We start from the raw sequence: 56,965 nt of genomic DNA on the forward strand, positions 1-56,965 counted from the left end.
CAGGATCTTCAGCCACAGCTCCTCGAACTCCGGCTGCGGGTACGCCAGTCCGCGGGCCACCGAGAGCTCGACGATGTACGGGACCGGGTCGCCGGGGGCGAGCAGCGCCGCGTCACCGCACGCCGCCCTCGCCTCCTCCATGATGATCCGGAACTCGTCCGTGCCCCGCGTCGACGTCCGCCACGCCTGCTGGGCCAGGAACTCCGCATGCACCGCCGCGCCGCCCGCGTCCTTGGGCTGCTCGGCCCGCCACACCCGCAGCCACTGCCCGCCCGGCGTCTCGCTGACCCCGCCCGGCCGCTGCTGCAGCTCCAGCGAGGCGGCGCCCGCGAAGGCCTGCACCCGCTGCCAGCGCAGCTCGCCCTCCGCCTCCGTGCCCGCCAACAGCTGCGAGGCCGCGCGGTAGTCCTGCGTGCGCTGCACCAGGTCCAGGACGTCGAGGAGGTCCTGGTCGGGGCCGGGCATGCGGACGTCCAGCTCCTCCTCCCGCACGAATCCGTAGTTCGCGGGGTCGGCGGCGTCCGGGTGGCCGGCCGGGACCTGCTCGATCATGCCCCGCCTGCGCCGCATGACCGGGAGCAGCACGAAGCCCAGCATGACGATCGCGATCAGGACCCAGAGAAATTCCATGCCTCAAGCGTTCCAGACGCCTGTGACAATTGGCCAACCCGGTCTCCCGACCTGTGGAAGACTCCGGGGCCCATGCGCCGTGCACCTGCGTCGGAACCGAGGGAAAACCCGGCATTGCTGCCTTGAGCGCCTCGCCGTCCGGCGCGCGCCCCGCGAGCGCACTACCCTCGGTGCCCATGAGCGACAGGCACATCAGTCAGCACTTCGAGACCCTCGCGATCCACGCGGGCAACACCGCCGATCCCCTCACCGGCGCGGTCGTCCCGCCGATCTACCAGGTCTCGACCTACAAGCAGGACGGCGTCGGCGGTCTGCGCGGGGGCTACGAGTACAGCCGTAGCGCCAACCCCACCAGGACCGCCCTGGAAGAGAACCTCGCCGCCCTCGAGGGCGGCCGCCGCGGCCTTGCGTTCGCGTCCGGACTGGCGGCCGAGGACTGCCTGTTGCGTACGCTGCTCAGCCCCGGCGACCACGTGGTCATCCCCAACGACGCGTACGGCGGTACGTTCCGTCTGTTCGCGAAGGTCGTCTCCCGGTGGGGGGTGGAGTGGTCGGTCGCCGACACCAGCAATCCGTCCGCCGTACGGGCCGCCATCACCCCCAAGACCAAGGCCGTGTGGGTGGAGACCCCCTCCAACCCGCTGCTCGGCATCACCGACATCGCCGCGGTCGCCCAGATCGCCCGGGACGCGGGCGCGAAGCTCGTCGTGGACAACACCTTCGCCACGCCGTACCTGCAGCAGCCGCTGGCGCTCGGCGCGGACGTCGTCGTGCACTCCCTGACGAAGTACATGGGCGGCCACTCGGACGTCGTCGGCGGCGCGCTGGTGGTGAGCGACCGGGACCTGGGCGAGGAGCTGGCGTACCACCAGAACGCGATGGGTGCGGTCGCCGGGCCCTTCGACTCCTGGCTGGTGCTGCGCGGCACGAAGACGCTGTCGGTGCGCATGGACCGGCACAGCGAGAACGCCACCAAGGTCGCCGACATGCTCACCCGGCACGCACGCGTGACGCGCGTTCTGTACCCCGGTCTGCCCGAGCACCCCGGCCACGAGGTCGCCGCCAAGCAGATGAAGGCGTTCGGCGGCATGGTCTCGTTCCAGGTCGAGGGCGGCGAGGAGGCGGCCGTCGAGGTCTGCAACCGCGCCAAGGTGTTCACGCTCGGCGAGTCCCTGGGCGGCGTCGAGTCCCTGATCGAGCACCCCGGCCGCATGACGCATGCGTCCGCCGCGGGCTCGGCCCTGGAAGTGCCGGCCGACCTCGTGCGCCTCTCCGTGGGCATCGAGAACGTCGACGACCTCCTGGAGGACCTGCAGCAGGCGCTCGGCTAGTCGGCCGCGTGCTCACCAGCCCGTGTACGGGGGAGTCGTCTGCGAGGGCGGCTCCACCCAGGGGCGGGCCATCATGGCCCACACCAGGAACGCCACGGCCGCGGCGCACATCAGCAGCAGGAGCAGACGGCGGGCGAGCACCCTGCGGCGCAGCATGCGGGCGCCGCGGCGCATGACCTCCGCGTACAGCTCGGGCGGCACCGGCGGCGGCACCCGCTCCATGATCTGCCGCGCCGCGGCCTCCCGTTCGAGCCGGTTCATGTACGCCTCCCTCTGCTCTCACGGACGCGCCTCATGACGGCACCACCTTCGCCGGCGTCACCGCCGGTGCCGGGTTTCGCGGCGGATGCAGCAGCGTCGCCGTCGCCCGGTCGCAGATCGTGTGGACACGTTCCGTCGGCAGGCCGAGCAGCGCCGCGGTCTGCTCCTCGGCGACTCCCTCGTACAGCCTGAGGACCAGGATCAGGCGCTCCTGCGGTGACAGCCGGGCCAGTGGACTGCCGGGGTGGGGGCGACCCCGGCCGAAACCGCCGTACTGGTGCCAGGCCGCGCGGGCGAAGCGGGTGGCCAGGTACTGGCGGGTGCGGTCGTAGGGGTCCTCGCCACGCAGCCGGCCCCAGCACGCGTACGTGTGCGCGAGAGCGAGCGACAGCAGGCGACGCGCGCGCGGGTTGTCGTCCGGTGCCTCCGCGGTGAGCAGCGTGGCGGCATGCAGCAGCCGCCCTGCCGCGCCCGCGACGAACGCCTCGAACTCCCGGGCCCGGCGGGCGCCTTGTGACACCTGCCGCTGTCGCACCGCGCCTCCCGCCTGACGCGCCCTGAGGAACCGGGACCCCGGCCGCGTACGGAATTTGAACCGCGTACGACGAGGACCCGATCTCATATGAGGCCCGCGATGGCCCTTCGGTCAAGAGCCGGGCGGCACGCGCGCGCAAGATCCCGGCGAGCACGCACGCGTGCGTGTCTACGACGGGGACTGCACCTCCGGCCCAGGCATCCCCTGCGCCGCCATCCGGGAGGACAGCGCGGTGTTGAAGCGCGTGAGGAGCGTGCAGAACGCCTCGCGCTCCTCCGGCGCCCAGTCGTGCGTCAGCTCGGCCATCAACTGGCGCCTGGAGGAGCGCACTTCCTCCAGGCGGGACTGGCCGCGCGGCGACAGCTGGAGCACCACGGCACGCCCGTCCTCCGGGTGCGAGGTGCGCTTGACGAGCCCGGTGTCGACGAGCGGAGCCACCTGCCGGGTGACCGTCGACGAGTCGATGCCCATGCTGGCCGCGAGCGCCTTGACGCCCATCGGGCCTTCCTTGTCCAGGCGGTTGAGCAGCAGGTATGCGGCGCGGTCCATGGAGTTGCGCACCTGGCCGACCCCGCCGAGCCGGGTCTGTTCGGCACGGCGGGCGAAGACCGCCACCTCGTGCTGCAGCGTGTCGAGGAGACCGGTGTCACCGACGGTCGTCATGTCCATCGACATTTCAGGTGTTGTGGGCATGGCCGGAGGCTCACTTCATGAAGGGGGGCTGTCTGGAATGGGGGACAGAGTACGCGGCCGGGGGGCGGGCCGTACCGGCGCTGCGGAAACCAGTCTCGGACGTTGGTCACAGCGGCCGTGTGCGCCTGTGAACTGCGATGCTTGAGTCATGAGCTACAGCACGGCTGACTCCTTTCGGCCCGTGACCCTGGACGACGTCCGGGGCGCCCAGAAGATGCTCTCGGGCGTGGCACGGGTGACGGCGATGGAGGGCAGCAGGCACCTGACCCAGCTGGTGGGCGCGCCGGTCCACTTCAAGTGCGAGAACCTCCAGCGGACGGGTTCGTTCAAGCTGCGCGGCGCGTACGTCCGTATCGCCGGACTGCTGCCCGAGGAGCGGGCCGCCGGGGTCGTCGCCGCGAGCGCCGGCAACCACGCGCAGGGCGTCGCCCTCGCGTCGTCGCTGCTCGGCGTGCGGGCGACGGTGTTCATGCCGAAGGGCGCCCCGCTGCCGAAGATCAGCGCCACGCGCGAGTACGGCGCCGAGGTGCGTCTGCACGGGCAGGTGGTCGACGAGACGCTGGCCGCCGCGCAGGCGTACGCGGCCGAGAGCGGCGCGGTGTTCATCCACCCCTTCGACCACCCCGACATCATCGCGGGCCAGGGCACGGTCGGCCTGGAGATCCTGGAGCAGTGCCCGGAGGTGCGCACGATCGTCGTCGGCATCGGCGGCGGAGGTCTCGCGGCCGGCATCGCGGTCGCGGTCAAGGCGCTCAGGCCGGACGTGCGGATCGTGGGCGTACAGGCGGAGGGGGCGGCGGCGTATCCGCCCTCGCTCACGGCCGGGCGCCCGGTGTCGATCGAGAACCCGGCGACCATGGCCGACGGCATCAAGGTGGGGCGGCCCGGCGACGTGCCGTTCGGGATCATCGGCGAACTCGTGGACGAGGTGCGTACGGTCTCCGAGGACGAGCTGGCGACCGCGCTGCTGCTGTGTCTGGAGCGGGCCAAGCTGGTCGTCGAGCCGGCCGGCGCGAGCCCGGTGGCGGCACTGCTGAGCGATCCGGGAGCCTTCGACGGGCCGGTGGTGGCGGTGCTCTCCGGCGGGAACGTCGATCCGCTGCTGATGCAGCGCGTCCTGCGGCACGGCATGTCCGCGCAGGGCCGCTACCTGGCCGTACGGCTGCGGCTGACGGATCGGCCGGGCGCCCTCGCCACACTTCTCGGGGTGTTGTCAGTGGTGGACGCTAACGTCCTCGATGTGAGTCACGTACGGACCGATCCCCGGCTCGGGCTCACTGAGGCGGAGGTCGAGCTGCACCTGGAGACGAAGGGGCCGGAGCACTGCGCCGAGGTCGGCCGAGCCCTGCGCGAGGCGGGCTACACGGTCATCGACTGAGGCGCCGAGCGGTCCGATCGGGAAAATCCGTTGAGAGACGCGATACATCGCGTTATGGTCAGTCTCGCCGATCTGCCTGCCGCCACTTGTCAGGCGGCATGAAATGTACAAAATCTAGGCTTTCCGAAGAATCCCCGACGACGTGGAGACTCACATGCCAGGCGCCATCTATGCCGAAGGCCTGGTGAAAACCTTCGGTGACGTAAAGGCTCTGGACGGCGTCGACCTCGATGTCCCCGAGGGCACCGTGCTGGGCCTGCTGGGGCCGAACGGCGCGGGCAAGACGACCACAGTCCGCTGTCTGACGACCCTGCTGAAGCCCGACAGCGGCCGCGCGGAGGTCGCGGGCCTCGACGTGCTCAAGCAGCCCAACGAGGTGCGCCGCTCCATAGGCCTGTCCGGCCAGTTCGCCGCGGTCGACGAATACCTGACCGGCCGCGAGAACCTCCAGATGGTCGGCCAGCTCTACCAGATGAAGGCCAGGGCCGCGAAGGCCCGGGCCGAGGAGCTGCTGGCCCAGTTCGACCTCACGGACGCCGCCGACCGCCCCACCAAGACCTACTCCGGAGGCATGCGTCGCCGGCTCGACCTCGCGGCCGCACTGGTGGTCTCGCCGCCCGTGATGTTCATGGACGAGCCGACCACCGGCCTCGACCCGCGCAACCGCCAGCTGCTGTGGGAGGTCATCAAGCGACTCGTCTCCGGCGGTACGACCCTGCTGCTGACCACCCAGTACCTGGAAGAGGCCGACCACCTCGCGCACGACATAGCGGTCGTCGACCACGGCCGGGTCATCGCCCGCGGCACCTCCGACCAGCTCAAGGCCCGCACCGGCGGCGAGCGCGTCGAGGTCGTGGTGCACGAGCGCGAGCACATCCCGACCGCCCGTGAGGTCCTCGGCGGCTTCGGCAAGGGCGACGTCACCGTCGAGCAGCACACCCGCCAGCTCACCGTGCCCGTCACCGGCGGCGCGAAGCTGCTCGCCGAGGTCATCCGCGAACTGGACGTCCGCGGCATCGAGATAGACGACATCGGCCTGCGCCGCCCGACCCTCGACGACGTGTTCCTGTCCCTGACCGGACATGTGGCCGAGGTGAAGCCCGAGGAGAACGGCGAGAGCACGGACGCGGCCGCCAAGGACCGCCGGCAGAAGAAGGAGGCCGCCAAGTGAGCGCCGTCACCGACGCCGTACGCATCGCGCCGCCCGGCAACGCGATCAGCCAAGGGATCAGGGACTCCCTGGTCGTCGCGAAACGCAATCTGATCCGGATGTCCCGGATCCCCGAGATGGTCATCTTCGGCCTCATCCAGCCGATCATGTTCGTGGTGCTGTTCAGCTATGTGTTCGGCGGTTCCATGAACATCGGGGGCACCACGGACTCCTCGGTCTACCGGGAGTTCCTGATGGCCGGCATCTTCGCCCAGACCGTCACCTTCGCCACAGCGGGCGCCGGCGCCGGTATCGCCGACGACATGCACAAGGGGCTCATCGACCGCTTCCGCTCGCTGCCCATGGCGCGCGGTGCGGTGCTGACCGGGCGTACGCTCGCCGACCTGGTGCAGACGGCACTCACGCTGTTCGTGCTGGCCATGGTCGCCCTGCTGGTCGGTTGGCGCACCCACACCAGCATCGGCGAGGTGCTCGGTGCCTTCGGCCTGCTGCTTCTGACCGGGTACGCCTTCACCTGGATCGGAGCGGTGATCGGCCTGTCCGTGCGCACCCCCGAGGCAGCCACCTCGGGCGGGCTGATCTGGCTCTTCCCGGTCACGTTCATCTCGAACGCGTTCGTGGACTCCAGCCGCATGACCCCATGGCTTCGGCACATAGCCGAGTGGAATCCGTTCAGCGCGACCGTCCAGGCCTGCCGCAAGCTCTTCGGCAACCCCGGTGTCTCGCCCTCGGACGCCTGGCCGATGGCGCACCCGGTGTGGGCCTCGCTGATCTACTCGGTCCTGATCATCGTCATCTTCCGGACCCTGGCGGTACGGAAGTACCGCTCGGCAGCCGCATGACGAGGCCCCCGGCGTCTCGCGGACGCCGGGGGCTCGCCAAGGGCGTGCCGGCCGGGAGCGGCCGGCCGGCAGGGGTCAGCCGGTGTAGGGCTCGGCCTTGAGGATCTTCACGGAGGCCTTCTTGCCGTTCGGCAGCTCGTACTCCGCGTCCTCGCCGACCTTGTGGCCGATCACGCCGGAGCCGAGCGGCGACTGCGGCGAGTAGGTCTCGATGTCGGAGCTCGCGTACTCGCGCGAGGCGAGCAGGAAGGTCATCGTGTCGTCCTCGTCGCCGTCGAAGGCGATCGTCACGACCATGCCGGGCGCCACCGCGCCGTCCGCCGACACCGGCGCCTCGCCCACCTTGGCGTTCTCCAGGAGCTGGGTCAGCTGGCGCACACGGAGCTCCTGCTTGCCCTGCTCTTCCTTGGCCGCGTGGTACCCGCCGTTCTCACGCAGGTCGCCCTCCTCGCGCGCGGCCGCGATCTTGGCGGCGATCTCCGTGCGCGCAGGACCAGACAGGTACTCCAGCTCGGCCTTGAGCTGGTTGTACGCCTCCTGGGTCAGCCAGGTGACGTTCTCGCTGGTCTGGGTCACAGGTGCTCCTCGTAGGTACTGGGAATACAAAGCATCGCCCTACCCAGAAGAATGTTCCTTCACGGATGGGCGAAACCACGAGCCTAACAATTCAGCGGCTGAAGGGGGAGGACATAAGCCATCAGAATTGCGTCAACGCAGGTCAGGGCCTACGTATCCGGGGAAGGCTCTGTGTCAGTCGGCGTGACAGCCGAGCAGCTCGGCCGTGGTGCCCGGGGACGTCGTACGGAGCGTGACGACCTTGTCGATCCGCGTGGTGCTGCCGTCGAAGCGGAAGTCGGCCCGGCCCACCTCGGACCCGTCCTCCGCCTGGGACCGCACGGTGCAGTAGCCGGACGCGCCGGAGTCCTTGCGGACCTCCAGATGGACCGAGACCGAGTTCTTGTGCGGCTCGAACGTGATCACTTCACCGCTGATCTTGTTCTGGCCGACGTAGTGGTAGGCGAAGTAGCCGACCAGGGCGAGCAGTGCCGCCCCGAGGACCGCTCCGGCGATCTTGAGCTTGCGGTCGGCACGCTCGTCCGAGGAGCGGCCGTAGCGGCCCTCGGGCAGCCGCGTGCTCGCCGTACTCATGATCGTCCTCTCGGAAACCGGGGCCCGGAATTTTTCACCCTCCGATTCGGTCACTATAGAAGCGCCGATCGCGCCGGTTCACACCGGGCGCCGACTTACTGAGGATTGAGTCTTGACTGACCAGCTGCGACTGATGGCCGTGCACGCGCACCCCGACGACGAGTCGAGCAAGGGCGCGGCCACCATGGCGAAGTACGTGTCCGAGGGGGTGGACGTGCTGGTCGTGACCTGCACGGGCGGGGAGCGCGGCTCCATCCTCAATCCGAAGCTGCAGGGCGACAAGTACATCGAGGAGCACATCCACGAGGTACGCAAGAAGGAGATGGACGAGGCTCGCGAGATCCTCGGGGTCAAGCAGGAGTGGCTCGGCTTCGTCGACTCGGGCCTGCCCGAGGGCGACCCGCTGCCGCCGCTGCCCGAGGGCTGCTTCGCCCTGGAGGACGTCGACAAGGCGGCCGGCGAGCTGGTGAAGCAGATCCGCTCCTTCCGTCCCCAGGTGATCACCACCTACGACGAGAACGGCGGCTACCCGCACCCCGACCACATCATGACCCACAAGATCTCGATGGTGGCGTTCGAGGGCGCGGCGGACACCGAGAAGTACCCCGAGTCGGAGTTCGGCGCGGCGTACCAGCCGCTCAAGCTCTACTACAACCAGGGCTTCAACCGCCCGCGCACCGAGGCGCTGCACAACGCGCTGCTCGAGCGCGGCATGGAGTCCCCGTACGGGGACTGGCTCAAGCGCTGGAGCGAGTTCGAGCGCACGGAGCGCACGCTGACCACGCACATCCCCTGCGCCGAGTTCTTCGAGATCCGCGACAAGGCGCTGATCGCGCACGCCACGCAGATCGACCCCGACGGCGGCTGGTTCAAGGTCCCGATGGAGATCCAGAAGGAGGTCTGGCCGACGGAGGAGTACGAGCTCGCGAAGTCGCTCGTGGACACCTCCCTCCCCGAGGACGACCTCTTCGCGGGCATCCGCGACAATGCCTGACATGAGCGCAAGCGTGAGCCTGGCACTGACGAACCTCGTCCCCCTCGCCAAGGAGGTGGACGAGAACAAGGTCACCCCCGGCGTCCTCGGCTTCATCGTCTTCGCGGCGATGGCCCTGGCGGTGTGGGCACTGATGAAGTCCATGAACCGGCACATGAACCGGGTGGAGTTCAAGGAGCCGGCCGACCCGAAGGCCGAGGCCTCGGAGCCGACGACCGACTCCAAGGCCCAGCAGGGCTGACAGCGCGGGCAGAGGGGGGTGCGCGGCGGTCACTGCGTGGCCGGCACCGCCACCCCCATCACCTCCCGCGCGTGCCGGCTCGGCACCATGCCCAGGCGCCAGGCCTGCCAGCCCGCCTCGAGGCTCACGCCGCGTTCCAGCAGCAGCTGGTACGCCTCCACGTAGTCGTCCAGCTTCTCGTCCCGCAGGGGATGGCCCGTGCGGGACAGCTGGGCCAGGTCCTCCTGGGCCACCGCCGTGCCGACCTCGAAGCCGCCGGGCGCCGCGTACGGCAGAAGGGTGCAGCGCAGGAAGCGGGCCCAGTCCTCGCCGCGGCGGTCGCCGTACGACGTGAACAGGCCGACCGCCTCGTCGCACAGGGTCAGCGCCTGCTGGGTGCGAGCGTTGCCCGCGTCCACCACCGCCAGTTCCAGGCAGGTCCACGCCTCGCCGTGGGCGACGCCGATGCGCTGGAAGTCGGCCCGGGCGTCGACCAGTAGCTGGCGGGCGAAGCCGGAGTTGCGCAGCGAGCCCGTCTGGGCCGCGCGCTGGTCGCGGGTGACTCTGGCCGAGTGGTGGCGGGCGCAGGCCAGGCCATAGACGTCACGCATACGGGAGAACATCGTGCGGGAGCGCTCCAGCTCGCGGACCGCGTGGTCGAGGTTGCCCGTCTCCTCCAGGGCCTGGCCCAGGTAGTAGACAGTCCAGGCCTCGCCGCGCGCGTCCTCGTTCTCGCGGTGCCGGGACGCCGCCTGGCGCAGGCCGTCCACCGCCGGGGACGGGTCGCCGGCGACCAGGCGGGCGCGGGCCAGCTGGGTCAGCGCCCAGGCCTCGCCGCGGGCGTCGCGGGTGCGGCCGTAGCGGTCGAGGGCCGCGCGCAGCTCCGACTCCGCGCGCGGGACGTCGCCCATGCGCAGCGACAGCTGGCCGAGCTGGAAGTGGGCCCAGGCCTCGCCGTGCACGGACTCGCCCTCGCGGTGCAGCACCAGTGACTCGCTGAGCAGGCGCAGCGCCTCGGAGACATGGCCCTCGTCCCGCTCCACCGCGGCCAGGGCGTGCATCGTCCAGGCGCGGTCCGTCGCGAGTTCCGGGGGCGACTGGAGGTCAAGGGCCTCGCGGAGCTTGGCCGCCGCCTCCGTCAGGTTGCCCTGGTGGTGCAGGGTGATGCCGAGGGAGCACAGGGCGCGCGCCGCGCCCGCGTCGTGGTGGGCCTCCATGTACAGATCGACCACCGACGTCAGCGTCGTCCGCGCCTTGTCCAGCTCGCCCAGCTGCCGGGCCGCGATACCCGTGCGCCACTGCACCGAGCGGACCAGCAGGCCCTGGTCGACGGCCTGCGCCAGTTCGCTGATCTCGCCCAGGCGGTAGAGGTCGCCGCGCAGCAGGCAGTAGTCGCACAGCGCGCCCAGCAGGTTCAGTACCGCCGCCTGGTTCACACCCTCGGCGTGCCGCAGGGTCGAGGTGATGAAGCTCGACTCGTCGTCCAGCCAGCGCAGCGCCTCGTCGAGGGACGTGAAGCCGTGCGGGCTGAAGCGGTCCGAACGGGTCGACATGTTGCCGTCGACCAGGCGCAGCACCGAGTCCGCGAGGTCGGCGTAGTTCACGATCAGGCGCTCCTGCGCGGCCGAGCGCTCGGCCGCCTCCTCCTCGTCCAGGAGGCGGGCCTGGGCGAAGGCCCGCACCAGGTCGTGCAGGCGGTAGCGGTTGCCGCGCACATGGTCGATCAGGCCGGCCCGGGAGAGCGCGACCAGATGGCGGGTCGCCTCCGCCTCGTCCGTCGCCAGGAGGGAGGCGGCCGCGGCGCCGCCCAGGGAGGCCCGGCCGGCCAGGGCCAGCCGGCGCAGCAGTCTGCGGGCCGTCTCCGACTGGTCCGTGTAGCGCAGCCACAGCACGCGCTCGATCGGCTCGACGGGGCCGTACGCCGCGAGATCCGTGGCCAGTTGACGCGGTGCACGCGGACCCAGCGACGAGCCCGCGATGCTCAGCGCCAGCGGCAGCCCGCCGCACAACTCCCTTATCCGGTCGGCTGAATCGGCATCGTATGGACCGGAGCTGTCCTGTGCCGCAGCGTCCAGCAGTTCCTCCGCGCCCGCCGAGTCCAGGGCCTCGACCGGCAGTTCGTGCACATGGGCCTGGAGGTCGGAGGGCAGCTCGAGGGGCTCACGTGCGGTGACCAGGACCAGGCTGTCGGAGCGCTCGGGGACGAGCGTGCGGATCTGGTCGGCGTCCGAGGCGTCGTCCAGCACGATCGTGACCGGAAGGCCCGTCAGATGCTGGTGGTACAGCTCGCTCAGCCGCTTGACCTGCTGGTCGGGGGAGGAGCGCTCACGGAACAGCAGCTGCTCGCGCGGTGCGCCCAGCCGGTTCAGCAGGTGCAGCAGGGCGTCGCGGGTGGACAGCGGCTGCTCCTCCGGGCTGCCGCCGCGCAGGTCGACGACGCAGGCGCCTCGGAAGTAGTCCTTCAGGTCGTGCGTGGCGCGTACGGCGAGTGTCGTACGGCCGCTGCCGGGCGTGCCGTGCAGCACCACGACCGTCGGTCGGGTCTCCGTGCTCGCGCGGGCCGCCTGCACCCACTGCCGGATCCGCGCCATCTCCTGCCGCCGGCCCGCGAACACGCCTGCCGGTTCGGGGAGTTGACCGAACGACTGCGCCAGTACGTTCCGTCCGCGGGCCGCCGCACTCTTGTCCGTGCCGCGCAGTTTCGGTCCCGTCTTCTTCGGGCCGGTGGAGGCGGCGAGCACGCGCTGCTGGTCGAGGAACGGGCGGATGCCGCGCACCTCGAGCGCCGTCAGCCACTGCAGCCGCAGCTGCTCCGGGCCGCCCGGCTGGCTCACGGCGCCGGCCTTGTGGTGGGCCGCGGGCAGATGGGAGCCGGCGACCTTGACCACGGTCGCGGCGGCGCCGACGACACCGACGGTCACGCCCACGCCGACGGCCGTGCCCGTGTCGGTGCCGAGGACCAGGTCGGCCACGGCGGCCGCGACCGCGCCAACGGCCGCCACCAGCAGGGGAGTTCCCGAACCCTCCTTCGCGTAGCGCTGTGCGAAGGTGAGCCGGCCGGCCTCCGCCTCGTCCAGTGCGCGTGTGTAGGCCTCGTACTCCTCGGCGGCCGTCTGCGCCATCACGTCCAGCGCGCCGCGCGCCCGCGAAAGCAGCACAGTCCCGTCGGTGCGCCCGCCGGAGCGCCGCACCTCCTCCTCCACGGCCCGGGCCAACAGCCGTTCGGCATCCGCCCGATGGCTGTCCCGCATGTCACGTCCCCCTCCGGCGGCAACTCCTTTGCCTACGAGTGTCCTTCGGGTCGGGCGTGAGCGCGAGGGTGCGGCGATCATTCTGCGCGGGAACGGTGCCCACCCACCGCCAGAAACACACACGCCACCGCCAGCGCCCCCTCCGCCACCCCGCAGGCCAACGCCTGCAGCAGGGCCGAGCCCGACGTGGCCGTGGTTATGTCGAACCAGGCGTCCAGGACCGCGACGGCGGCCGTTGCGGAAGCCGTCAGGCGGGCTCGGGGGTCACCGCGCAGGCCCAGCAGGGCCGTTGTCGCGCAGCCCGCTGCCATCAGTACGTCCAGGCCGATCCAGGCCAGCGACCAGTTCCGCACCTCCGTGCTGCCCGGCGGCGTCAGGCCGAGCACCACCATCCACGGCACCAGCAGCACGGCCGCCGCGCCCAGGAGGACCAGCGTCCACCTCTTCAGCAGCAAGGCCGCCACGCCCAGCAGGAGCAGCGTCCACCCCAGCAGCAGCTTCTTGTACGGCTGCCTCTTCATCGGCGTCGTCGGACTCGTCGGCCTCATGGATTGCTCCCTCCCGTTTCCCACGCCTCCAACGCTAGACCGCAGAGAAAATTCTGCAAAGAAAATTCGGCAGACATCAGGGACGACTCAGGGTTCTCAGGGTTACCGTGGCCGCATGACCGACGGCCCGCCCGAGACGACCAGCGCCGAGCGCCCCGAGATGACCGGTCTCGAGCGCACCGCCCTCTACAAGTCCCTCGGCAACCCCCTGCGCCGCCGGATCCTCGAGTACCTCGGTCGGCATGGCGAGGCGAACTCCACCGTGCTCGCGAAGGAGCTCGGCGAGAGCTCCGGCACCACCAGCTACCACCTGCGCAAACTCGCCGAGCAGCGGCTCATCGAGGAGATCCCGGAGAAGTCCGGCGGCCGGGAGAGGTGGTGGCGTTCGCTGCCGTTCAGCCACACCACGCCCGACCCGGCCACGATGACCGCCGAGGAGTACGCGGCCGCCGAGCACCTCGCCCTGCTGAAGATCGACGTCGACACCGAGCTGTTCCGCCGCGCCCACCAGGAGTACCGGGGGCCGGACGGCTGGGCGCAGGTCCAGCGGCACGGCGCCTGGATGACCAAGGACGAACTCCTCGCCTTCATGCGCGAGTACCACGCCCTCCTCGACCGCCACGGCCACTCCCGCGACACCGCCCCCGAGGGGGCGCGCCCGGTCAGCATGCGTTTCTACGCGGTGCCCGAGCCCGTGGGAGAGTGGAACAGTGAACCGACTGGCCCATGAGACGTCCCCGTACCTCCTTCAGCACGCCGACAACCCCGTCGACTGGTGGCCCTGGTCGACGGAGGCCTTCGACGAGGCCCGGAAGACGAACAGACCCGTTCTGCTGAGCGTCGGGTACAGCAGCTGTCACTGGTGCCACGTCATGGCGCACGAGTCCTTCGAGGACCGGGCCACCGCCGACTTCCTCAACGAACACTTCGTCAGCGTCAAGGTCGACCGCGAGGAGCGCCCGGACGTCGACGCCGTCTACATGGAAGCCGTGCAGGCCGCCACCGGTCAGGGCGGCTGGCCCATGACCGTCTTCCTCACACCCGACGCCGAACCCTTCTACTTCGGCACCTACTTCCCGCCCGCCCCCCGCTCCGGCATGCCCTCCTTCCGCCAGGTCCTGGAGGGCGTCCGCTCCGCCTGGACCGACCGGCGCGACGAGGTCGCCGAGGTCGCCGGAAAGATCGTGCGGGACCTCGCCGGCCGGGAGATCTCCTACGGCGACACGCAGACCCCCGGCGAGGAGGAGCTCGCCCGGGCCCTGCTCGGCCTCACCCGCGAATACGACCCGCAGCGCGGCGGATTCGGCGGCGCCCCCAAGTTCCCGCCGTCCATGGTCGTCGAGTTCCTGCTGCGCCACCACGCCCGCACCGGCGCCGAGGGTGCACTGCAGATGGCCCACGACACCTGCGAACGCATGGCCCGCGGCGGCATCTACGACCAGCTCGGCGGCGGCTTCGCCCGCTACTCCGTCGACCGCGAGTGGGTCGTACCGCACTTCGAGAAGATGCTGTACGACAACGCCCTGCTGTGCCGCGTCTACGCCCACCTCTGGCGCAGCACCGGCTCCGAGCTCGCCCGTCGTGTCGCGCTCGAGACCGCCGACTTCATGGTCCGTGAACTCCGCACGGACGAGGGCGGGTTCGCCTCCGCCCTCGACGCCGACAGCGACGACGGGAGCGGGAAGCATGTCGAGGGCGCGTACTACGTGTGGACCCCTCAGCAGCTGACGGAGGTCCTCGGCAGCGAAGACGCCGAGCTCGCCGCCCAGTACTTCGGCGTCACCGAAGAGGGCACCTTCGAACACGGTCAGTCCGTCCTCCAACTTCCGCAGCAGGAGGGCGTGTTCGACGCCGTGAAGGTCGAGTCCGTCAAGGGACGTCTCCTCGAGGCCCGCTCCGGCCGCCCCGCCCCCGGCCGTGACGACAAGGTCGTCGCCGCCTGGAACGGGCTCGCGATCGCCGCGCTCGCCGAGACCGGCGCCTACTTCGACCGCCCCGACCTCGTCGAGGCGGCCGTAACGGCGGCCGATCTCCTCGTACGGCTGCATCTGGACGAGCAGGTCCGTCTCGCCCGTACCAGCAAGGACGGCCAAGTCGGCGCCAACGCGGGAGTGTTGGAGGACTACGCGGACGTCGCCGAGGGCTTCCTCGCGCTCGCGTCCGTCACCGGTGAGGGCGTCTGGCTGGAGTTCGCCGGGTTCCTGCTCGACCACGTACTCGCCCGCTTCGTCGACCCGGAGACCGGCACGCTCTACGACACCGCCGCCGACGCCGAGCAGCTGATCCGCCGGCCGCAGGACCCGACCGACAACGCGACACCCTCCGGGTGGACGGCCGCCGCGGGTGCGCTGCTGAGTTACGCCGCCCAGACCGGCGCCGAGCCCCATCGCACCGCCGCCGAAAGGGCGTTGGGGGTCGTGAAGGCGCTCGGTCCGCGGGTGCCCCGGTTCATCGGCTGGGGGCTCGCCGTCGCCGAGGCGCAGCTCGACGGGCCGCGGGAGGTGGCGATCGTCGGCCCCGCACTGGACGACGAGGGCACAAAGGCCTTGCACCGTACGGCACTTCTGGCCACCGCGCCCGGCACCGTCGTAGCCGTGGGAACTGCGGAGAGTGACGAGTTCCCGTTGCTCGCCGATCGGCCCCTCGTGGGCGGTGAACCAACCGCGTACGTCTGCCGTAACTTCACCTGTGACGCCCCGACCACCGACCGGGAGCGGCTGCGCACGGCATTGAGCGGCTGAAACGGAACGGGACGGGGCGATTCCGCATGCCCGGATAGGGCAGCTCTTCGGGTAAGTCCCGCTAGTCGCCCCACCGTTCCGAAACACGCTATTTATCGGAACAGCTCCCCCGCTTCACAGTTCCCCCCTAATCTCTGCACAGTGACGCGACGGATGTGACTCACTGTCGCGACAGGGGGCATTGGGATCTGGGGGGATCTGTTGTTGACGTCTGTCTTCATTGCTGCTGTCTCGCTGGCCTTGTTCTGGATGGCGGCCTTCACCTTGTGGTGGCAGATGCACGCGTGGCGTACGCCCGAAGTGCTCGCCTCCACCCGATTCAGCAGACCGGACGGGGACGAGCATGTCTCGTTCTCGCTGCTGCTGCCGGCGCGGCACGAACAGGCCGTGCTGGACCACACCATCCAGCGGCTGCTGGAGTCCACACACACCGACTTCGAGATCATCGTGATCGTGGGGCACGACGATCCCGAGACCACGGCGGTGGCCGAGACGGCCGCCGAACGCGACCCGCGCGTCCGTGTCGTCGTCGACACCCATGAGAAGAAGAACAAGCCGAAGGCCATGAACACGGCGCTGCCGCACTGCCGCGGCGACGTCGTCGGGGTCTTCGACGCCGAGGACCAGGTCCATCCCGAGCTCCTCGCGCACGTCGACCACGCCTTCCGGACGACCCGTGCGGACGTCGTGCAGGGCGGGGTCCAGCTCATCAACTTCCACTCCAGCTGGTACTCCCTGCGCAACTGCCTGGAGTACTTCTTCTGGTTCCGCTCCCGACTGCATCTGCACGCGCAGAAGGGGTTCATCCCGCTCGGCGGCAACACCGTCTTCGTACGGACGGACGTGCTCAGGGAAGCCGACGGGTGGGACCCCAACTGCCTTGCCGAGGACTGCGACCTGGGCGTGCGGCTGTCTTCCGTCGGCAAGAAGGTCGTCGTCGCCTACGACTCCGACATGGTGACCCGGGAGGAGACTCCTGGCTCGCTGATGTCGCTGCTCAAGCAGCGCACCCGCTGGAACCAGGGCTTCCTGCAGGTCTACCGGAAGAAGGACTGGAAGCAACTGCCGGGATTCGGGCAGCGGTTGCTCGCCCGGTACACCCTCATGACGCCGTTCCTGCAGGCCTTCTCCGGCGTGATCATCCCTCTCAACGCGGCGGTCGCGCTCTTCCTCGACGTGCCCGTCGGGATCGCCTTCCTCACCTTCCTGCCGCTGGTCACCGCCGCGGTCACCTTCGTCTTCGAGATCGTCGGACTGCACGACTTCGGCAAGCAGTACGGACTGCGCGTCCGCCTCGTCCACTACCTCAAGCTGATCGTGGGCGGCCCCTTCTACCAGGTCCTCCTCGCCGGGGCCGCGATCCGCGCCGTATGGCGTGAGCAACGCGGCCGCAACGACTGGGAGTTGACCAGCCATGTCGGGGCCCACCTCACCCGGACCGAAGTGACCCGAGACCTCCGAGAGGACGTCCCTGCGTGACCTCCACCCTTCCCGCGGTGACCACTCCGAAGGTCCCCGCGCAGCGGCAGCCTGCGCCTGAGGCCGGTTCGACCGGTCGAACGGCCCCGCCGAAACGCCTCCGCTCCTCCCGCCCCGACCTCCTCCTGTGCGGCGCGCTCCTCGTGGCGATCCTCGTCGTCCAGGGCTGGAACATCGCCGACTACCCGACCCTCAGCGACGACGAGGGCACCTACCTCGCCCAGGCCTGGGCGGTCCAGCAGGGCAAGGGCCTCGCCCACTACACGTACTGGTACGACCACCCGCCCCTCGGCTGGATCCAGCTGGCCCTGCTGACCTGGATACCGTCGTGGCTCAGCCCCGGCTCGATGACCGTCGGCAGCATGCGCGTCACGATGCTCGTGATCAGCGCCGTCAGCGCCGTCCTCGTCTACGTCCTCGCCCGCCGCCTGTCCCTGCCCCGCTGGGCCGCGGGCCTCGCGATGGCCCTGTTCGGCCTCTCGCCGCTCTCGGTCGTGCTGCAGCGCGAGATCTTTCTCGACAACCTCGCGGTGATGTGGACGCTCCTCGCCTTCACCCTCGCCGCCTCCCCGAGCCGCCACCTCTGGCACCACTTCGGGGCCGGCCTCGCGGCGGCCACGGCGGTGCTCACCAAGGAGACGATGCTCGTCGTCCTGCCGGCGCTGTTCGTCACCATGTGGCGGCACAGCCACCGCGACACCCGCAAGTTCGCGGTGACCGGCGCCGTCACCGCCTGCGCGCTGATCGGCTTCAGCTATCCCCTCTTCGCACTGCTGAAGGGCGAGTTGTTCCCGGGCGGTGGACACGTCTCGCTCTTCGAGGGCATCAAGTACCAGATGACCAGGCCCGGTTCGGGCTTCATCCTGGACCAGGGCTCCGGCTCCTACGGCGTCCTGCACTCGTGGCTCTACTACGACCGCGTCCTGCCGCTCGGCGGACTCGCCGGCGCGCTGCTGCTGGTGGCCACCTGGCGCTGGTCGGTCACCGCCCGCGCGCTCGCCGGACCGGCCCTCACGATCGCGATCCTCACCGGGCTGGCCATGCGGCCCAACGGCTACCTGCCCGCCATGTACGTCATCCAGGCGCTGCCCTTCCTCGCCCTGGTCCTCGCCGGAGGCACCGCCTCCGTCGCCCACGCCGTGCTGCGCAGGTGGCGGCGCCCCGAAGAGCAGCGCTGGACGACGGGCGGCCGGTACGCCCTCGCGGCCGTCCTCGCGATCGCCGCCGGCGCGTACGTCGTCCCGAAGTGGTACGACGGCGACCGCACCGCCGTCACCGCCGACGCCAACGCCCCCTACCGGGCCGCCTCCAAGTGGCTCACCACCGAGGTCGCCGACCCGAAGGACACCCGGGTGCTGGTCGACGACGCGCTCTGGCTGGACCTCGTGCACGACGGGTACCAGCCGGGGCTCGGCGTCATCTGGTTCTACAAGGCCGACCTCGACCCGGCCGTCACGAAGACGATGCCGCACGGCTGGAAGGACCTCGACTACGTGGTCGCCTCCCCGACGGTGCGGCGCGACGCGGTGGACCTGCCCAACGTCAAGGCCGCCATTGAGCATTCGACCCCGGTCGCCACGTTCGGTACCGGAGAGGACCGGATCGAGATCCGGCAGATCCAGACGGCCGGTACCGCTGATGGAGGCACCCGATGACCCACGAGTACACCGCTCCGGGGGAGCTCAACGATCCCGCCGTACGCGGCGCCGAAATCGCCGAGCCCGGTGCCGTCACCATCGTCGTACCGACGTTCAACGAGTCCGCGAACATCCGCGAACTCCTGCACCAGATCACCGAGTCGGTGCCCTCCCGGCTGCCCTGCGAGGTCGTCTTCGTCGACGACTCCATCGACGACACCCCCGAGGTCATCTACGAGGCCGCCAAGGACTGCCCGTTCCCGGTGACCGTCCTGCACCGGGAGGAGCCGGTCGGCGGGCTCGGCGGCGCGGTCGTCGAGGGCATGAAGGCGGCCGGGTCGGACTGGATTGTCGTCATGGACGGCGACTGCCAGCATCCGCCGTCCCTGGTACCGGAGTTGGTGGCCACCGGCGAGCGCGCGAACGCCGGACTCGTCGTCGCCTCCCGGTACATCAAGGGCGGCAGCCGGGCAGGGCTGGCCGGCAGCTACCGCGTGGCCGTCTCGCGCGGCGCGACCTGGCTGACCAAGTCCCTGTTCCCGCGCAAACTGCACGGCATCAGCGACCCGATGAGCGGCTTCTTCGCGATCCGCCGCAGTGACATCACCGCGGAGGCCCTCAAGCCCCTCGGCTACAAGATCCTCCTCGAACTTGCGGTCCGCAGTCGGCCCCGCCAGGTCACCGAGGTGCCGTTCGTCTTCCAGGACCGGTTCGCCGGGGAGTCCAAGTCGTCCGCGCAGGAAGGCTTCCGCTTCCTGCGCCACCTGGTCGGCCTGCGCACCGCCTCGCCGATCGCCCGCATGGTGGCCTTCGGTCTGATCGGCGCGACCGGCTTCTTCCCGAACCTGCTCGGGCTGTGGGCGCTGACCGCCGCCGGGATGCACTACGTCCCCGCCGAGATCCTCGCCAACCAGCTCGGCGTCGCCTGGAACTTCGTACTCATCGAGCATCTGCTGTTCCGCGACCGCCGTCGGCACCGCAACTGGTGGGACCGTGTGGGCCGGTTCGCGCTGCTCGCCAATGCCGACCTGGTGCTGCGCATCCCGCTGATCGCGCTGTTCGTGCACCGGTTCGGGATGGGGGCCCTGTCCGCCACCGCGCTCGCGCTGGTGACGACGTTCGTCCTGCGCTTCGTGGGGACTGAAGCGCTGGTCTATCTCCCGCGCAGGGGGCGTGGGGGGAGTACCGCACCAAGGAGAGCCGTGTGAACAGACGCATTTCGGCCAAGCACAGAAGACGGACCGCACTGGTCGGGGTGGGGGCCCTGACCGCCGGTCTGCTCCTCACCTCACCCCAGTCCGCCGAGGCCGCCAACCTCGTCAAGAACCCGGGCTTCGAGACGGCCGGCACCGACGGGATGCCGTACTGCTGGGAGAAGTCCGGCTGGGGCGACAACGACTTCACGTTCGAGACGACGAGTGACGCGCACAGCGGGTCCAAGGCGATGAAGGTGTCGCTGACCCGCCGCGTCAACGGCGACCGCAAGGCGCTGATCACCGAGTCGACAGGGTGCGCGCCGGTGGTGACGGCGGGCAAGCAGTACGACCTCGGACTCTGGTACAAGACGACGACGCCGGACGCGAACATCACGCTGTTCCGGCACGACACCACCGCCGGCTGGCAGTACTGGACCGACCTCAAGACCCTGGAGATGCAGGGGAGTTGGACCCAGGCCACGGTCCGCACACCCGAGGTCCCGGCCGGCACCGACCGCATCACCTGGGGTGTCTCGGTCTACGGCACCGGCTCGGCGACCACCGACGACTACACGATGGACCAGGTCCCGGACGTCACCCCGCCCGCCACCTGCACCGGCACGGCGGACGAGTGCGCCAACGGCCGCTGGGACGTGCTGCCCACGCAGAACCCGGTGCGCTCCATGCACTCCGTGGTCCTCAACAACGGCAAGGTGCTGCTGATCGCGGGCTCCGGCAACAGCGAGGAGAACTTCAACGCGGGCACCTTCACGTCCGCCGTCTACAACCCGGCCGACGGCTCCTACAAGGTCATCCCGACCCCGAAGGACATGTTCTGCTCGGGCCACATCCAGCTCCAGGACGGCCGGGTGCTGGTACTGAGCGGCAACAAGGCGTTCCCGGTCGCGGGCGGGCACGGCTACGAGGGCTACAAGGACTCGTACATCTTCGACCCGACGACCGAGACGTACAGCAAGACCAACGACCTCAACGACGGCCACTGGTACCCCTCGGCGACCGAGCTCGGCAACGGTGACGTCGTCTCCTTCGGCGGTCTGCGCGAGGACTCGACCGGCTCGGTGACCGCCGAGTACTGGTCGGACGCCCAGCAGAAGTGGCTGGCGCTGTGGCAGGTCAACCAGACCTGGTCGTACTGGGGTCTGTACCCGTCGATGATCCTGATGCAGGACGGCCGCCTCTTCTACTCGGGCAGCCACGTCTTCGGCAACAACATCCCGGGCACCGGATCGGCGATCTACGACTACAACGCCAACACCATCACGCAGATCCCGGGCCTGCAGAACAAGGACCAGCGCGACCAGTCCGCGAGCGTGCTGCTGCCTCCGGCGCAGGACCAGAAGGTCCTCACCATCGGCGGCGGCAACATCGACTCCAATCCGGAGGGCAACCGCCTGACGGACGTCATCGACCTCAAGCAGGCCAACCCGTCGTACGTCGCCGGGCCCCAGATCCCGCAGGGGACCGTGGACCTGGGCAACGGCAAGGTCCCCGAGACCGGCAACCAGGGCAAGATGTACGTCTCCGCGGTCCTGCTGCCCGACGGCAAGGTCCTGGAGACGGGCGGCGGTCTGCACAACCGGGCCAACCCGGTCTTCGAGGCCTCGATCTACGACCCGGACTCCAACACCTTCGACCCGGTGGCCGCCGACCCCGAGGCCCGCGGCTACCACTCGTCCGCGTTCCTGCTGCCGGACGGCCGGGTGATGGCCACCGGTGACAACCCGGGCAACGGCACCTGGAACCACAACGTGTCGATCTACACGCCGCCCTATCTCCTCAAGGGCACGCGTCCGACGATCACTTCGGTGATCGACACCGAGTGGAACTACGGCGACACCCAGCGGATCACGGTCGACCGGCCCATCGCCAAGGCCGAGTTGATCCGACCGGCCGCGGTCACGCACTCCTCGGACCCGAACCAGCGGTTCGTGGACCTGCCGCTTTCGGTGGACGGCAACAACGTCGACCTGAACGTGACGAGCAACCCCAACGTGGCCCCGCCCGGCTGGTACATGCTCTTCGCGGTCGACGCCAACGGCGTTCCGTCGGTGGCCAAGTGGGTGCATCTGCAGGGCCCGCAGGCGCTCAGCGCGAGCACCGCCGACGCGCACGTCCACTCCTTCGCCGACTCCCTGTCGGGCAAGGTGATCGAGCCCGGCAAGAAGCGGAAGTCGCAGAAGGTCTCCGTCACCATCTCCGGCTGCGACCGGCACTACGGCTCCATCAACGTGTGCGTGCCGACCGCCTTCCCGAAGGGCGTGAAGAAGACGGCGGCCTCCCGCTGCGCCTGGCTGAAGAAGAACGACTACGGTCGCCTGAAGATCAATGGCAAGGACGACCCGCTGGGCCTCGACCCGAACAAGGACGGGCTCGCCTGCGGAAAGGCGGACATCCGCAAGGGTTAACCGGCGAACTCCGCCAGGGCGCGCTCCACGATGGCCACCAGCTGCTCGTGGTGCGCGCCCTTCCAGTAGGCGCGCCCGCAGTCCTGACACTGCGCGAAGACGTCGTACGACCGGTGCGTGCCGCCCTGCAGCTGGTCGGCCACCTCGTCCTTGGTGGCCTCCTTCAGCAGTCCGTTGCAGGCGGTGCACCGTGTCCAGGGCCTGAGCTCGGGCCGGAACCGGTCGAGGACGTCCCGGAGTTGGTCCTCGGGCCGGGTGCTGTAGACATACGCCCCGGCCCACAGCTCGCGGCGGCGCAGCAGGCCCCGGTCGCGGCTGAGCATCACCCGCTTCTCGGCGGCCGAGCGGGCGGCGAGGGCCGGGTCGCCGATGTCCGTCGACTCGTACGCCGTGTCCACGCCGAGCAGGCGCAGGCGGCGGGCGAGGGTGCCGAGGTGGACGTCGAGGAGGAAGCGCAGGGGAGCGCCGGGGACCTGCTGGGGGCGGTCGACGGTCCGTACCTCCACGGTGTCGCCCGCCTCGGGGACGTACGAGTGCGGCACCTCGCGGCCGTTCACCCACAGCGCCCCGACCTCGGTCAGCGGGACCCCGGTCGACTCGACGACATGGCCGAGGGACGAAACGCCGTCCGTGGTGACGGGGGTCGCGCCCCGGCGCCGCTCACCGGCGACGAACAGGGCAAGGTCGGGGGCGAACTCGACGTGGATCTCGGGACCGTTCACGGGGTCAGGATGTCACGCGAGGGGACCCCGGGCTCAGGGCTTTTCGGTGGGGAGGCCGTGTTCCAGGACGTCCAGGGCCTGGAGCATGAGGTCCTTCAGGTCGCCCTTGAAGTCGTTCTCCGCCCAGTACATGGAGACCTCCATGAGGCCGCCGATCAGGGACATCGCGTAGACGCGGACCCTGAGGTCGTCCGGTGCCAGCCCGAAGTGGTCGGCGATCGCCCCGCACAGCATCCGCCCGGTTTCCGACATGCTCTCGAACATCCGGGAACGGACGGCGGGGACCTGGACCCCGAGATGCGCGCGCATCTTGATCATCTCGGGGTCCTCCGCAGCGGTCAGTTCGATCGCCTTCTGCATGATGTGCCGCAGCGAGTCCATCCACGGCTCCCCGGCGGGCCGTGCGCGCAACTCCTCCACCATCAGGGGGTCGTACTCGTCCGTGAGGACGATGTCCTCCTTGGTCGGGAAGTAACGGAAGACGGTCGACGGCGACACCTCGGCCCGCTCGGCGATCTGCTCGATCGTCGTGGCGTCGTAGCCCTGTTCCTTGATCAGTGCGTAGGTCGCCGAGCGGATCGCCTCGCGGGTCTTGATCTTCTTGCGCTCGCGCAGGCCCAGTCCAGGGCGGTCGGCGGGGGAGAGGGGAGAACGTGCGGCCGTCATGCTGGTCATTGTCGGGCATCCGCCTGCTCGGCTGCCATGTCCGGGGTCTCCTGCGGCGGTACGGCAGCCCGCGCGGGCTGGGTGCCCGGCAGGAACGCCGCCGCCAGCAGCGCCGATACGAGCGCCGCGGCCCCGCACACCAGCAGCACCAGGCCCATGCCGTGGACGTAGGCGCTGTTCGCGGAGGCGGCCAGCTGGGCGGAGTGGGCCTTCTCCGCGACGATGTGCGCCGCGACGACGGAGTCCCCGGCGGTGTCGGCCACCTTGGCGGGCAGCCCGGTGACGTCGAGCCGGTCGCGGAAGGTGCTCGCGAGCAGGCTGCCGAGCAGGGCGATACCGATCGCGCCGCCGACCTGGCGCAGCGTCATGAGCAGGCCGGAGCCGCTGCCGGCGCGGTCCCGGGGCAGGGCGCCGAGGGCGCCGCTCATGGCCGGCATGAGCGAGAAGCCGAAGCCGAGACCGGTGACCGAGAGCCACAGCGCGGTGAAGCCGTAGCCGGAGTCGATCGTCGTACGGCTGCCGAGGAGCGCGGCGAAGGCCAGCGCCACCAGACCCGCGCTCACCGCGGCCCGGGCGCCGAAGCGGGCGGCGACCTGCGGGGCCGTCCGGGAGGCGACCAGGATTCCGCCCATCATCGGCAGCAGTCGTACGCCGGTGCCGAAGGCGTCGTTGCCGAGGACGGCCTGGAGGTAGGGCGGCAGCACGAACAGCAGGCCGGACAGGACGAACATGACCAGGGTCGCGGCGATCGTGTTGAAGAGGAAGCCGCGGTGGGCGAGGAGGGTCATGTCGAGCATGGGGCGCTCGACCCGGCGTTCGCGCAGTACCAGGGCGGTGATGAGGACGACGGCTGCCGCGAGCATGGCCAGGACCAGCGGGTCGCCCCAGCCGCGGGTGGGCGCCTCGATGATCGCGTAGACCAGGGCGCCGAGGCCGGTCGCGGTGAGCGCGGTGGAGACGGTGTCGACCTCGGGGGAGGCGGGGTCGCGGGTCTCGGGGAGCAGGAAGACGCAGGCGGCGATGCCGATCGCGGCCATCGGGACGTTGACCAGGAAGACCGAGCCCCACCAGAAGTGGTTCAGCAGCCAGCCGCCGATGATCGGGCCGAGCGGCAGGCCGAGCGCGGAGGCGGCGGAGACGATGGCGGTGGCCTTGGGCTGCTCGTCGCGGGCGAACAGCGTGGGCACGACGGAGAGCGCGAGTGGGGTGACCAGCGCGGCGCCGACACCCATCAGGGCGCGGGCGGCGATGACCCAGTTCACGTCCCCGGCCAGCGCGCCCGCCAACGAGCCGGCGAGGAAGATCGCGAGCCCGACGATCAGCATCCGCCTCCGTCCGAAGCGGTCGCCGAGCAGTCCGGCGGGGAGCATCAGCGCCGCGAAGACGACGACGTAGGCGTCCGCCATCCACTGCTGCTGGCCGGTGGTGGCGCCGAGGTCGCCGGCCATCGTCGGCAGCGCCACGTTGAGGATCGTCGTGTCGAAGCCGAGGGTCAGCATGCTCGCGACGAGGGCGCCGAGAGCCCACCAGCGGCGGGGGTCGGGAGTGATGGTTTCCATGAAATGAGAGTAGCTGTCAAAATCTAGTTGCTGTCAATAGGCATCGACTCCCGATAGGTTTGGGGCATGAAAAAAGGGCCACGGAAGCCGTGGCCCTTCAGGAGTCGGTGGTGCTACGCGTGCTGGTACGCCACCAGTGAGATCCCCACGTAGTGGACGACGAACGCCGCCAGCGTCAACGAGTGGAAGACCTCGTGGAAGCCGAACCAGCGCGGTGACGGGTTCGGCCGCTTGATGCCGTAGATCACGCCGCCCGCGCTGTAGAGGAGGCCGCCCACGATCACCAGGACCAGCACCGCGATGCCGCCGGTGCGCATGAAGTCCGGCAGGAAGAAGACCGCCGCCCAGCCCATCGCGATGTAGCAGGGGGTGTAGAGCCAGCGCGGGGCGCCGACCCAGAAGACCCGGAAGATGATTCCGGCCGCCGCGGCCCCCCAGATGCCCCAGAGCAGCCACTGCCCCTTGGCGCCCGGCAGCAGCAGCATCGTCAGGGGCGTGTAGGTGCCCGCGATGATCAGGAAGATATTGGCGTGATCCAGCCTGCGCAGGACGCCGTCCATGCGTGGGCTCCAGTTGCCCCGGTGGTACAGCGCGCTCACGCCGAACAGCAGGCAGGCCGTCAGGGCGAAGATCCCGCAGGCGATGCGCCCTCTGGTCGAGTCCGCGAGGGCGGTGAGCACCAGGCCCGAGATCAGCGCGGCCGGGAACATGCCGAGGTGCAGCCAGCCCCGGAGCTTCGGCTTGATCGGCTCGGCGAGGTGCTGGGCGTGCTGCTTGATCTGGTGCGGCAGGGAGGGCGCGTCGGAACCGCGGCCGGCGGCCGGCGTGTCCGTGGTCGCGTCGGGGACGGGCGCAGTCATGCCCGGCATCGTACCTACGGAACCGTAAGTTGCGGATGAGTGCGGCCTGAGAACCGGCCAAGAGTGGCCATCATCTCACGGGAGTTGACACTCGGGCCTACCGCGCCAAGAGACGGTCACCTGAACCCTACGTGCACGCAAATAAACGTTCCGCGCACAAAAAGCACGTGGCGATCCTCACTCCGCTCACCTGTGAGGCCCTCTGGACATATGGGCGCTCTCGTCGGATGATCAAATGAGTGCGGTCGGCACCGGATGAGCGCTGAAGATCCAGCCACGGAGCATCCGGGCCGCAGCCCCCACGGGGCCTCCAAAACAAAAATCCCTCATTTAGGAGCAATCGTGGCGCGCGACATCGCGGCTCCCCCCGTCATCCCCACCAACCATCAGGAACTGATCTCGTGGGTGAACGAGATCGCAGCACTGACCCAGCCGGACAACGTGGTCTGGTGTGACGGATCCGAGGCCGAGTACGAGCGCCTGTGCGAGGAGCTCGTCTCGAAGGGCACCTTCCGGAAGCTCGACCCGATCAAGCGCCCCAACTCCTACTACGCCGCCTCCGACCCGACCGATGTCGCGCGGGTCGAGGACCGGACGTTCATCTGCTCCGAGAAGGAGGAGGACGCGGGCCCGACCAACCACTGGAAGGACCCCGCCGAGATGCGGGAGATCTTCGCCGGTGAGAAGGGCGTCTTCCGCGGCTCCATGAAGGGCCGGACGATGTACGTCGTCCCGTTCTGCATGGGCCCCCTCGGCTCGGACCTCTCCGCGATCGGCGTCGAGATCACCGACTCCGCCTATGTCGCGGTCTCCATGCGGACGATGACGCGCATGGGGCAGCCGGTCCTGGACGAGCTCGGCTCCGACGGCTTCTTCGTGAAGGCCGTGCACACGCTGGGCGCCCCGCTCGCGGAGGGCGAGGCGGACGTCCCGTGGCCGTGCAACTCCACCAAGTACATCTCGCACTTCCCCGAGAGCCGCGAGATCTGGTCCTACGGCTCCGGCTACGGCGGCAACGCACTGCTCGGCAAGAAGTGCTACGCCCTGCGCATCGCCTCGGTGATGGCGCGCGACGAGGGCTGGCTGGCCGAGCACATGCTGATCCTCAAACTGACGCCGCCGCAGGGCGAGTCGAAGTACGTCGCCGCCGCCTTCCCGAGCGCCTGCGGCAAGACCAACCTCGCCATGCTGGAGCCCACGGTCTCCGGCTGGACGGTCGAGACGATCGGCGACGACATCGCCTGGATGCGCTTCGGCGAGGACGGCCGCCTCTACGCCATCAACCCCGAGGCCGGCTTCTTCGGCGTCGCGCCCGGCACGGGTGAGCACACCAACGCCAACGCGATGAAGACGCTGTGGGGCAACTCGGTCTTCACCAACGTGGCGCTGACCGACGACAACGACATCTGGTGGGAGGGCATGACGGAGGAGACTCCGGCCCACCTCACCGACTGGAAGGGCAACGACTGGACGCCGGCCTCCGACGCCCCGGCCGCCCACCCCAACGCCCGCTTCACCGTCCCGGCCTCGCAGTGCCCGATCATCGCGCCCGAGTGGGAGGACCCGAAGGGCGTGCCGATCTCGGCGATCCTCTTCGGCGGCCGCCGCGCCACCGCGGTCCCGCTGGTGACGGAGTCCTTCGACTGGAACCACGGCGTGTTCCTCGGCGCCAACGTGGCCTCCGAGAAGACCGCCGCCGCCGAGGGCAAGGTCGGCGAGCTGCGCCGCGACCCCTTCGCCATGCTGCCGTTCTGCGGCTACAACATGGGCGACTACATGGGCCACTGGATCGACGTCGCCAAGGGCAAGGACCAGTCGAAGCTCCCGAAGATCTACTACGTCAACTGGTTCCGCAAGAACGACGCGGGCAAGTTCGTCTGGCCCGGCTTCGGCGAGAACAGCCGCGTCCTGAAGTGGATCGTCGACCGCCTCGACGGCAGGGCCGAGGGCGTCGAGACCCCGATCGGCATCCTGCCGGCCAAGGGCGCCCTCGACACCAAGGGCCTCGAACTCTCCGAGTCCGACCTGGACTTCCTGCTCACGGTCGACAAGGAGGTCTGGCGCGAGGAGGCCGCCCTGGTCCCCGACCACCTCAACACCTTCGGCGACCACACCCCGAAGGAACTGTGGGACGAGTACCGCGCGCTGGTGCAGCGCCTGGGCTGAACCCCGCCCTTCGAGAAAGCTCCGCGGCCGGCACGGATGTGCCCTGACCAGTGATCGTCACGGCCGGTCGCGGTGACAGCCGACGAGGTTCCGTACAACGGCGTGCGGGGCTCTGGGCCTGTCGTCGCGTTCCCGTCCGCCCCGACGGGAAGGCGACGACAGGCCTTCGTCTTTTTCCGCATCACCTCTGTGCGGACCGGGATTTCGCGGGACACTCGGGACATCCTGCAACGAACCCCGAAAAGAGGTGAGCGGGGTGCGCACACCGGTCAGCGATCCGATGAAGGTGGGGCCGTACCGCATTGTCGGACGGCTCGGCTCCGGCGGCATGGGCTGGGTGTATCTCGGCCGTTCGCCCGCCGGGCGCGAGGTGGCGGTGAAGGTCGTGCGCCCCGAACTGGCCGCCGAGCCCGAGTTCCGGGAGCGCTTCGCCCGCGAGGTCGCGGCCGCCCGGGTCGTCAGCGGCGCCTACACCGCGGCGGTGGTGGACGCCGACACGGAGGCCGAACTGCCCTGGCTGGCCACGATGTACGTACCCGGCCCGTCGCTCGCGGAGGCGGTCCGCACGGACGGTCCGCTGCCCGAGGAGCAGGTACGCCGGCTCGGCGCGTTCCTGGTCGAGGCGCTGCAGGCCGTGCACACCGCCGGAGTGGTGCACCGGGACCTCAAGCCGTCCAATGTGCTGCTGGCGTCCGACGGGCCGCGCGTCATCGACTTCGGGATCTCCCGCGTCGACGGAGCGCCCGGCCTCACCCAGGCCGGCCTCATCGTCGGCACCCCGCCCTACATGTCGCCGGAGCAGATGAAGGGGGCACAGGCCGGCCCGCCCAGCGACGTGTTCTCCCTCGGCGGGGTGCTGGTCTACGCCCTGTCGGGCCGGCCGCCGCACGGCACGGGGGAGTCGGTGCGCTACCAGGTCGTGTTCGGCGAGCCGCACCTGGGCGCCGTACCGCCGGGCCTGCGACCGCTGGTCTCACGGTGTCTGGCCAAGCGGCCCGAGGACCGGCCCCGGCTCGAGGAACTGCTGGCCGAACTGGTCGCCGAGACCCCGCAGCAGCCGTCATGGCCGCCGCCCAAGGTGAAACGGACCATCGAGATCCGTGTCAGCGAGCTGGCGGCCCGCCGTGCGGCCGGTACGGGCGTGTCCGTGCCCTCCTGCCTGATGCTGCACGCCCAGGCCCTGCTGGACGCCGGCCTGACCGACGCGATGGTCACCCGGGCGGTGGGCCGTGGCACCGTCTGAGTCGCCTCCCGGCGCCGTCCTCGAAATCGGTACGCACTGGCGACAGTTGGTGCGGAAATGGGGGACCGACCGGAATTACCGTGCCGTGGCGGAGACGGATTCCGTGTCCCTGCAATTCGATCTCGAGGAAACCGGCCGTGTGCTCACGGTCCGATTCATGACCACCAAGCGGCTGCTCGTCGCCTTCGTCACGGACGGTCATTTCCTGCGCCACGACCAGCTGGCCGTCGCCGCGGCGGCGTCGAACGCGTGGAACACGGAACAGCTGAATCCCATGCTCTCGGTGTGGGACGTCCGGGGGCCGCGTCCCTGTCTCGCCGGGGTGTGCGACCTGCCGCTGACCTGCCGGGTCACCCAGGCGGACTTCGATGCCCTGGCCAGTGACTGGGTGGAACGGGCGCGGCAGATGTTCACCCGTTGCCATCAGGTATTCCAGCTGTAGAAGTGAAACGTGTGAGGGGCTTCAACCCCTTTCGGACACCGGGCTGTTGCCGCCACTATGGGCGAGGGCCATTTCGGGCCACGGGGGTGTGGCTTTACGGCCACGGGGGTGCCCATGAGGCGTTCGCTCTGTTTCACCGTGCTGGCCGGGATTCTCATCGCCGTCTTGCCGTCGATACCGGCGACCGGTGTCGAAGGCGCCTGCGGCGGGGATTTCCCGGCCCGTCTCAAGTGCTGGTCCGGCGGGCTCAGCGGCGGCACCGTCACGGTCACGGTCGACCATGCGCTGCCGCTCGGCGGAACTCCCGGGGACCGCGAGACCATCCTGCGCGGCACCGTGCGGCACCAGGCGAACCTGGAGGTCCAGGTGCCGGCCGGCGTCTCGACCGGCGAGGGCGGAACGGTGCTGCTCGTGCTCGCCGGGCGCCGACTCGTCGACCCGGACGCCAGGATCGACCGGTTGTCGCCGAAGACCGTCAAGGAACTCGAGGGCGTGGGCGCCTGCCACCGCGACAGCAGGGATCTGTGCGATGTGGTCGGCCCGGGCAGGACGGCCCAGGTCACCGGCAACCGACTGATCACCACCGAGCAGGTGACCGGGAAATACACATACGTCGTGGCCCCCGCCGACAAGGGCACCGACTACAAGACCTGGCTCCTCATCGGCATGAGCGCCCTGCTCGCCCTTCTCCTCGCCGCCCTCGTGTACGCCGTCCGCCGCTCCCGCCCTCTCGCCGCCCCCGGCATCGGCTCCCTGCCGGTGTCCGACGAGCCCACAACCCGCCTCAGGACCACCTCGGCCTCCGCGTACGGCCGTCGAACACCCGTGCCGGGAAACGGCCCCGCCAGGTCCGCCCTCGTACGCACCGACCTGCATCCCCAGGGATACGTCGAGCTCGACCGCGTCCTGTACCGGGCGGTGTGGGCGCAGCCCGGCCGGCCCGCGCCCGCTCCCGGCTCACGCGTCGACGTCACCGACCCCGCGGAACCCGACTCCGACGTCCTCTACGCCTTCCCGCCCGCCGCCGGACGGCACGCGCACGCCCGTTGACGCACCGGTCCACCAGGAGACGCCCATGTCCAGCGAATACCCGCCCACCCTGCCGGCGGAGTACGCCGACATCGAGTTCGAGAACAACGCCCAGCGCCTGCCGCTGGTGCTGTGCCTCGACACCTCCAGCTCCATGGCGGGACAGCCGATCCAGACGCTCAACAACGCCCTCGTGGACTGGACCCGCGAACTGCACGACGACGTCGCCCTCAGCTACAGCGTCGAGGTCGCCCTGGTCACCTTCGGCGGCCGCGGTGTCGCCGCCTGGCGCGGACCCCAGCTCCTCGCCCCCGGAACCCGGCTGAGCCCCTTCGTGCCCGCCCACATGTTCCGGCCGCCGCAGCTCGCCGCCTCCGGGGTGACCCTGATGACGGAGGCCCTGGAGCTGTCGATGCACATCGTCGCCGCCCGCAAGGCCGAGCTGCGGGCCTCCGGGCTGCAGTACTACCGGCCGCAGATCTGCCTGGTCACCGACGGCATCCCGACCGACGCCACGGGCCATCTCACCGACTCCTGGCATCGGTTGATCCCCGTGCTCGAGGAGGAGCAGCGCGCCCGGCGCTTCAGGCTGTACGCGATCGGCGTCGGCGGCATCACCGACACCGGCGAGCAGGTCCTCAGGGCCTTCGCCCCGACCTTCAACGCCAGGATCCAGGGATTCCCGTTCCGTGAACTGCTGCAGATGATGTCCGCCAGCGCGAACGCAGAGCAGAAGGGCGCCGGGGACGAGGTCTTCGAGAAGATCTTCAGCCAGTTCAAGACCCAGCGCCCGGCGTGGGAGAGCTAGGCGATGGGCGCGGGCCGGGCCGGCTGGCGGATCCACGGCATGAGCGTCGAGGGCTACCGGCACCGCCGGGACGGTCTGCCCTGCCAGGACGCGTGCGCCCACACCGAGTCGGGGCCCGTCGCCGTCCTCGCCGTCGCGGACGGCGCCGGCAGCCGTCCGCGCGCCGACGAGGGCTCCCGGCTGGCGGTGGAGCTGGCCGCCGAGCACTTCGTACGGCGGGCCGCGGCGGCCGTCGACAGCCCGCCCGGCGCTGCCGTGCACGACCTGCTCACGGACGCCTTCCACGACGTCACCAAGGTGTTCCTGGACACCACGGGACCGGCGGCCGGCGACTTCGCGACCACGCTCACCGTCGTCGTCCTGGCCCCCGGCTGGCTCGGCCACCTCACCGTCGGCGACGGCTTCGTCGTACTGCGTGCCGGAGCCGAGGACGGTGAACGGCAGTTCCATCTGCTGCCGCAGGCGGCGGCCGCCAGTGAGTACAGCAACGAGACGGTCTTCCTCACCTCGCCGGACGCGGCCCGCTGGGTGCACACCGACTGCGTGTCCGACGCGGGGATCGACGGGGTGCTGCTGTCCACCGACGGACTCGCACAGGCCGCGCTCTCCCGGTCCGCAGGCGGCGCGCCGACACCGAACGCCTCCTTCGCCGACGCCGTCTTCCGCTCCCTCGACGCCTCCGGACCGGTGTCCGACACCGCACACGAGAACCTGGCCGCACTGCTCAGGTCGGACCGGCTGACCGCGCTGAACGCCGACGACAAGACACTGCTGCGGGCCGTACGGCAGGTGCGGCCATGAGCGGCCGGGTCGTGCACCTGGACGGGAAACCGGTGGTGCTCGCGGAGCTCCCGCTGAAGGGCGGCGGCCAGGCGGCCGTCTTTCCGGTCGAGGGCGACCACGCGACGGTCGTCAAGCTCTACCGCGACCCGCCCGGCCCCGACCAGGAGCGCCGCCTGGCCCGGATGCTCACCATGTCCCCCCTCGCCGCCCGCCCGACCGACCGCTCCCAGCCGCCCGAACTGGCCTGGCCCACCGCGCTCGCCCGCAGCCCCGAGGGCGAGTTCCTCGGCTACGCCATGCACCGCTTCGGTGAGCCCGAACACGTCCAGCTGGTCGGCCTGTTCACCCGCGCCCAGCGCCTCAGGCTCTTCGCCGAGGCGGACTGGCGCTTCCTGCTCGGGGTCTCCTGGAACCTCGCCTTCATGACCGCGCGCCTGCACTACGACAGCCTCGTCGTCGGCGACTTCTCCAGCAGCAACGTCGTCGTCGACGCCAACGGCTTCGTCACCTTCCTCGACTGCGACTCCATCGCCTTCACCGATCCGGTGACCGGCGAGCCCTTCCCGTGCCTGATGCACACCACCGACTACTCCGCCCCCGAGCGGCAGTCCGGCGGCCCCGCCACCCGGGCCAGTGACGACTTCGCCCTCGCGGTGCTCGTCTACCAGCTGCTGACGGCCGGCAACCACCCCTTCGGCGGCGTCCCGCACGACAGCACCTCCGAGTCGACGGTCAAGGACAACATCGCCGCCAGCGTCTCCTACGTGGTCCGCCCGGAACTGGTCGTCGTCCCGCGCGGCACCGTCGACCCGTCCGTACTGCCGCCCGACCTGCTCAACCTGGCCCGCGCCGCCTTCGGCCCCGGCGTGCACGCCCCCGCCGCACGCCCCCCGGCGGAGGCCTGGCTGCGCGCCCTGGACAAGGAGCGCGCACAGATACGGATGTGCCAGGCGCGGCCACTGCACGCGTACGGCTCCCACCTGCCGTCCTGCCCTTGGTGCGCACGGGCCGCCCGCACGGGGCACGACGTGTTCAACATGCCCCGGCCGGTATCGGTGCCGATGCCGACCCTGCCACCGCAACCGCCGCCCGCCGCCCGCCGGTTCGGGCCGCTGAAGGTGGTGCTTCTGCTGATCGCGCTGCTGGTGATCATCGTGGTCGTGACGAACCTCCACCGCATCAACTGAGGCTCAGTTCGCGCGCCCCCGGTCCTCCAGATACCGCGTGTGCGACTCCTGCCGCCGTTCCTCCGTCTCCCGAAGGAGCGTGGCCACCCGCTTCAACTCCTCGTGCACGAGGGAGAGTTGCCGCTCAAGATGGCGCTCCGGCGGCTCCTGCCCGGGTGCCAGCCGCGTCCACCAGCGCGTGCGTACGAATGTGTCGACGGTCTCGGGCACGTCCTGCCGCACGGCCCGCGCGAGGACGTGCAGCGCCTCCGGATCCTGGGCGAGGAGCTCGGCGGCCCAGCCCGGGTCCAGCAGCCCCGACAGCAGCTCGTGAAGCTGGGTGAGCCGGCCCGCGGCCACCGGCGGCACCTCCACGTCCGCCAGATACGCCTCCAGCCGCCCGAAGTCGCCGCGCAGCTCGTCGAGTTGGGCGGACGGGTCCGGGAAGTCGGGCAGCGGCGGCCGCTCCGGCGGAGCGATCAGCGCGCCCGCGCCGTACAGTCCCGCCACCACGACGGGCCAGTACGGTCCCGCGACACCGGTGAAGGTGAGCACGAGCCCGGCGAGCCCGCACGCGCTGCCCGCGATGTTCTTGCGGGACTCGAGGTACTCACTGATAGCCACGGATCTCCTCGAAGGCGCCGTCCAGCGAGCCCTTCTGGGCGTCGAAGAGGCGGCCGCCGGTCAGGTCGGCGATGTGCGCCAGCTCCCCCCGGTCGGAGTCGCCGAAGAGGATCGGGAAGACGGGGATCTCCCGCTGCCCGGTGCCGAGCCCGCGGTAGAAGGCGTCGAACTCCGCGGCCTTCGCGCCCGTCGTGTTCTCGCCGTCCGTCATCAGCACGATCGACGTGAACGTGTCGGGATCGGTGCCGAGACGCTCGTACGCCTTCTCCAGCGAGGTGTAGATGGCGGTGTCGCCGTCGGCGCTGAGCGCTCCGGTGTCCTTGCGGATGCCGTCCAGTCCGGTGTCCGGATCCGCCGGGTCCACCACATGCGTCCGTACGCTCTTCACGCCCGACCCGAACGGCATCAGCGTCACCTCCTCGCGTTCGCGGAAGTCGGCGGTGAGGTCGCCGAGGGCCTTCTTCAGCCGGTCGAGGCGGTCGCCCCGCATCGAGCCCGAGGTGTCGAGGACGTAGACGGTCCGGGACGGGCGGCGCAGCTCGTTCTCGTACGAGTCGAGCAGTCCGTCGGCGACGGAACGGCTGCCGGGGAAGGGGAGTTCGCGACGCCGCGTCGTGTCGAGACCGGCCGCGGGCGGCACGGAGGGGATCACCGGGCGGCGGTGGGTGCGCCGGGTGATCTCCCGCTGGATCTTCGGCGTGCGCAGGGCCTCGGCCAGGCGGCGGACGTCCTCGCGGGCCGTGGTGTCCGTGGCGGCGAGGGAGGAGAGCGGGTAGTCGGCGGTGACCACGCCGTCCTTGGGGCGGATCACGGTCAGGCCCGGGATGCCCTTGAGGACGGACTCGTAGTTGAGGAGCGCGTCGACGTTCCCGCGCCTCTGGTACGCCGTCGCCAGCCAGCCGGACGACCCCGAGGTCAGCTGCTGCCCCTTGAAGAACTCCTTCAGCCGAGGCCTGGCCTTCGCGACGTCCGCGTCGGTGAGCGCCGACTGGGCGCCGGAGAGGGCGGAGGCGACCGAAACCAGCGTCGAGAAGCCGGAGTTGGAGCGTGCGGGGTCGGTCATGCCGTACGTCAGCCTGCCGTTCTGCACGGCCTGCTCGACCTGGGACCAGGTGACGTCGGCGGGCTTCCAGCCGAGCGCCTTCACGGTGGCCGTCCTGACCCCGATGGCGACCGGGCTCGACATGATCGGCGTCTCGGAAACGACCTTCCTCGCCACCTCCGGCCGCAGCCGCAGATAGTCGTCCGACGACAGCCACACGGCGTCGAACCGTCCGTCGGCCTTCCCCGCCGCGAGGAGGTTCACGGCGTCCAGGGTGCCCATGTAGGTGGGCCGCACCGTGAGGCCGGTGTCCCGCCGGACCTCCTCGAGGACGGGCGCCATGTCGGCGAGCTCGCTGGAGGCGAGGATGCGCAGGGTGCCGGGGGTGGGGGCGGCGGGGTCCGCCGGCTGCTTCTGCTGCGCCGCCGTGCAGGCGGTGAGGAGAGCGGTCGCCGAGACGGCGACAGTCAGGAGGGTCCGTCTCACGCGAGGCCCCCTTCCAGCGCGCCCCGCGACCGGCTGCGGTCCAGGTACGCGCTCGCGTGCTGCAGTTCGGCCGTCAGGGACTCGACGGTCGTCGCCATCGCCTCGGTCGCCTGGACCTTGTACGTGTCGATCGCGTCGAGCGTGCGGTAGATCTGCTGGAAGGCGGAGCGCAGAGTTTCGGCGCCCACGGCCGGATCGGCGGCGATCCGCTGGATCTCCCCGCTCTGCGTGGCGAGCATCTCGGCGTTGCCCCGGATCAGGTCCTCGGTCGTGCCCCGCAGGGCATTCACCTGGTCGACGACCTTCTTCTGGTTGTCGAGCGCGGAGGCCAGCATCACGGAGATGCGCAGGGCGGAGACGGTCGTGGTGGCCGCGCGGTCGACGCCCTTGATCAGCTCGTCGTTGTTGCGTCGTACGACGTCCATGGCGAGGTAGCCCTGGGCGCACACCGCGAGCTGGGTGAGCAGGTCCTGGTGCTTCTGCCGGACGGGGAAGAGCACGTCGGCCCGGAGCGAGTCGGCCGATCCGGGATCCGCGACGCCGGTGATGTGCTGCTCGACGGCCGCGTCCAGGGCCTCGGTGAGGACGACGTACTCCTGGAGCTTGCCCATGGTCTCCCACAGGCGGACCCGCTCGGTCTGCAACGCGGCGTTGTCGCGCCGGAGTTCGTCCTGCCCGCCCCGCAGCGAGCCCACGATCTTGTTCAACGTTCCCTGTGCGGAGGCGTACTTGGCGACGTGGTCGCGCAGCTTGTTGCCGCCCGGCAGCCGGGACAGGAACTTCCGTCCCATGCCGGCGGGCAGATCCCGCGGATCCAGGTCCTCGACGACCCGCCGGAGTTCGACCAGCGACCCGGCGACCTGCGACTGCGCGTCGCCGCCCTTGCTCGGCAGGGACCTGACCGTCCGCTCCAGCATCCGGTTGGACTGCGCGGCCGCGGTGCGCATCTCACCGGCGCCGAGCGCGGTGATCTCGCCGACCTTGCCGGCGAACTCGGGCGAGCGGGCATCGAGGGCCGCGAGCCCGTCCACGTACGCGGCTGCCTTCTCCGCCATGTCCGTACGGACGCTGTCGTCGACGGGCACGAGCCCGCCGGCCTTCTCCCGCGGGACGGGCGCGACGGCCTCCGGCGGGGTGAGGGTGAAGACGTCGTCCCCGCTGAGGGTGTGCTGACTGCTGCTGTTCTGACTGGTGTTGAAGCTGGTCACAAGAGACCCCCCGTTCATCCGCGCGCCCGGCGCGCCATCTCGTGCAGCACCGCGGAGGTGGGCACGGGCGCCTGCCGGACGCCGGTCAGTTCCTGCTTGAGGTAGGTGGTGTCCGAGGCGAACTCGGACGCGTCGCCCTGCGGCCGGAAACCGTGCCGCGCGGCGAGCCTGCGCAACTCCGGGTCACTGGTGAGGAGCCCGGCCAGGGCCTTGCCGTTGTCGGTGAGCGGTACGACGGTGTGGTCGCTGTCGACCGTGGTGTCCGGGTACAGCACGACCAGGTCGTCGGGCTTCTGCCCGCCCGTGAGCGTCGCGGCGACCTGGGACTCGTAGACCCAGACCAGCGGATTGCCGGCGCCGCTGACGAAGTCCCGGAAGACCGCGTCCGAACTCGACTGCTGGGCACCCTGGACGCTGACGAGCTTCTTCAGCAGCGGCCCGGTGCGCTCGAGGTCGGCCTTGCCCGCTACCACGCGGCCGCCGTTCGCCACGTACGAGGCGGCGGCGAGATAGAGGGCACCGGAGTTGGAGGACTCCGGATCGGTGCTGGAGATGAACAGGGTCCCGCTCAACTCCCCGTACTTTCCCGCCCCCTTGAGCTGCTGCCAGGTGCGGTCCTGCCGAGCGGCGGCGAGATAGGCGGCCATCTTCAGGGTGCCGCGGTGCTCACCGTCGAGGGTCGCGAGGCCGTTCTCCGCGAGCACCTGGGCGGCGCTGCGGTGGGCCACGACGACGAGCGGCGAGTAGAAGGGGCGCGGGAGGGTGCCGTGCACCTTGTAACGGTCGGCCAGTTCGACGGCCGGGGCCTGGCTGGAGGGGAACGCGAGGTCGTACCCCTTGAGGTCGAGCCCCTCCATGGCCCAGGACCCGGAGGTCTCGGCCTTCACGGTGTAGCCCTTGGTGGCGAGGGCCTTCACCACAGCCGGATCGGCGAAGTACTCGGCCTTCTCCGACCCGATCACCATCCGCACGGTCTTCGTTGCCGTGCCCTTGTCGTCCGCTTCCCGGCCCGCCACGACGGCAGCCACCACGCCACCGATCAGCAAGGCCGCGAGGACGATTCCTGCGATTCGTCTCACGTCGTGGAGAGTGCTCGCGGAACCCAACATTCCCCGGCAGAAGCGATGAACGGACGGTGACGTACCCGCCCCGGCCCTGCAACGCCCTTCAAGGGGCGCGGGGCTGTATCGATTTGCGGCTCCGCCGCGTGGGCGCGACAAGCCACGACGAACCCCGCAGCCGCCAGACCACACGAACCCTTACGGCGAGAAGGCGCCGCGGCTCAAGCCAACGCAGTGCCATGGCACCCGGTCCGCGCGTCGCTGCGGGTGCACGCGGACCGGGGCCGTCAAGGGAGCCCGGAGGCTCAGTGGGACGCGAGTTCGCGGGGCTCCAGGGCCGCCGCGTGTACGTCCATCTGCTCGGCGGCGAGGATCGCCACCGCCGTGTCCGCCCTGGACGCCGCCACGACGAGCGCGCGGCCGGCGAGGGCGTGGGCCCGCTGGTGCAGGGCCATCGGTTCGTCGTCGGACGGTGCCGCGGCCATGCGGACCGGCGTCATCCCGCCCCGCAACCGGGCCACCTGCGTGGCAAGCCGCTCGGCCCCCTCGTCGAGGTCGGCGGAAGGCGCCAGCCCCCGCAGCTCGTCGGTCACGGCGAGCAGCGCCGCGAGATGACCCGCGAGCTGGATGTCCAGCTCTTCCTCACGGGACCGGTGGGGAAAGTCGGAAGGCGTGCCGGCCATCGTGCTGTGGACCGACTTGGTGCGGATCGGTTCGTACATGGATGGCCTCCTGTGCTGTCAGGAAACCATCCTAGCTTAGATTTCGTCTAAAGTTGAGTGAGCTGAAAAGATCTACGGCTGGCCGTAGCCGTCCAGGAAGTTCCCGATCCGGGTGACCGCGTCCCGCAGGTCCCCGACCGTCGGCAGGGTCACGACCCGGAAGTGGTCCGGCTCCGGCCAGTTGAACCCGGTGCCCTGCACGACCATGATCTTCTCGCGGCGCAGCAGGTCCAGGACCATCCGCCGGTCGTCCTTGATCTTGAACACCTTGGGGTCGAGCCGCGGGAAGAGATACAGCGCACCCTTCGGCTTCACGCAGGTCACGCCCGGGATCTGGGTGAGCAGCTCGTACGCGACGTCCCGCTGCTCCTTCAGCCGCCCGCCCGGCAGCACCAGATCGTTGATCGTCTGCCGCCCGCTCAGCGCGGCGACCACGCCGTGCTGCCCCGGCATGTTCGCGCACAGGCGCATGTTCGCCAGGATCGTCAGACCCTCGATGTAGGAGTCCGCGTGCGCGCGCGGCCCGGAGATCGCCATCCAGCCGACCCGGTAGCCGGCCACCCGGTACGCCTTGGACATGCCGTTGAAGGTGAGGGTCAGCAGGTCGGGGGCGATCGCGGCGGTCGGGGTGTGCGTGGCGCCGTCGTAGAGGATCTTGTCGTAGATCTCGTCGGAGCAGACCAGCAGGTTGTGGCGGCGGGCGATGTCGGTGAGCCCCTTGATCATCGCCTCGTCGTAGACGGCCCCCGTCGGGTTGTTGGGGTTGATGATGACGATCGCCTTGGTGCGGTCGGTGACCTTGCGCTCGACGTCCGCGAGGTCGGGCATCCAGTCGGACTGCTCGTCGCAGCGGTAGTGGACGGCCGTGCCGCCGGAGAGCGAGACGGCGGCGGTCCACAGGGGGTAGTCGGGCGACGGTACGAGGACCTCGTCGCCGTCGTCGAGGAGGGCCTGCATGGCCATCACGATCAGCTCGGAGACGCCGTTGCCGACGAAGACGTGCTCGACGTCCGTCTCGATGCCGAGGGTCTGGTTGTGCATCACGACCGCCCGGCGCGCGGCCAGCAGGCCCTTCGCGTCGCCGTATCCATGGGCCGAGGACACGTTGCGGAGGATGTCCTCCAGGATCTCGGGCGGGCACTCGAAGCCGAACGCCGCCGGGTTGCCGGTGTTCAGCTTGAGAATGCGGTGCCCGGCCGCCTCGAGCCGCATCGCCTCCTCGAGCACCGGGCCCCGGATCTCGTAACAGACGTTGGCGAGCTTGGTCGACTGGATCACCTGCATGTCTGGGAGCTTACGGCCCGGTAACGCCTCCTGGGCCGTGTTATCCGCCACTTGAGACGGGTGGTATGGGCTGTTATCGCCGGTAGCTGTCTCAGGGGTCCCACAGGTCCCTAGAATTCGCCCCCATGTCCACGCCGAGCGATTTCGAACCGGAGGGCGGCGGTCCCGTGGATCCGCCGAACGTGTACCACCCGCTGGGTGTGTCGTCCCCCGCGTACGAGGAGTACACCGATCCTGCTTCCGCGCACGGGTGGCTGAGCGCGTACGACGAGACGCAGCAGCTGCCGCCGGTGGCGGACGGGGCCGGTGGGGTGAGCGCGGTCCGTCCGCACCGCAGGGCCCGGCGGAAGCCGAGCGTGTGGCGGTCACGGCGCGTGGTGGTCGCCGCAGGCGCGGTGGGTGCGGTGTCGGCGGTGGCCGCGGCGGTCGCGCTGTCCTTCTCCGGGTCGTCCTCCGGATCGCCGTCGGACGGCATCCAGGGCAAGGAGAAGCGGACGAGCCCGACGGCGTCGACGGCGCCGGCCTCCGCCGGGGTCGCCGCCGACCCGTCGTCGCAGCGCTCCGGCACGGCTTCCCCGGGCCCGAGCACCCCGGCGAGCAGCTCCGCGCCCGCGGACGGCGACGAGACCCCGCAGCCCTCCACCCCGACGAGCACCACGAGCGCGCCCACCGCCACGGCCGCCACGGGCGTTCCGGGCCGGGGTAACTCCAACGGAAATCCCGGTCACGGTCAGGGTGGCACCAAGGGGCCGAAATAGCCGTCTGATTCCGTGTGAACGCCCGGCGTGGTCCGCGGCGGGTGCCCGGTGGGCTCAACTTCGGGCCGGAATGACGGGTGCCACGGGCGCGCCCGCCGCCACGGCCACCACGGGCGCTCCGGGCCGGGGCAACTCCAACGGAAATCCCGGTCACGGTCAGGGTGGCACCAAGGGGCCGAAATAGCCGTCTGACTCCGTGAACGTCCGCCGTGGTCCGCGGCGGGTGCCCGGTGGGCCCAACTTCCGGCCGGAATGACGGGTGCCACGGGCGCGCCCGCCGCCACGGCCACGACGGGCGTTCCGGGCCGGGGCAACTCCAACGGAAATCCCGGTCACGGTCAGGGCGGCACCAAGGGCCCCAAATAACCGTCTGACTCCGTGAGACACCCGCCGTGTCCCACGGCGGCCGCCCGGCGATCCGGACTCCCGTCCGGAAACAAGTCCTTGCCCGGCGGCCCCGCTCCCCTCACAATGCACATGTCAAATTTATGGGCGGCCGGAAATCCTCCGGTCGCCCAAGTCGCAAGAGGGGACCCCCACATGAAGAAGCCTCTCCTTGCCGTGCTCGGAGCCCTGGTGATATCCGGGGCGGGCATGGCACCCGCGGTCGCGGCACCCGTGATCGCGGACGGTGCGGCCGCCAAGACGGCGACGAAGACGGCGACGCCCACGCTCAAGGCCGTCAACTTCGCCGGCACCGTCTCGCTCAGCAACTGTTCCGGCTCGGTCATCCGCTTCCCGAACTCCGCGGACACCGACCCGGCGCTCGTCATGACCAACGGTCACTGCCTGGAGACCGGCTTCCCGGAGCCCGGCGAGGTCATCACCGACCAGGCCTCCAGCCGTACCTTCGGTCTGCTCAACGCCTCGGCCACCAGGGTCGGGACGCTGCGTGCCAACAAGGTCGTCTACTCCACGATGACCGACACCGATGTGACGATCTACCAGCTCACCACCACCTACGCGAAGATCAAGAGCACGTACGGCATCAGCCCGCTGACGCTCAACGACACGCACCCCACCGCCGGCACCGCGATCACCGTGGTCTCCGGCTACTGGAAGAAGACGTACGCCTGCAACATCGACGGCTTCGTCTACCGCCTCAAGGAGGGCGACTGGACCTGGAAGGACTCGGTCCGTTACACCTCCGCCTGCCAGACCATCGGCGGCACCTCGGGCTCGCCCGTCGTGGACAACGCCACCGGCAAGGTCGTCGCCGTCAACAACACCGGCAACGAGGACGGCGAGCGCTGCACCGAGAACAACCCCTGCGAGGTCGACGCGAGCGGCAACGTGACCGTCCGCGAGGGCATCAACTACGCCGAGGAGACCTACCAGATCCCCGCCTGCTTCGGCGTCGGCAACAAGCTCGACCTGAGCGCCAGCGGCTGCGTGCTGCCCAAGCCGTAGTCATCGGTCGGTGGTGTTCCGTCGCACGGGACTGCGACGGACCGCCCGGCCCGCGAGTACGTCCGTACGCCGGCCGTCCTCGATGACGAAACGGCCGTCGACGAAGACGTACGGAATGCCCGTCGGGAGCGTGCGCGGATTCTCGTACGTCGATCCCGCCGCAACCGTCTCCGGGTCGAACAGCACCAGGTCGGCGCGGTAGCCCTCGCGGACCAGGCCCCGGTCCGGCAGTCGCAGCCGGGCGGCCGGGCGCGAGGTCAGATGGGCCACGCACTCCTCCAGCGACAGCACCCCCAACTCCCGTACGTACCGCCCGAGATACTGCGGGAAGGTGCCGTACGCGCGCGGGTGCGGCTTCGTGCCCCGGAGGATGCCGTCCGAGCCGCCCGTGTGGACCGGGTGGCGCATGATCGCCTGTACGTTCTCCTCGTGGCCGACGTGCTGGAGGATCGTCGAGCCCAGACGGTCGGCGAGCAGCAGGTGACGGGCGGTCGCCCACGGGGCCTCGCCGCGCGCGTCCGCCGACTGCCGGATCGTACGGCCCACGAAGTCCGCCAGAGAGTCGTCGCTGACGCCCGAGACCTCGATCGTGTCCCACTCGATGGGCACGCCGTGGCAGCCGTCCGCGCCGACGACCTCCATGTGGTGCCGGATGCGCTCGGCCGTCCCGTCGTCGGCCAGCCGCCCGAGGATCGCCTCCGGGCCGCCCTCGCTCGCCCAACTCGGCAGCATCGCCGCGAGGGTTGTGCAGCCGGGGGTGTAGGGGTACGTGTCCAGGCTGATGTCCGCCCCGGACGCGAGCGCCTCGTCCAGCAGTTTCAGTAGCTCCGGCGCCCGGCCCTTGTTCACGCCGAAGTTCATGGTGGCGTGCGCCAGGTGGAGGGAGCAGTCCGCCTCCCGGGTCAGGGCGACCATCTCCTCGTACGCCTCCAGCGCCCCGGCGCCGTACGAGCGGTGGTGCGGGCAGTAGTAGCCGTCGTACTGCGCCACCACCCGGCACAGCTCGGTGAGTTCGGCGTCCTTGGCGTACATGCCGGGCGTGTAGGTCAGCCCGGACGACATGCCGACCGCGCCCTGCTCCATGCCCTCCGCGACCAACTGCCGCATACGGTCCAGCTCTTGGGGCGTGGCCTCGCGGTCCTCCCAGCCGACGGCCAGCATGCGGACCGTCCCCTGGGGGATCAGGTACGCCGCGTTGACGGCGATTCCGCGGTCCAGCCGGTCGAGGTACTCGCCGACCGAGCGCCAGTCGAAGTCGATGTCGTCGCCGTAGCCGTTCCAGCCGGTGATGGCCCGGCGGACCTCTTCCAGTGTGCGGTCGTCGATCGGGGCGTACGACAGCCCGTCCTGGCCCAGGACTTCGAGGGTGACCCCCTGCGCGGCCTTCGCGCTGTGGTCCGGGTCGCGCAGGAGGGCGAGGTCGCTGTGGGCGTGCATGTCGATGAAGCCGGGGGACAGGACGAGCCCTTCGGCGTCCAACTCCCTCGTTGCCCTGGGCCGTTGACAGCCGGCTGCCGCGGCTTCCTTGACGATCGAGACGATCCGACCGCCGTCGATCACGACATCGGCGCGGTACGACGGCTCACCGCTGCCGTCGACGACGTCCGCGTCCCGGACGACGAGCTCCTCCACGACAGACCTCCTAGAAGAACGTGCGGATGTACTCGACGACCGTGCCGTCCGCCTCGGCCACCGGGATCAGCTGCCACTTGTCGAAGGACGTGCACGGGTGGGACAGGCCCATGCCCAGCCAGTCCCCGACCTCCAGGTCCGCCTCGGGACCCGTGCGCAGCCACGCGTGCTGGTCGGACAGACCCGTCACCGAGACGCCGGTGGCCGGGCGCTCGGCGCCGTCCCGGCGGACCACCTGGGCGAAGGGGAGGTCCAGGTCGTAGGCCGCGTCCCGCTTGCCCGCGTTGACGAAGGCCTGCTCGGCCGACGGCCGTGACACCACCTGTGCCCAGAGCCGGAACGCCGGCTCCAGGGCGCCCTCCTCGGGGACCCGGTTGAAGGGGGTGATCTTGCGGTAGTGGCCGTCGTCGTGCGAGACGTAGGCCCCCGAGCGCAGCAACTTCAGCACGGGGAGCGAGAGTTCGGGGATCTCGGCGAACACGTCGGCCACCGCGTCGAACCAGGCGCTGCCGCCCGCGCTGACGACGATCTCGTCCAGGCCCGCTGCGGCGAACCGCCCCGCCTTGTCGAAGTCCACGGCCAGGGCGACCAGCCGTCGCAGCCAGGCGTGCACCCGCTCCGGGTCGGCCTGCGGCACCTCGCCCTCGTAGCCCGCGACGCCCACCAGACGCAGCGTCCGCGTGGCGGCCACCGCGTCCGCGACCGCCGCGCACTCCGCCTCCGTACGGACCCCGGTGCGCGCGCCCTCACCGGCGGCGAGCTCCACGACGACGTCCAGCGGACGCGTGGCCCCCTGCAGCGCCGCGTCCATCAGCTCCACACCGCGCACGGAGTCGACGTAGCAGACGAGACGGAAGTCCGGATCGGTGTCGAGTTCCGTGGAGATCCACTTCAGCGCCGCCGGGTCGACGAGCTCGTTGGCGAGGAAGACCCGCCGGGTGCCGAACTCCCGTGCCACGCGCACCTGGTGGGGCACGGCGAGGGTGATGCCCCAGGCGCCGCGCTCGATCTGCCGCTGGAACAGCTGGGGCGCCATGGAGGTCTTGCCGTGCGGGGCGAAGGCCAGGCCGTGGCGGGTCGCATACGTCTCCATGAGCGCGAGGTTGTGCTCCAGCCGCTCGGCGGACAGCGCGAGCACCGGGGTCGCGAAGCCGCCGGTGAAGAGGTTGCGGCGCTGGGCGGCCAGTTCACCGACGGTCAGGCCGTCGGCGTCCGGCGGGAGGCCCTTGAAGCGGTGGTCGACGCGTTCCTCGGCGAGTCGGGCGAGCGCCTCGGTGCTCATGGAACCTCCCTGATCAGGAGCGTTGCAGTTAGTGCAACGTCCATTGCGTATGTCGCTTACTGCTGTCTAACATCTCGGCCAACGCGAGGTCAACGAAGCCGCCGCGACCCCGCACAGACCTAGGAGCTACGACGATCGTGACCGCGACCGGTCCCTGCAATGCCCCCGACGTCGTGGACGTCGTCGCGCTCGGCGAGTCCATGGTCACGTTCCTGCCCTCCCGCCCCGGCCGCCTCGCCGACGTCCCCTCCTTCGACCGCGCCATCGGCGGCGCGGAGTCCAACGTGGCGTGTGCCTTGGCGGCGGCCGGTCATTCCGTGCGGTGGGTGAGCAGGGTGGGGGCCGACGGGTTCGGCGACCACCTCGTCGAGACCGTCGGCTCCTACGGCGTCGACGTCACGTCCGTGCGACGCGACCCGGCGCGCCCGACCGGCATCTACTTCCGCACCGCCGGGGACCGGGCCACCGACGCGCACGAGGTGGCGTACTACCGGGCCGGTTCGGCGGCCTCCGCGATGGCGGCCGACACCGTGGACCTCGACGCGGTGCGCGCCGGGCGCGTTCTGCACCTGACCGGGATCACGGCGGCGCTGTCCGTGCAGTGCCTGGCGCTGCTCCGGGAGCTGACGGCGCCCCGACCCGGCCGGCCGCTCGTCTCCTTCGACGTCAACCACCGGCCCGGGCTGTGGCAGGACGGCAGCGGCCCGCAGGTGCTGCTGGAACTGGCGCGCGGCGCCGACCTCGTGTTCGTGGGGGAGGACGAGGCGGAGGAGGTCTGGGGCCTGCACGGTGTCGACGCCATCGGCACCGCCTTTCCCGACCCCGGGATGCTCGTCGTGAAGCAGGGCGGGCGCGGGGCCACCGCGTTCGACAAGGGGGACGTCACCTTCGTCCCCGCGCCGCACGTCGACGTCGTCGCCGCCGTCGGGGCCGGTGACGCCTTCGCCGCCGGGTTCCTCTCCGCCACCCTCCGTGGTCTCCCCGTCCGCGACCGCCTCCGGCACGGTCACCTGATGGCCGCCGCCGCTCTGACCGTCCCCGGTGACCTCGCCGTGCCTCCCACGCGCGAGCGCGCCGACCGCCTGGTCGCCCTGGACGACGCGGCGTGGGGGACACTTCGACTCGGCCCCGGCTGGACACAGGCCGAGCAGGCCCCGGAGGAGGTACGTACGCCATGAGCCAGACCGTCGACCGCGCGCTGAGCATCCTGCCGCTGCTCGCCGAGGGCCCCGCCGACCTCGGCCGGGTCGCCGACCGCCTGGGCGTGCACAAGTCCACGGCCCTGCGCCTCCTGCGCACCCTGCACGAGCACGGCCTGGTCTACCGCCAGTCCGACCAGCGCTACCGCCTCGGCGCCCGCCTCATCGCGCTCGCCCAGGAGGCCATGGAGAACCTCGACATCCGCGAGATCGCCCACCCCCATCTCGTACGCCTCAACGAGCAGTGCGGGCACACCGTCCACCTCGCGGTGTACGAGGAGGACGAGGTGCTCTACATCGACAAGGTGGAGAGCCGCTACCCGGTCCGGATGTACTCGCGGATCGGCAAGCCCGTCGCCATCACCGTCGCGGCGGTGGCCAAGCTGCTCCTCGCCGACCTGCCGGGCAGCGAGCGGCGGGCGCTGGCCGACAAGCTCGACTACCCCATGTACACGTCCCGTTCCACCCCCAATGCCCCTGCTTTCCTGCGGGAGTTGGACAAGGTGCGCGAACAGGGCTGGGCCACCGACCTCGGCGGCCATGAGGAGTCCATCAACTGCGTCGCCGCGCCGATCCGCGGCGCCGACGGCCGGGTCGTCGCCGCGATGTCGGTCTCCGCGCCCAATGTCGTCGTCACCGCCGACGAACTCCTCACCCTCCTCCCGCTGGTGCGCCGTACCGCGGACGCGATCAGCGGCGAGTACTCCGGCAAGACCCCCGTCAAGGAAGTCACCTCATGACCGAGAAGATCGCGCTCACCCCCAAGACCCACACCACCCCGCCCGCGAAGTTCTCCCACGGCGTGAGGAAGGGCAACATCCTTCAGGTCGCCGGCCAGGTCGGCTTCCTGCCCGCCGAGGAGGGCAGGCCGCCGACGCCGGCCGGCCCGACCCTGCGCGAGCAGACCCTCCAGACCCTCGCCAACGTCAAGGCGATCCTGGAGGAGGGCGGCGCGGGCTGGGACGACGTGATGATGATCCGCGTCTACCTGACGGACGTGGACCACTTCGCCGAGATGAACGCCATCTACAACACCTACTTCGAGGAGCAGGCGCTCACCGCGCCGCCCGCCGCGCGCACGACGGTCTACGTCGGCCTTCCCGCGGGGCTGCTCATCGAGATCGACGCGCTGGCCGTACTCGGCTGACCTGCCGAGAAGCCTGACGGCCCGTCAACTCCCGCACGTCCTGCACGGCATGGCACCTCCAGGGGTGCCGTGCCGCGATCCCCCCTGCCCGAAAGCTGTATGTACTTACCCAGAGGACCCCCAATTGTCCTATCCGCTCGCAGCAACCGCCCCCGTCGAGACACCACCCCACACCGGAGGCCTGCTCCTCCTGATCGACGGCACCGCGGGCCTGCTGACCGTGGCCGCCATCGGCATCGCGCTTCTCCTCTTCCTGATCATCAAGGTCAGACTCCAGCCCTTTGTGGCGCTGCTGGCCGTCTCCATAGCCGTCGGCCTGCTCGCCGGCCTCTCGGTCACCGAACTCTTCGGCACGGTCCAGCGTTCGGACGCGGTGTCCACCATCGAGACCGGCATGGGCGGCATCCTCGGCCATGTCGCGATCATCATCGGCCTCGGCACCATGCTCGGCGCGATCCTCGAAGTCAGCGGCGGCGCCGAGGTGTTGGCCTCGCGTCTGCTGAATCTGTTCGGCGAGAAGCGAGCACCGCTGGCCATGGGCCTCACGGGCCTGATCTTCGGCATCCCGGTCTTCTTCGACGTCGGCATCTTCGTGCTCGCGCCCATCGTCTACGCCGCCGCCAAGCGCTCCGGCAAGTCGATCCTGCTGTACTGCCTGCCGCTGCTGGCGGGCCTGTCGATGACCCACGCGTTCCTGCCGCCGCACCCCGGTCCGGTGGCCGCGGCCGGCCTCCTGCACGTGGACCTCGGCTGGGTCATCCTCATGGGCGTCATCTGCGGCATCCCGGCGGTGCTGGCGGCCTGGGCGTTCTCGGCGTGGGTCGGCCGCCGGATCTTCGTCGCCGTACCGCAGGACATGGTGGAGGCGGCGGCCGAGGCCAAGCTGGCTGTCATCAACGAGCAGCGCGAGCAGGGCGTGGAGCCGCGCGAGCACCCGGTACCGCTCGGCATGGTGCTGGGCATCATCGGCACGCCGCTGATCCTGATCCTGGCGGCGACCTTCTCCTCCATCGCCCTGGACCCGTCCACGGGGCGCTCGGTGATCGAGTTCTTCGGCCACCCCTTCGTGGCCCTGACCATCGCGCTGCTCCTGGCGTACTACCTGCTGGGCATACGGCGGGGCTGGTCCCGCAAGTCCCTGGAGACGGTGTCCACGGCGTCGCTGAAGCCGGTCGGCAACATCCTGCTCGTCGTCGGTGCGGGCGGTGTCTTCGGCGCGATCCTGAAGGCGAGCGGTGTCGCGCAGGCGTTGTCGGACACCTTCAACGACGTCGGCCTCCCGGTGATCGTCCTGTCGTACCTGATCTCGGTGGTCCTACGGGTCGCCCAGGGCTCGGCGACGGTCGCCATCGTCACAACGGCGGGCATCGTCGCGCCGTTGCTCTCCGAGGGCCACCACTCCCAGGCCTTCGTCGCCCTGGTCATCATGTCCATCTCGGCGGGCTCGATCTTCGCGTCCCACGTCAACGACGGCGGCTTCTGGATGGTCGCGAAGTACTTCGGCATCACCGAACGGGACACCCTGAAGACGTGGACGGTGCTGGAGACGGTGCTGTCGGTGGTGGGGTTCGTGGTGGCGGCGGTGCTGAGCCTGTTCGTGTAGGTGCGCCCGTGTCCCATGGGCCGCATGTAGGCGTCTGATAACGAAGTAGGGGCTGGCTGTGTGCGGCACAGGATCGTCGACCATACTGCCCGCTGTGGAGCAGCGCATAGGTTCGAGCAGCCAGCCCCTGAAGGGCGAGCCCGTGAAAGGCGCCGGATTCGATCCGGCATTCATTCCCGGGCTCACCTCACCCGCGTCCGAGGAGCCGGAGGAGGTCACGGCCGAGGACGGGGACGTCGAGTCGGAGGATGCCGAGTCGCAGGACGTCCGGTCCGAAGAGGTCGTTTCCGGGGCGGCGGAGGCCGAGGCCGACGCCGAGGCCGGGGAGCAGGATGCTTCCGCGGACGGCGACGACGAGGAAGAGGCCCCCGAAGGCCCCGTCTTCGAGGCCTCCGACCGGCGCGCGAAGATCGTCGCCGATCACAAGGGCGTACGGCTCGCTCTCGACGACCAGGAGTGCGAGTTCCGCTGGGACGAGATCGGCGCCGTGGAGACCGAATCCGCACGCTTCGGCAAGCGGTTCACCATCACGGTCCACACCCCTGACCGCCGCTGGTACCCGATCGAGATCGAGGCGACGGCCAGGGCGCGCTTCAGCGAGTGGGAAGAGCAGCTGGACGCGGTACTTGACGCCTACTTCGACGACGACGCCGACGACCGGGCGGCCGAGGACGCCGACGAGGGCGACGAGTAGTCAGGGTCAGCTGCAGTACTGGGCTTCCTTTCCGATGGACCTGTACATGCAGTCCGCGTTCTCCAGCAACTGCAGCACCGCATCGCGGTTCCGGGAAGTCTCCCGCTCGATCACCTCGTCGGGCGGGTAGAACCCACCCCCGGAGCTGGACGTCGGATACATCTCGAAGGTGTACGAGAAGATCTTCTGCGCACCCCAGAGATAGTCGTCGATCGACCCGTCCGTGATGTACAGGTCACTGGACTGCTCGGCGGTGTACCCGTTGCTCGCCGCCATCTTCTGCCCGACGGTCTTGAACGCGGCGGCGTCGTCCGCCGTCATCCCGGTCGCCGTGTCGGCGTACGTGTACCCGAACGGCCACAACACCAGCTCGCTGTACGTGTGGAAGTCGATCCCGGCGGTGATCTGCTGCTTCCCGCCGACCACACGGCCGCGTACGAAGTCGGCGACCACCTTCACCTCGGGCGCGGACTCGGCGGCAGCACCCCGGTACGTCTCGGACGACCTGGAGCCCGAAGAGCCGCCGCAGCAGCCCCACTTGTAGTTCCAGTTGCGGTTCAGGTCCGTGCCCACGTACGACGACCCGGAATTCGGCTGCCGGTTCTTCCGCCAGGACCGGTACGAACCCGTCGCGATGTCGTACTCGCCGCCGTCCGGGTTGAGGTCGGGGACGATCCAGATCTCGCGGTTGTTCACCATGCTGGTGATGCGCGAGTCGCTGCCGTACCCGGCGCCCAGCTCCCGCAGCAGATACAGCGCCATCTCCACCGTCAGATGCTCACGCGCGTGCTGGTGGAACGTGAACAGGACCTCGGGCTCGCTCTCGTCCGTCGCCACGTTGTCGCTGACCTTGATGGCCACGATGTCCCGGCCCTGGTAGGACTTGCCGATCACCCGCTTGCTCATGATGTTCGGGTAGGCCGCGAGCCGCTGGTCGATCTCCGTGTTCATCTCGGCGTAGTTGTGGTACTTCGAGTCGGCCGAGGGGAAGTCGTAGAGCCGCAGGTCGTCCGCGCCCGAGGAGCGGTCCGGGGCCGAGCCCGACAGCGAGACGTCGTAGCCCTGTTGGCGCAGCTTCTTGATCTGCTCCGCGCGTCCGGAGACGACCACCGTCTCCTCGTCGGCCTCGTCCACGCTCACGCCGGCCGCCGCGATGGCGGTGCGGGTCACCGGCGTGTTGTGGTCGACGTGGATCTCGTACTGGCGGATGTCGTCGGCGGAGGGTGCCGCCTTCCGGGCGCTGTTGGCGGTCGCCGAGACGGGTGCCGCGAGAGCGAGGGCGAGCAGTGCGGCGAGCGCGGCGGTGCGTCTGCCGCTGCGGGCGCCCGAGCCTCGTATCCGAAGTCGCATGAAGTCTCCTTGTTTCTCCAGGAATTCCGGGGTCGCCGGAAGTGGGGAGTGGAGCGGGGGGTGGTTCGTTCAGCGACGTGCAGTGCGGGTGTGCGATGCGGGTGGCCGCCATCGTCCGTGAATGTCATGGACGGGTCAAGGGAGCCCCAAGAGGGTGCGGCTCGGACGATACGAAAATCGGCCGCGCAGTGTACGCGTGCCGGTGCCCCCTGCACGGGCCTCCGGCAAAGTGCACCCGCGGGTGTGAGCGGCGCGTGCATATATGCCGAATCCACAGCAGAGTGAGGTTTCGCGTACGGAACCCCGGACCCTCGGTTCCTCGACCGCTCCCCAGAGGGACCGCACCCCAGAGGACTGGCTGATCATGGGTGGATCGGCGCTGCGACGGGACCGTCGGCCGCCGGTCGAGACGACCAGCTTCGTCGACCGGCGCTGCGAACAGACCGAAGGCCGCGAACTGCTCGCCAGGGCGCGCCTGGTGACGCTGACCGGGCCGGGCGGCGTCGGCAAGACGCGGCTCGCGGTGCGCATCGCGGCCCGCGTCGAGCGCGCCTTCCCGGACGGTGTGCGCTTCGTGCACCTGGCCGGACTGCACGACCCGGCGCTCGTCCCCGTCGCCGTCGCCGACGCGCTCGGCCTGCACGACCACTCCGCTCAGCCACCGCTGGACGCCCTGGTCGACCATGTGCGGGACCGGCGCCTGCTCCTCGTCGTCGACAACTGCGAGCACCTGCTGCAGGCCTGCGCCGACCTGGCCGCCGCCCTGCTGCACGGCACCACCGGCATCCGCATCCTCGCCACCAGCCGCCACCGCCTGGCCCTGACCGAGGAACACCTCATGGAGGTACGGCCGTTGCCCGTCCCCGACCCGGACGGCGACCTGACGGCTGCCGACGGCTACCCGGCCCTCGCCCTGTTCGCCGACCGCGCCGCCGCCGTGGTCCCCGGCTTCAAGCTCACCGCCGGCAACCGCGCCGCCGTGGCCCGGCTGTGCCGCCGTCTGGACGGTCTGCCGCTCGCCATCGAGCTGGCCGCCGTACGCATGCGTGTCCTCGGTGTCGAGCAGCTCCTGGAGCGCCTCGACGACCGCTACCGCCTCCTCACGGCCGGCAGCAGTGCCGCCCTGCCCCGCCACCAGACGCTGCGCGCCGCCGTCGACTGGAGTCATGAACTCTGCACCGAGCAGGAGCAGTTGGTGTGGGCGCGCGCGTCCGTGCTGGCCGGCAGTTTCGACCTGGAGGCGGCCGAGGCGGTGTGCGCGGACGGTGAGCGGGTGCGGCCGCAGGAGGTGCTGGAGGCGGTCGCCGGGCTCGTCGACAAGTCCGTGCTGGGGCGGGAGACGGGACCGGACGGCGTGCGCTACCGGCTGCTGGACACCCTGCGGCACTACGGCCTCGACCGGCTGCGGCTCGCGGAGGGCGAGGAGAGCGCGACGCGCAGCCGCCGGCGCGACTGGATGCTGCGCCGGGCCGCCGACTGCGAGCGCGCCTGGTTCGGGCCCGGGCAGCGCGCGATCGTCGCCCGGCTGCGGGCCGACCAGGACACCCTGCGCGCCGCCCTCGACTTCGGCCTCACCGTCCCCGGAGAACGCCTCGCTTCACTGCGCCTCGCGGGCACCCTGTGGTTCTACTGGCACGCCTGCGGTGCCCCTCGCGAGGGCCGCTACTGGCTGGAGCGGGCCCTCGCCGCCAACCCCGAACCGACCGCCGAGCGGGCCCGCGGCCTGTGGGTGGCCGGTCTCCTCGCGGCCGCCACCCAGGACATGACCGGCGGCCTGCGCCGCGCCCGCGACGCCCATGCGCTGGCCCGCACCCTCGGCGACGAGGCCGAGGCCGCCCACGCCGAATACACCATCGGAGTCATCCGCCTGTTCAGCGACGAACTGCCCGCCGCCCTCGACCACTTCGAGGCCACCGTCGCCCGCGGCCGCGTCCCCGGCCAGCACCTCAGCCTGCACGGCCTCGACCAGGTCGAACTCGCCTGCGCCCTGAGCTTCCTGGGCGAGGCCGACCGCGCCGTCGAGGTCTGCGAGCGGGCCCGCCGGCTGTGCGAGGAGCACGGCGAGGAATGGGTGCGCTCCTACGTCCTGCGGATGCTCGCCCTCGCCCACACCGTGAAGAAGGACTGGCCGGACGCCGAACGGCACGCCCGCGAGGCCCTGCGGCTCAAACTCGCCGTCCACGACGTCACCGGCATCGCCCTCACCCTCGACCTGCTCGCCCACATCGCCACCGAGGCCGGCGCCCACGAACGCGCGGCCACCCTGCTCGGCGGCGCCGACCGCACCTGGGCCGACATCGACCGCGACCGCTGGGGCTCGACGACCCTGGGCGACATCCGCCGCGGCAGCGGGGAGCAGGTGCTGGATGCCATGGGACAGGCCGCCTTCGAGCGGTCGTACGAGACAGGGGGCGCCCTCGGACTCGCCGAGATCGTCGCCTACGCCATGCAGGACGAACAGCCACGACAACCCGCCCCCGCACGCAGGATCAACGGCCGCCGCCACTCCCGCCCACCCCAGGACACCACGCTCACCCGCCGCGAGACCGAGGTCGCCGAGCTCGTCGCCCAGGGGCTCGCCAACCAGCAGATCGCCGACCGACTCGTCATCGCCCGCCGAACCGCCGAAGGACATGTGGAACGCATCCTCAGCAAGCTCGGCTTCAGCAACCGCAGCCAGATCGCCGCCTGGGTGACCGCCCAGCGCTGAGCCGAGTCCAGGCTCCCCTCCCGAACCCCCAGACCCACCAGAGAGGAGAACCATGACCAGCACATCACCCGCCCCCGCCCCGTTCGACCACCGCATGGCCGTGTTCGGCGCGGACGACGAGTTCGTGGCCGCCGCCCTCCCGTTCCTCGCCGAGGGCCTCGGCGCACCCGGCGAACCCCCGCCGGTCGCCATCGCCGCCCCCGACAAGCTGGACCTGCTGCGCGATGCCCTCGGCGCCGACGCGAAGGACACCGTGCTGATCCCGCACACCGAGTGGTACACGGGCTCGGCCGCCAACGCCGTTGCCCAGAGCGCCGGTTACCTCGCCGCGCACGCGGGCCCCGGCGGCCGTGTCCACCTCCTCATGGAGCCCGTCTGGAACGGCCGCGCGGGACGCTCCGTCCGCGAGACCACCGAGTGGCTGCGCTACGAGGCCCTCGCCAACCTCCTCTTCGCGCCGATGGCGACGACGGCCCTGTGCGCGTACGACATCCGCACCGCCGGCACCGCCATCGTCGAGGCGGCCCGCCGCGCCCACCCCGACACGGCCGTCTACGAGGACCCGTACCGTCTCGCGGCCGAACTGGACGCGGCACCAATGCCGTTGCCCCCGGCCGACGCGGAACCGCTCCCGCAGCCGTCCGCGGACGCCGTCCGCAGAAGCGCGGCCGCTCGCGGACTCCCGCCCGCGGACGCCGAGTTGTTCACCGAGGCGGTCACCGCGGCGGCCGCCGCACTCGGCCCGGTCACCGGCACCCTGATGTGGGGCCAGGCCCCCGCCTGCGTCTGCGAACTGCGCACATCGCGCCGGGTCGAGGACCCACTGGCGGGCTTCGTCCCGCCTCCGGTCCCCGAACTGGAACCGGACCAGGGGCTGTGGTTCACCCGCCAGGTGTGCGCCTACGTCGACGTCCGGGACGACGGGGCGGGCGCGACCGTACGGCTGCAGTACGGGTAACCGCTTGCGGTCACGCAGGTATGGAAACAGGTAGTCCTCCCCGTGCGCCCGACGTGCGGGGAGGGCACTCTGAAACCATGCTGGATCTCTCCGGGACCCCTCGCCCGGACCGCGACCCTCAGTTCGCCGCTTACCCCCAACCACCCTTGCGGGCAGGCCACTTGAGCGTCGAGTACGACCCACGGCCGACCGCCGTGGGCGAGGCCCGCGCGGAGGTGCGCAGGCAGCTGGAGGGGTGGGGTCTCGCGGACCGGGGCGACCTGGTGGACGTGGCCGAGCTCCTCGTCAGCGAGCTGGCCACCAACGCCCTGCTCCACTCGGCGAGCCGCTTCCGGCTCACCCTCTCCGCCTCGCACGGCGTCCTGCGCTGCGAGGTCTATGACGCCGGCCGCCGCACCCCGCAGGTCCTGGAGGCGGGCGCCTCGGAGAGCGGCCGGGGGATGTTCCTGGTGAACGCGCTTGCCGGACGCTGGGGTTGCCACCAGGACGGGCAGGGCAAGACCGTCTGGTTCGAGCTCGAGACCTGTGGGGCCGACGGCTGCGGTCGTCGGCGACAGCCGTGACGCCCTCTTGCCCGTACCGCCGCTTTGCGGTTTCTTGACCTTCATGGCGGACACCACGGGAAACCCCACAGACACCGAGGCACCATCCGGCATCGACTCCACCCCACGCAAATCGAGTTGGCGGTACATCGGCCCCGGCATCGTCGTGGCCGCGACCGGCGTCGGCGCCGGCGACCTGGTGGCCACGCTCATCGCGGGCAGCAACTTCGGCTACACCCTCCTCTGGGCCGCGATCGTCGGCTGCCTGGTGAAGATCTCCCTCGCCGAGGCGGCCGGCCGCTGGCACCTCTCCACCGGCCGCACCCTCTTCGACGGCTGGGCGAGCCTCGGCCGCTGGACGACATGGTTCTTCGTCGTCTACGCCGTCATCTGGGGCTTCGTCTACGGCGCCGCGGCGATGTCGTCGAGCGCACTGCCCCTGCAGGCGCTGTTCCCGGACGTGATGGACCTCGAATGGTGGGCCATCGCCTGCGGCCTCGTCGGCCTGGTCTTCGTCTGGTTCAACAAGTACGAGGTCTTCGAGAAGGTCATGACGGTCCTGGTGGGCGTCATGTTCGTGGTGACGGTGTACCTGGCGATCAGGGTGACACCGAACATCCCGGACGCCTTCGCCGGGCTGCTGCCCGTCCTGCCCGACGAGAAGGACTCGATCCTCAACACCCTGGGTCTGATCGGCGGGGTCGGCGGGACCATCACCCTTGCCGCGTACGGCTATTGGGTCAACGCCAAGGGCTGGACCAACACCGGCTGGATGAAGGTGATGCGACTGGACAACCGTGTCGCCTACGCCACGACCGGCATCTTCGTGGTGGCCATGCTGTTCGTCGGAGCCGAACTGCTGCACTCCGCGAACGTGGCGATCGCGAGCGGCGACAAGGGCCTGATCCAGCTGAGCGACATCCTGGAGGCCGAGTACGGCTCGGCGACGGCGAAGTTCTTCCTGATCGGCTTCTTCGCCACGTCGTTCACCTCGCTGATCGGCGTGTGGCACGGCGTGAGCCTGATGTTCGCGGACTTCGTGGCCAGGTACCGCAGCCGCAGGGAGGCGAGGGGCGAGGAGGTCGCGTCGGGCGAGCGCGAGCGCTCGTGGCCGTTCCGCGCCTACCTGCTGTGGCTGACCTTCCCCCCGATCGTGCTGCTCTTCCAGGGCCAGCCCTTCCGCCTGATCATCCTCTACGGCGTCCTCGGCGCGGCGTTCCTCCCGTTCCTCGCCCTGACCCTGATCTGGCTCCTCAACTCCTCGCGCACACCCCGCGAATGGCGCAACGGACTGCTGAGCAACGCGATGCTCGCACTCGCGGGGCTG

The 56,965-nt window shown here is 70.4% G+C and carries 51 protein-coding genes (2 of these 51 cut by a window edge); 29 read left to right on the top strand and 22 right to left on the bottom strand.

What is annotated here, in order from left to right:
• A protein-coding gene (locus ACFY1L_RS09400; RefSeq protein ID WP_388820531.1) for a hypothetical protein crosses the window boundary here: on the bottom strand, positions 1-630 show its 5' portion. Its footprint begins 489 nt before the window's first position; only the first 630 of its 1,119 coding nucleotides appear in the window; it begins with the start codon at positions 628-630; its stop codon lies beyond the left edge, outside the window.
• Positions 631-806: 176 nt separating this feature from the next.
• On the opposite strand from ACFY1L_RS09400, the gene ACFY1L_RS09405 reads away from it, so the two are divergent.
• Positions 807-1,961 (top strand): cystathionine gamma-synthase, encoded by a 1,155-nt coding sequence (locus tag ACFY1L_RS09405; RefSeq protein WP_388820534.1) that lies wholly within the window; start codon positions 807-809, stop codon positions 1,959-1,961.
• 12 nt (positions 1,962-1,973) lie between these two features.
• On the opposite strand, the gene ACFY1L_RS09410 is transcribed toward ACFY1L_RS09405, so the two are convergent.
• The 3 genes from ACFY1L_RS09410 to ACFY1L_RS09420 form a co-directional block, all read right to left on the bottom strand.
• Entirely contained in the window at positions 1,974-2,222 is a 249-nt protein-coding gene (locus tag ACFY1L_RS09410) for a hypothetical protein (RefSeq protein ID WP_388820537.1), read from the bottom strand.
• A gap of 31 nt (positions 2,223-2,253) precedes the next feature.
• The gene (locus ACFY1L_RS09415) at positions 2,254-2,757 is read right to left on the bottom strand and encodes a sigma factor-like helix-turn-helix DNA-binding protein (RefSeq protein WP_388820540.1); all 504 of its coding nucleotides are present in this window, start codon (positions 2,755-2,757) and stop codon (positions 2,254-2,256) included.
• 168 nt (positions 2,758-2,925) lie between these two features.
• Positions 2,926-3,432 (bottom strand): MarR family transcriptional regulator, encoded by a 507-nt coding sequence (locus ACFY1L_RS09420; RefSeq protein WP_361266245.1) that lies wholly within the window; start codon positions 3,430-3,432, stop codon positions 2,926-2,928.
• Between the two features lie 166 nt (positions 3,433-3,598).
• Here ACFY1L_RS09420 and ilvA point away from each other — a divergent pair, with 166 nt between their 5' ends.
• The 3 genes from ilvA to ACFY1L_RS09435 all read left to right on the top strand — a co-directional run bounded on the left by ilvA (position 3,599) and on the right by ACFY1L_RS09435 (position 6,841).
• Positions 3,599-4,828 (top strand): threonine ammonia-lyase, encoded by a 1,230-nt coding sequence (ilvA, locus tag ACFY1L_RS09425; RefSeq protein ID WP_388820543.1) that lies wholly within the window; start codon positions 3,599-3,601, stop codon positions 4,826-4,828.
• A gap of 154 nt (positions 4,829-4,982) precedes the next feature.
• The gene (locus ACFY1L_RS09430; protein WP_388820546.1) at positions 4,983-5,999 is read left to right on the top strand and encodes an ATP-binding cassette domain-containing protein; all 1,017 of its coding nucleotides are present in this window, start codon (positions 4,983-4,985) and stop codon (positions 5,997-5,999) included.
• Complete coding sequence (locus ACFY1L_RS09435) at positions 5,996-6,841, top strand: ABC transporter permease (protein WP_388820549.1); 846 nt, start codon at positions 5,996-5,998, stop codon at positions 6,839-6,841. Before ACFY1L_RS09430 ends, ACFY1L_RS09435 begins: the two co-directional genes overlap by 4 nt.
• Positions 6,842-6,916: 75 nt before the next feature.
• Here the strand turns inward: ACFY1L_RS09435 and greA are convergent, their stop codons facing one another.
• Both greA and ACFY1L_RS09445 read right to left on the bottom strand, forming a co-directional pair.
• Entirely contained in the window at positions 6,917-7,417 is a 501-nt protein-coding gene (greA, locus tag ACFY1L_RS09440; protein WP_388820552.1) for a transcription elongation factor GreA, read from the bottom strand.
• A 174-nt stretch (positions 7,418-7,591) separates the two neighbouring features.
• Complete coding sequence (locus tag ACFY1L_RS09445; RefSeq protein WP_388820555.1) at positions 7,592-7,990, bottom strand: DUF4307 domain-containing protein; 399 nt, start codon at positions 7,988-7,990, stop codon at positions 7,592-7,594.
• A gap of 133 nt (positions 7,991-8,123) precedes the next feature.
• On the opposite strand from ACFY1L_RS09445, the gene mca reads away from it, so the two are divergent.
• Together mca and ACFY1L_RS09455 are read left to right on the top strand one after the other, a co-directional pair.
• A complete protein-coding gene (gene mca, locus ACFY1L_RS09450; RefSeq protein ID WP_388821168.1) occupies positions 8,124-8,984 on the top strand; it encodes a mycothiol conjugate amidase Mca in 861 nt (286 codons plus the stop codon).
• Positions 8,977-9,225: a hypothetical protein gene (locus ACFY1L_RS09455; RefSeq protein ID WP_388820558.1), complete on the top strand. Its 249-nt coding sequence runs from the start codon at positions 8,977-8,979 to the stop codon at positions 9,223-9,225. The genes mca and ACFY1L_RS09455 overlap by 8 nt, the downstream gene beginning before the upstream one ends.
• 29 nt (positions 9,226-9,254) lie before the next feature.
• Here ACFY1L_RS09455 and ACFY1L_RS09460 read toward each other — a convergent pair whose 3' ends face one another.
• Positions 9,255-12,455 (bottom strand): tetratricopeptide repeat protein, encoded by a 3,201-nt coding sequence (locus ACFY1L_RS09460; protein WP_388820561.1) that lies wholly within the window; start codon positions 12,453-12,455, stop codon positions 9,255-9,257.
• 77 nt (positions 12,456-12,532) lie between these two features.
• Entirely contained in the window at positions 12,533-13,003 is a 471-nt protein-coding gene (locus ACFY1L_RS09465) for a hypothetical protein (protein ID WP_388820562.1), read from the bottom strand.
• 115 nt (positions 13,004-13,118) lie between these two features.
• On the opposite strand from ACFY1L_RS09465, the gene ACFY1L_RS09470 reads away from it, so the two are divergent.
• From ACFY1L_RS09470 to ACFY1L_RS09495, 6 genes are all read left to right on the top strand, one after another.
• On the top strand, positions 13,119-13,733 hold the full coding sequence (locus ACFY1L_RS09470; protein WP_388820564.1) for an ArsR/SmtB family transcription factor: 615 nt from the start codon (positions 13,119-13,121) through the stop codon (positions 13,731-13,733).
• Positions 13,714-15,744, top strand: a complete 2,031-nt coding sequence (locus ACFY1L_RS09475) for a thioredoxin domain-containing protein (RefSeq protein WP_388820567.1) — start codon at positions 13,714-13,716, stop codon at positions 15,742-15,744. The genes ACFY1L_RS09470 and ACFY1L_RS09475 overlap by 20 nt, the downstream gene beginning before the upstream one ends.
• 201 nt (positions 15,745-15,945) lie before the next feature.
• A complete protein-coding gene (locus ACFY1L_RS09480; protein ID WP_388820569.1) occupies positions 15,946-17,223 on the top strand; it encodes a glycosyltransferase in 1,278 nt (425 codons plus the stop codon).
• Positions 17,220-18,878 carry an ArnT family glycosyltransferase gene (locus ACFY1L_RS09485; protein WP_388820572.1) on the top strand — a complete coding sequence of 553 codons (1,659 nt, stop codon included), beginning with the start codon at positions 17,220-17,222 and terminating at the stop codon, positions 18,876-18,878. The genes ACFY1L_RS09480 and ACFY1L_RS09485 overlap by 4 nt, the downstream gene beginning before the upstream one ends.
• The gene (locus ACFY1L_RS09490) at positions 18,875-20,068 is read left to right on the top strand and encodes a glycosyltransferase (protein ID WP_388820575.1); all 1,194 of its coding nucleotides are present in this window, start codon (positions 18,875-18,877) and stop codon (positions 20,066-20,068) included. Before ACFY1L_RS09485 ends, ACFY1L_RS09490 begins: the two co-directional genes overlap by 4 nt.
• Positions 20,065-22,482, top strand: coding sequence for a galactose oxidase-like domain-containing protein (locus ACFY1L_RS09495; RefSeq protein ID WP_388820578.1), 2,418 nt, complete (start codon positions 20,065-20,067; stop codon positions 22,480-22,482). Before ACFY1L_RS09490 ends, ACFY1L_RS09495 begins: the two co-directional genes overlap by 4 nt.
• Here ACFY1L_RS09495 and ACFY1L_RS09500 read toward each other — a convergent pair.
• From ACFY1L_RS09500 to ACFY1L_RS09515, 4 genes are all read right to left on the bottom strand, one after another.
• Complete coding sequence (locus ACFY1L_RS09500) at positions 22,479-23,204, bottom strand: Mut7-C RNAse domain-containing protein (RefSeq protein WP_388820581.1); 726 nt, start codon at positions 23,202-23,204, stop codon at positions 22,479-22,481. The genes ACFY1L_RS09495 and ACFY1L_RS09500 overlap by 4 nt on opposite strands.
• Before the next feature lie 33 nt (positions 23,205-23,237).
• Positions 23,238-23,879, bottom strand: coding sequence for a TetR/AcrR family transcriptional regulator (locus ACFY1L_RS09505; protein WP_388820584.1), 642 nt, complete (start codon positions 23,877-23,879; stop codon positions 23,238-23,240).
• On the bottom strand, positions 23,876-25,429 hold the full coding sequence (locus tag ACFY1L_RS09510) for a DHA2 family efflux MFS transporter permease subunit (protein WP_388820586.1): 1,554 nt from the start codon (positions 25,427-25,429) through the stop codon (positions 23,876-23,878). Before ACFY1L_RS09510 ends, ACFY1L_RS09505 begins: the two co-directional genes overlap by 4 nt.
• A gap of 113 nt (positions 25,430-25,542) precedes the next feature.
• Positions 25,543-26,289: a hemolysin III family protein gene (locus tag ACFY1L_RS09515; RefSeq protein ID WP_388820589.1), complete on the bottom strand. Its 747-nt coding sequence runs from the start codon at positions 26,287-26,289 to the stop codon at positions 25,543-25,545.
• Between the two features lie 342 nt (positions 26,290-26,631).
• On the opposite strand from ACFY1L_RS09515, the gene ACFY1L_RS09520 reads away from it, so the two are divergent.
• The 7 genes from ACFY1L_RS09520 (at position 26,632) to ACFY1L_RS09550 (ending at position 33,947) form a co-directional block, all read left to right on the top strand.
• Positions 26,632-28,455: a phosphoenolpyruvate carboxykinase (GTP) gene (locus ACFY1L_RS09520; RefSeq protein WP_388820592.1), complete on the top strand. Its 1,824-nt coding sequence runs from the start codon at positions 26,632-26,634 to the stop codon at positions 28,453-28,455.
• A gap of 256 nt (positions 28,456-28,711) precedes the next feature.
• Positions 28,712-29,698 carry a serine/threonine-protein kinase gene (locus ACFY1L_RS09525; protein ID WP_388820595.1) on the top strand — a complete coding sequence of 329 codons (987 nt, stop codon included), beginning with the start codon at positions 28,712-28,714 and terminating at the stop codon, positions 29,696-29,698.
• An 85-nt stretch (positions 29,699-29,783) separates the two neighbouring features.
• The gene (locus ACFY1L_RS09530; RefSeq protein ID WP_388820598.1) at positions 29,784-30,140 is read left to right on the top strand and encodes a hypothetical protein; all 357 of its coding nucleotides are present in this window, start codon (positions 29,784-29,786) and stop codon (positions 30,138-30,140) included.
• A gap of 114 nt (positions 30,141-30,254) precedes the next feature.
• The gene (locus ACFY1L_RS09535; RefSeq protein WP_388820600.1) at positions 30,255-31,190 is read left to right on the top strand and encodes a hypothetical protein; all 936 of its coding nucleotides are present in this window, start codon (positions 30,255-30,257) and stop codon (positions 31,188-31,190) included.
• Between the two features lie 25 nt (positions 31,191-31,215).
• Positions 31,216-31,977 carry a hypothetical protein gene (locus tag ACFY1L_RS09540; protein ID WP_388820603.1) on the top strand — a complete coding sequence of 254 codons (762 nt, stop codon included), beginning with the start codon at positions 31,216-31,218 and terminating at the stop codon, positions 31,975-31,977.
• A gap of 3 nt (positions 31,978-31,980) precedes the next feature.
• Complete coding sequence (locus ACFY1L_RS09545) at positions 31,981-32,778, top strand: PP2C family serine/threonine-protein phosphatase (protein WP_388820605.1); 798 nt, start codon at positions 31,981-31,983, stop codon at positions 32,776-32,778.
• A complete protein-coding gene (locus ACFY1L_RS09550) occupies positions 32,775-33,947 on the top strand; it encodes a hypothetical protein (protein WP_388820608.1) in 1,173 nt (390 codons plus the stop codon). Before ACFY1L_RS09545 ends, ACFY1L_RS09550 begins: the two co-directional genes overlap by 4 nt.
• Positions 33,948-33,950: 3 nt before the next feature.
• On the opposite strand, the gene ACFY1L_RS09555 is transcribed toward ACFY1L_RS09550, so the two are convergent.
• The 7 genes from ACFY1L_RS09555 to ACFY1L_RS09585 all read right to left on the bottom strand — a co-directional run bounded on the left by ACFY1L_RS09555 (position 33,951) and on the right by ACFY1L_RS09585 (position 41,038).
• Positions 33,951-34,550: a hypothetical protein gene (locus tag ACFY1L_RS09555; RefSeq protein ID WP_388820611.1), complete on the bottom strand. Its 600-nt coding sequence runs from the start codon at positions 34,548-34,550 to the stop codon at positions 33,951-33,953.
• Positions 34,537-36,078, bottom strand: a complete 1,542-nt coding sequence (locus ACFY1L_RS09560) for a substrate-binding domain-containing protein (protein ID WP_388820614.1) — start codon at positions 36,076-36,078, stop codon at positions 34,537-34,539. The genes ACFY1L_RS09555 and ACFY1L_RS09560 overlap by 14 nt, the downstream gene beginning before the upstream one ends.
• Entirely contained in the window at positions 36,075-37,286 is a 1,212-nt protein-coding gene (locus tag ACFY1L_RS09565) for a toxic anion resistance protein (protein WP_388820616.1), read from the bottom strand. The genes ACFY1L_RS09560 and ACFY1L_RS09565 overlap by 4 nt, the downstream gene beginning before the upstream one ends.
• Positions 37,287-37,300: 14 nt before the next feature.
• Positions 37,301-38,365, bottom strand: a complete 1,065-nt coding sequence (locus ACFY1L_RS09570; RefSeq protein WP_388820618.1) for a hypothetical protein — start codon at positions 38,363-38,365, stop codon at positions 37,301-37,303.
• Between the two features lie 287 nt (positions 38,366-38,652).
• Positions 38,653-39,069, bottom strand: a complete 417-nt coding sequence (locus tag ACFY1L_RS09575) for a hypothetical protein (RefSeq protein WP_388820622.1) — start codon at positions 39,067-39,069, stop codon at positions 38,653-38,655.
• Positions 39,070-39,141: 72 nt separating this feature from the next.
• Entirely contained in the window at positions 39,142-40,353 is a 1,212-nt protein-coding gene (locus ACFY1L_RS09580; RefSeq protein WP_388820625.1) for a pyridoxal phosphate-dependent aminotransferase, read from the bottom strand.
• 91 nt (positions 40,354-40,444) lie between these two features.
• Positions 40,445-41,038 (bottom strand): hypothetical protein, encoded by a 594-nt coding sequence (locus ACFY1L_RS09585; protein WP_388820628.1) that lies wholly within the window; start codon positions 41,036-41,038, stop codon positions 40,445-40,447.
• Between the two features lie 613 nt (positions 41,039-41,651).
• Between ACFY1L_RS09585 and ACFY1L_RS09590 the strand changes: the two genes are divergently transcribed.
• Positions 41,652-42,521 carry a serine protease gene (locus ACFY1L_RS09590; RefSeq protein WP_388820632.1) on the top strand — a complete coding sequence of 290 codons (870 nt, stop codon included), beginning with the start codon at positions 41,652-41,654 and terminating at the stop codon, positions 42,519-42,521.
• On the opposite strand, the gene ACFY1L_RS09595 is transcribed toward ACFY1L_RS09590, so the two are convergent.
• On the bottom strand, positions 42,522-44,153 hold the full coding sequence (locus tag ACFY1L_RS09595) for an amidohydrolase family protein (protein WP_388820635.1): 1,632 nt from the start codon (positions 44,151-44,153) through the stop codon (positions 42,522-42,524).
• A gap of 10 nt (positions 44,154-44,163) precedes the next feature.
• Positions 44,164-45,435: an amino acid deaminase gene (locus tag ACFY1L_RS09600; protein WP_388820638.1), complete on the bottom strand. Its 1,272-nt coding sequence runs from the start codon at positions 45,433-45,435 to the stop codon at positions 44,164-44,166.
• Between the two features lie 137 nt (positions 45,436-45,572).
• Here ACFY1L_RS09600 and ACFY1L_RS09605 point away from each other — a divergent pair, with 137 nt between their 5' ends.
• From ACFY1L_RS09605 to ACFY1L_RS09625, 5 genes are all read left to right on the top strand, one after another.
• The gene (locus ACFY1L_RS09605) at positions 45,573-46,613 is read left to right on the top strand and encodes a sugar kinase (RefSeq protein WP_388820641.1); all 1,041 of its coding nucleotides are present in this window, start codon (positions 45,573-45,575) and stop codon (positions 46,611-46,613) included.
• On the top strand, positions 46,610-47,374 hold the full coding sequence (locus tag ACFY1L_RS09610) for an IclR family transcriptional regulator (protein ID WP_388820644.1): 765 nt from the start codon (positions 46,610-46,612) through the stop codon (positions 47,372-47,374). Before ACFY1L_RS09605 ends, ACFY1L_RS09610 begins: the two co-directional genes overlap by 4 nt.
• A complete protein-coding gene (locus ACFY1L_RS09615; RefSeq protein ID WP_388820647.1) occupies positions 47,371-47,781 on the top strand; it encodes a RidA family protein in 411 nt (136 codons plus the stop codon). Before ACFY1L_RS09610 ends, ACFY1L_RS09615 begins: the two co-directional genes overlap by 4 nt.
• A 124-nt stretch (positions 47,782-47,905) precedes the next feature.
• The gene (locus tag ACFY1L_RS09620) at positions 47,906-49,384 is read left to right on the top strand and encodes a GntP family permease (RefSeq protein ID WP_388820650.1); all 1,479 of its coding nucleotides are present in this window, start codon (positions 47,906-47,908) and stop codon (positions 49,382-49,384) included.
• 94 nt (positions 49,385-49,478) lie between these two features.
• Entirely contained in the window at positions 49,479-50,078 is a 600-nt protein-coding gene (locus ACFY1L_RS09625) for a hypothetical protein (RefSeq protein WP_388820653.1), read from the top strand.
• A 6-nt stretch (positions 50,079-50,084) separates the two neighbouring features.
• On the opposite strand, the gene ACFY1L_RS09630 is transcribed toward ACFY1L_RS09625, so the two are convergent.
• Positions 50,085-51,428 carry a M14 family metallopeptidase gene (locus ACFY1L_RS09630; protein WP_388820656.1) on the bottom strand — a complete coding sequence of 448 codons (1,344 nt, stop codon included), beginning with the start codon at positions 51,426-51,428 and terminating at the stop codon, positions 50,085-50,087.
• A gap of 364 nt (positions 51,429-51,792) precedes the next feature.
• Here ACFY1L_RS09630 and ACFY1L_RS09635 point away from each other — a divergent pair, with 364 nt between their 5' ends.
• The 4 genes from ACFY1L_RS09635 to ACFY1L_RS09650 form a co-directional block, all read left to right on the top strand.
• Positions 51,793-54,138 carry an ATP-binding protein gene (locus ACFY1L_RS09635; RefSeq protein WP_388820660.1) on the top strand — a complete coding sequence of 782 codons (2,346 nt, stop codon included), beginning with the start codon at positions 51,793-51,795 and terminating at the stop codon, positions 54,136-54,138.
• Between the two features lie 52 nt (positions 54,139-54,190).
• Positions 54,191-55,096 carry an anti-sigma factor RsbA family regulatory protein gene (locus ACFY1L_RS09640; protein ID WP_388820663.1) on the top strand — a complete coding sequence of 302 codons (906 nt, stop codon included), beginning with the start codon at positions 54,191-54,193 and terminating at the stop codon, positions 55,094-55,096.
• 77 nt (positions 55,097-55,173) lie between these two features.
• Positions 55,174-55,659 (top strand): ATP-binding protein, encoded by a 486-nt coding sequence (locus tag ACFY1L_RS09645; RefSeq protein WP_388820666.1) that lies wholly within the window; start codon positions 55,174-55,176, stop codon positions 55,657-55,659.
• A gap of 43 nt (positions 55,660-55,702) precedes the next feature.
• On the top strand, positions 55,703-56,965 hold the 5' portion of the coding sequence (locus ACFY1L_RS09650; protein ID WP_388820670.1) for an Nramp family divalent metal transporter. The gene runs 60 nt beyond the window's last position; only the first 1,263 of its 1,323 coding nucleotides appear in the window; its start codon is at positions 55,703-55,705; the stop codon falls past the right edge of the window.

The organism is Streptomyces sp. NPDC001663 (assembly GCF_042893105.1).
In the GTDB taxonomy this organism is placed as follows: domain Bacteria; phylum Actinomycetota; class Actinomycetes; order Streptomycetales; family Streptomycetaceae; genus Streptomyces.

What these genes read in the sequence shown, in the direction of transcription:
- ACFY1L_RS09575 (WP_388820622.1), bottom strand. Translation starts at nt 39,069, where the DNA reads ATGTACGAACCGATCCGCACCAAGTCGGTCCACAGCACGATGGCCGGC.
- ACFY1L_RS09410 (WP_388820537.1), bottom strand. Translation starts at nt 2,222, where the DNA reads ATGAACCGGCTCGAACGGGAGGCCGCGGCGCGGCAGATCATGGAGCGG.
- ACFY1L_RS09460 (WP_388820561.1), bottom strand. Translation starts at nt 12,455, where the DNA reads ATGCGGGACAGCCATCGGGCGGATGCCGAACGGCTGTTGGCCCGGGCC.
- ACFY1L_RS09590 (WP_388820632.1), top strand. Translation starts at nt 41,652, where the DNA reads ATGAAGAAGCCTCTCCTTGCCGTGCTCGGAGCCCTGGTGATATCCGGG.
- mca (WP_388821168.1), top strand. Translation starts at nt 8,124, where the DNA reads ATGGCCGTGCACGCGCACCCCGACGACGAGTCGAGCAAGGGCGCGGCC.
- ACFY1L_RS09535 (WP_388820600.1), top strand. Translation starts at nt 30,255, where the DNA reads ATGAGGCGTTCGCTCTGTTTCACCGTGCTGGCCGGGATTCTCATCGCC.
- ACFY1L_RS09540 (WP_388820603.1), top strand. Translation starts at nt 31,216, where the DNA reads ATGTCCAGCGAATACCCGCCCACCCTGCCGGCGGAGTACGCCGACATC.
- ACFY1L_RS09455 (WP_388820558.1), top strand. Translation starts at nt 8,977, where the DNA reads ATGCCTGACATGAGCGCAAGCGTGAGCCTGGCACTGACGAACCTCGTC.
- ACFY1L_RS09645 (WP_388820666.1), top strand. Translation starts at nt 55,174, where the DNA reads ATGCTGGATCTCTCCGGGACCCCTCGCCCGGACCGCGACCCTCAGTTC.
- ACFY1L_RS09615 (WP_388820647.1), top strand. Translation starts at nt 47,371, where the DNA reads ATGACCGAGAAGATCGCGCTCACCCCCAAGACCCACACCACCCCGCCC.
- ACFY1L_RS09600 (WP_388820638.1), bottom strand. Translation starts at nt 45,435, where the DNA reads ATGAGCACCGAGGCGCTCGCCCGACTCGCCGAGGAACGCGTCGACCAC.
- ACFY1L_RS09490 (WP_388820575.1), top strand. Translation starts at nt 18,875, where the DNA reads ATGACCCACGAGTACACCGCTCCGGGGGAGCTCAACGATCCCGCCGTA.
- ACFY1L_RS09635 (WP_388820660.1), top strand. Translation starts at nt 51,793, where the DNA reads ATGGGTGGATCGGCGCTGCGACGGGACCGTCGGCCGCCGGTCGAGACG.
- ACFY1L_RS09505 (WP_388820584.1), bottom strand. Translation starts at nt 23,879, where the DNA reads ATGACCAGCATGACGGCCGCACGTTCTCCCCTCTCCCCCGCCGACCGC.
- ilvA (WP_388820543.1), top strand. Translation starts at nt 3,599, where the DNA reads ATGAGCTACAGCACGGCTGACTCCTTTCGGCCCGTGACCCTGGACGAC.
- ACFY1L_RS09630 (WP_388820656.1), bottom strand. Translation starts at nt 51,428, where the DNA reads ATGCGACTTCGGATACGAGGCTCGGGCGCCCGCAGCGGCAGACGCACC.
- ACFY1L_RS09405 (WP_388820534.1), top strand. Translation starts at nt 807, where the DNA reads ATGAGCGACAGGCACATCAGTCAGCACTTCGAGACCCTCGCGATCCAC.
- ACFY1L_RS09550 (WP_388820608.1), top strand. Translation starts at nt 32,775, where the DNA reads ATGAGCGGCCGGGTCGTGCACCTGGACGGGAAACCGGTGGTGCTCGCG.
- ACFY1L_RS09420 (WP_361266245.1), bottom strand. Translation starts at nt 3,432, where the DNA reads ATGTCGATGGACATGACGACCGTCGGTGACACCGGTCTCCTCGACACG.
- ACFY1L_RS09640 (WP_388820663.1), top strand. Translation starts at nt 54,191, where the DNA reads ATGACCAGCACATCACCCGCCCCCGCCCCGTTCGACCACCGCATGGCC.
- ACFY1L_RS09465 (WP_388820562.1), bottom strand. Translation starts at nt 13,003, where the DNA reads ATGAGGCCGACGAGTCCGACGACGCCGATGAAGAGGCAGCCGTACAAG.
- ACFY1L_RS09610 (WP_388820644.1), top strand. Translation starts at nt 46,610, where the DNA reads ATGAGCCAGACCGTCGACCGCGCGCTGAGCATCCTGCCGCTGCTCGCC.
- ACFY1L_RS09545 (WP_388820605.1), top strand. Translation starts at nt 31,981, where the DNA reads ATGGGCGCGGGCCGGGCCGGCTGGCGGATCCACGGCATGAGCGTCGAG.
- ACFY1L_RS09470 (WP_388820564.1), top strand. Translation starts at nt 13,119, where the DNA reads ATGACCGACGGCCCGCCCGAGACGACCAGCGCCGAGCGCCCCGAGATG.
- ACFY1L_RS09445 (WP_388820555.1), bottom strand. Translation starts at nt 7,990, where the DNA reads ATGAGTACGGCGAGCACGCGGCTGCCCGAGGGCCGCTACGGCCGCTCC.
- ACFY1L_RS09510 (WP_388820586.1), bottom strand. Translation starts at nt 25,429, where the DNA reads ATGGAAACCATCACTCCCGACCCCCGCCGCTGGTGGGCTCTCGGCGCC.
- ACFY1L_RS09515 (WP_388820589.1), bottom strand. Translation starts at nt 26,289, where the DNA reads ATGACTGCGCCCGTCCCCGACGCGACCACGGACACGCCGGCCGCCGGC.
- ACFY1L_RS09580 (WP_388820625.1), bottom strand. Translation starts at nt 40,353, where the DNA reads ATGCAGGTGATCCAGTCGACCAAGCTCGCCAACGTCTGTTACGAGATC.
- ACFY1L_RS09430 (WP_388820546.1), top strand. Translation starts at nt 4,983, where the DNA reads ATGCCAGGCGCCATCTATGCCGAAGGCCTGGTGAAAACCTTCGGTGAC.